Genomic DNA, 44,891 nt, shown 5'->3' with positions numbered 1-44,891 from the left:
CAGGCCGTCGCAGACCAGCATCAGGACATCGGCCGCGCCGCGGTTCTTGATCTCGGTCAGGACCTGGAGCCAGTACTTCGCGCCCTCACCTCCGTCGCCGATCCACAGGCCCAGGATGTCCCGGTGTCCCTCGGTGGTGACCGCCACCGCCATGTAGACAGGTCGGTTGGCGACCTGCCCGCCCCTGACCTTCACATTCACGCAGTCGATGAAGACGACAGGGTAGACGCTGTCCAGGGGACGGTTCTGCCATTCGGTCATGCCGGCCATCACGCTGTCGGTGATCGTGGAGATCGTGGACTTGGAGATCTCCGCGCCGTACACCTCGGCGAGATGCGCGGAGATCTCCCCGTGCGTGAGCCCTTTCGCCGACAGCGACAGGACCATCTCGTCCACCCCGCCCAGACGCCGCTGCCGCTTCTTGACCAGCTGCGGCTCAAACGACCCGGCCCGGTCCCGCGGCACCGCGATCTCGACCGGCCCCGACTCGGTGATCACCGTCTTGGAGCGGCGTCCGTTGCGGTAGTTCTCCCGGCCGCCCTCAGCCCGCTCACCGGGCTCGTGGCCCAGGTGATCGGTGAGTTCGCCTTCCAGCGCGGACTCCAGCACCCGCTTCGTCAGCTGCTGCAGCAGGCTGCCCTCCCCGGTGAGCTTCACCCCACCGGCCTGGGCCCGGGCCACCAGCTCGGCGACCAGCCCGCCATCCACGGAGCCCGCCCCCCTCACAGCGGCCTTCCCGGCCTCGGTGTCACTCGTCACGTCAGTCATCAACTGTCGCTTCCAGCTCGGGAGTTACACCGCTCACCGTACAGACCCGGTTCAGGAGGTCAGACTAGACAACCCGCAACCAGCCCGGGCGCAGGACCCGGACCCGGGACCCGTGAAAGGTCAGCCGGCGGTTGGCCTCCGTGTTGAGGAGGGTGACGACAAGGAGGGAGGTGAAATTGGCCAGGGTGGGCGACGACCACTGGCGCAGAACCCAGTACGGCGTGGCCTGGGCCATAGTGGAGGCGACGCCGATCACGACGAACTAGAACACCTCCCTGGTCAGCGCGGTGCGGCCGAGCCAGGTGGTGGCGCTGCGTCGTGCGCTGAGGCGTCGCACCCCACCATCATGAGGCCACCGTGTGACCCGTCGAGCCGTGCGGAGCGCCGGTTCTGCCGTTCGGCTGACGACGGACACCCGCCTGCACGGCAGGCACCGTGAGCCGACCCGATCTGTGCCAGTTTGTGGCTGACGATGTGACAGGCACTGACGGAGCGGTGGGGTTCGATCCCCACGTTGAGGGACGGTCTGGGAACAGGGGAGGCAGTCGTGGGCAGTGGCGGACGGCCACCGACTGCGGGTTCCGGCGGGCCGCAGCGGCGGGGATCGGACGAGAGTCATGCGCAGGGGTGCCTCGAGCGCGTTCGCGTTGCCGTTGCGGCGCGGGCCACCAAGGGGGCCGCTCGTGCCAAGGCCCTCGTGCGCCGGGCCGGGCAGACTCCTGCGCCCCCGGGGCCTTTCCGTGCTGGATTCTGGCGCAGTCCGATCCGCGGGCCTTGGCTGACATCGGTGTTCGGACTGGTCCTCCTGGTCGGCATTCCGGTTCTGTTCGTCACCGGACTGCTTTCCTACGCCTCCTACAACCCCGGGCTGAGCCCCTTCAACGACGAGACACCCGACAAGGGCGTGCTGGGGTTCTACCTCTTCGCCTGGCCGACGCACCCGTACTGGCTGTACCGGCTGCTGCAGGGCGTGCACGTGACGCTGGGTGTGGTGCTGGTGCCGGTGCTGCTGGCCAAGTTGTGGTCGGTGATCCCGAAGCTGTTCGAATGGCTGCCGGTGCGCTCCGTCGCCCACGGCCTGGAGCGGCTTTCGCTGCTGATGCTGGTCGGCGGCGTCATCTTCGAGTTCGTCACCGGCATCGTCAACATTCAGCTGTACTACGTCTTCCCGGGCTCGTTCTACCGCCTGCACTTCTACGGCGCCTGGGTGTTCATCGCCGCCTTCGTCGTCCACGTGTGCCTCAGACTCGGCCGGATGGCCCGGGCACTGCGCTCGCGCAGCCTGGGCGCCGAACTGCGCACCGACCTCGCCCACACCGTGCCCGAACCACCCGATCCCGACGGCCTGGTGGCAGCCTCTCCCGCCCCGCCCACGATGACCCGCCGCGGCGCGGTGGGCATGGTGGGCGCGGGATCGCTGCTCCTGTTCGTCGTGACCGCCGGACAGAGCATCGGCGGCCGGCTGCGCGCCACCGCACTGCTCGCACCCCACAACCGCGACCCGGGCAGCGGCCCGAACAGCTTCCAGATCAACAAGACAGCGGCGAAAGTCAGCGTCACCCCCGCTCTCGTCGGCCCCACCTGGCGGCTGGAGATCCACGGACGTGGAGCACCACGGGTCTTCACCCGCGAGCAGCTCCTGGCGATGCCCCAGCACGCCGCCGCACTGCCGATCGCCTGCGTGGAGGGATGGTCCACCGAAGACCAGCACTGGAGCGGCCTCAGGCTGGCCGACCTCGCCGCTCTGGCCGGACTGCCCGACGCCGCAAGCGTCCTGGTCCAGTCCATCCAGCCCCCCGGCCCCTTCACCAGGGTGGTGCTGCGCGGCAACCAGATCCACGACCCCCGAGCGCTGCTGGCCCTCCGCGTCAACGGCGCGGCCCTCTCACTCGACCACGGCTACCCGGCCCGCATCATCGTCCCGGCCAACCCCGGCGTGAACAACACCAAGTGGGTCCACCGGCTCACCTTCAGGGCGTGACCATGACACGAATCGTCCGCTGGTACGGCTCCGGCCCCCTGCACCTGCTCGTCCTGATCGCCTCGTTCGCCCTGACCGGCTACGCCATGCTGCGCCTGTTCTCCGTCCAGCCCTGGGAGGCGGCGATCTGGTTCGTCGGTGCGGCGATCCTCCACGACCTCATCCTGCTGCCCCTGTACTCGCTCGCCGACCTGTCGGCCCTCTCCGTACTGCGGCACCGAGCCGCCGACGGACCGAGGGTGCCGTGGATCAACCACCTGCGCGTCCCCGTCTTCCTGTCCGGTCTGCTCCTGCTGGTCTGGTTCCCTCTCGTCCTCCGTCTGGCGGTCCCCTACCCCGGCGACACCGCTCTGTCCGACAGCGTCTACCTCGGCCGATGGCTGGCGATCACCGGCATGCTCTTCGCTGCCTCCGCCGTGGCCTTCGCGATGAGACTGCGCCGCCTGAGGCGGGCCGGCCGCAGCGACAAGAACCGACCGGCCGCAGGCCATGGCGCAGCACCGTGACAACGGACGAGGACGAGCTGTACGACGCCGACGAGGATCCCTACGCACTCGCCCTGCGACCCGGCCGAGAACCGGTGTACCTACGGCTGGCCGACGGGCGCCGCATCCGGATGCCGGTACACCGCTGGCACGAGCTGCCCACGGCGGCCGACAAGACCGTACTGGAACGCTGCATCGGCCCCGTCCTCGACGTCGGCTGCGGCCCGGGCCGCATGTGCAGAGCACTCCTGAGCCGGGGAGTCTTCGCCCTCGGGGTCGACATCACACCCCGCGCGGTCGCCCTGACCACCACTCTGGGCGGGCTCGCACTGTGCCGATCGGTCTTCGACCGACTGCCGGCAGAGAGAGGCTGGCAGACGGTGCTGCTCATCGACGGCAACATCGGCATCGGAGGCGATCCTCGTGGCCTGCTGCGCCGCTGCGGCAGCCTCGTCGCCCCCACCGGGCGCCTCGTCGTCGAGGTCGACCCCGACGACGTCGAGGAACAGTTCGCCGCCCGGTTCGAGGACCTCCACGGCCGGAGCGGCCCGTACTTTCCCTGGGCACGGCTCGGACGACCAGCGCTCCACAGGATCGCCGCCGACCTTGCCCTCAGCGTCACCGACCAGTGGGGATACGGCCACCGACGCTTCCACGCCCTCGGCCGTGCGGATTCAGCCTCGGGACCTCGCCGATGACGCGGGGTCGGCCACGCGGCGGCGGGGAGACACGACGTACGCCGACCGGACGCCGAGCGCGGCACCAGCTCGTGCCACTCGGTCGGAGCAACCGTCGGCAACCGGCACGTGCGATCCACCGATCATGCTGATTGGCTGGAGGCGAATCCGCTGTTCAGGGAGGCTGGGATCCATGTCACCCGTCAGGCACCTGGAGAGACCTGCGGCGCGGGCGACTGCTCACGTCGTCCCGGCCGGGCAGCGCTCGCCCCGAGGTGGACGGGCTGCGACGCATGAGTGCGCGACCGATCGGTGACCACGCCCTGCTGTCAGACTGCCGCTCGGCCGCGCTGGTGACCTCCGACGGCTCGGTGGACTGGCTGTGCGTGCCCCGGTTCGACAGCCCGGCGATCTTCGCCCGGCTCCTCGACGAGGACGCCGGCCACTGGTCCATCCGCCCTGTCACCGGCCCGGTCGACATCAGCCGCCGTTACGTCGAGGACACCCTCGTTCTGGAGACGGTCTTCCGCACGACCGGGGGCACGGCGGTCCTGCGGGATGCCCTTGCCCTGGGACGGCGAGAACGCCGGCACGCGCTCGGCACCGCTTCCCCCGGAATGCTGCTGCGGCAGATCACCTGCACCGAAGGGCGGGTGGACATCGAGATCGCCTACGCACCGCGCCCGGAGTTCGGACTCGTCCACCCACTCCTCTCAGCCGTGCCGGGTGGGCTTGCGGCGTACGGGGGCGCCCATGTCCTGCTGCTGTCGAGCCCCGTCGACCTGCGGACGAGCGGCTCCACGGCTCACGGCCGAATCCCGCTCTCGGCAGGGCAGCGCCTCGGATTCGCCCTGCACGTCGGGACGGCGTGGGAGAGGGAGTCGGCGGCCTGGCGGACGGGACGGATCCGGCGTCGCATGTCCGACACCGTCGAAGGCTGGCGCTCCTGGTCGAAGCTCCACCGCGGCTACGTCGGCCCCTGGCAGGACGAAGTGAGCCACAGTGGACGCGTGCTGCGGGCCCTGACCTTCGCACCCACCGGGGCCATCGTCGCCGCGGCCACCACCTCTCTGCCCGAGAAGACGGGCGGAATGCGCAACTGGGACTACCGCTACACATGGGTCCGCGACGCCAGCTTTACCATTCAGGCACTGGCCACGGCCGCCTGCGAGAAGGAGAAGAACCGGTTCTTCGGCTTCCTCGCCCGGGCCGCGGCAAGCCAACTCGACCGCGGCGCCGACCTGCAGATCATGTACGGCATCGGCGGAGAACGTGATCTGAGCGAGCGGCCCCTGCCTCACCTGACCGGCTGGCGCAACAGCAGCCCCGTCCGGATCGGCAACGACGCCTGGCGCCAACGCCAACTCGACGTCTACGGCGAACTCCTCGACGCCGCAGCCCAGACCCTTCCACCCGATGAGCCTCTCGACCCAGCCACCCGCACCTTCCTGCTCCAGGCAGCCGAGACAGCCGCCCAGCGGTGGACCCAACCGGACCAAGGCATCTGGGAAAGACGCGGACCCAGCAGACACTTCCTCCACTCGAAACTGATGTGCTGGGTTGCCCTGGACCGCGCCATCAGCATGGCCCCTGCCCTCCAGGCCAACGAACGCCTGCCCCACTGGCAGCACGAGCGCGACCAGATCCGCCAAGCCATCGAACAACGCGGCTGGAACCCCTACCTGGGCGCCTTCGCCCAGGCATTCGACACCGACGACCTCGACGCCTCCGCACTGATGCTGCCCATCGTCGGCTTCCTGCCACCACACGACCCCCGCATCCAGTCCACCGTGCTGGCCATCGCCACCCAACTGACCGACCACAACGGCCTGGTCCGCCGCTACCTCACCGACGAACTACAGGAAGAAGAAGGCACCTTCCTGCTGTGCACCTTCTGGCTTGCCCAAGCCCTCGCCCTCACCGGCCACACCACCCGTGCACGACACGCCTTCCAAACCGCCCTCGCACACGCCAACGACCTCGGCCTGCTGGCCGAGGAGACCGACTCCACCACAGCAGAGGCCCTCGGCAACTTCCCCCAAGCCTTCAGCCACATCGGTCTCATCAACGCCGCTCGCGCCATCCGCGATGCCGAGCGACAAGAAATACACGCTTAGCCTCCGCGTTTCAGTTGGGTCGGCTGAGCTGGGCTGGCCGCGGTGGGCCGTGGCTGTCGACGGGTGGGCATGGCTGGGGCTCGGCGCTCGGGTCGGGTGCTCCGGGTTCCTCGGGTCGTGGGTGGGCAGAGACGGCGCCGTTGGTCAGGTGGCCGGCCTCGGCAGGGCCGCGAGGGCGGGCGAACGCGGTGGTCAGCTCATGGCGCCAGGGCCAGGTGGCGGCGATCCGCAGGCGAAGGAGGCGGCCTCCGCGGGTGAAGCGGGCTGCTGCGTGCAGCAGCCGGTATCGGACTTTCTTCGGCTCGGCGGAGGCCAACTCACCGTCCAGCAATAGCGCCTGGGCCCAGGCGAGCAGATCGATGGCGGTCAGGGCAAGCTCCAGCCAGGAGGCGTTGAGCGCGAAGTGACGGGAAGGGAAGCGGCCGAAGCCGGTGGCCTTGCCCAGCGGATCCGGTCCTCGACGCGGGCGTGCGCGCGGTGGCGGACCTCCAGGTGCTGCAGTGAGCCTTCTCCATTGGGGGTGTCGGTGAGAAAGACCTGGTGGCGCATGCCTTCATCGAGGTCGAACAGGGTCAACTGGGCTCCAGGGTGCGGCCGCTCGCGCCGGACGATGATCCGGGTGCCGTCCGGGTGGTCGGCCAGGTGGACCATGCCGGTCAGTTCAGCCACTTCGGCGCTGGTTCGCAGGGTGCCGTCCTGCTCGAGTGCGGGGTGCCATAGGCGGTCGGGCAGGGCCCGGATTGCGCGGCGGACAGGATCGGTGACGGATGTCCGACGGAGAAGGAGGAGTGGGTACCCCGCTCGCGCAGTGCTCGGACGTGGGCGAGGAAGGCTTTCGCTCCTCCGGCGCTGTCGGCACGGATGAGGATGTCGATGCCGTGGCGGTGGGCGTCGGGGATCTGCGCAGCAGGCCGGCCAGGGCCGCGTCCAGGACGGTGATGTGGTCGGTGGCGGTGTTGGCGCCGGCGTTGCCCGGCCGCAGCAGGCCGGCCAGGGCTTCGCCGGTGTTGTCCAGGAAGCACAGCAGCGGGTGGTAGCCGAAGCCGTGTTTATAGGTGGCCGCCGCCTGTTCCTTCTCGGAGTGGCAGGTGATCAGGGTGGCGTCGATGTCCAGGACCAGGCCCGCAAGATCGCGTCTGCCCGCGTGGGCCGCGGGTATCCCAGGGCCGGTGTCGGCGGCCTGCATCCAGGCGACTTCGCGGGCGGCGGCGGGCGTGCCGGCGAAAGCATGGGGCCTCCTCCAGGACGCAACGGTCGGGTACGGGTATCGGCCGTGGCTGGCCGGGCTGTGGTTGCTGGGCCTGCTTGCCGCCGGATCGGTCTACTTCGCGTCCCACCACCCTGCGCCGCTGGGCACGGGCGGCCCGCAATTCAACGCGGTCGCCTACACGCTCGACCTGCTAGTGCCGGTGGTGAGCCTCGGTCAATCGGGGGCGTGGAATCCGAGCGGGTCCAGTCAGGTGCTGGCCTATGCACTGATCATCAGTGGCTGGACACTGGCCACGACGCTGTTCGCGGGAGTCACACGAATCCTGGTGCGACCTTGAGATGGCAGGTCTCTCTGCGGCTGACGCGCCCAGTCACGAGATGACATCAAACCGTCGTCCTCGGTAATGACTCAGTCAAGCGTGGTCTCCCACGTCGAGGAGTACCGGTCCAGAGCCGACTGACGTCGATGGTGCCCCGCGGGCGGCTCGACTACCCTGCGCGTGTGCGTGCTGAAGAGGTCTCCCGCTGGATCGCGGAACACGATGCTTCGATCAGCACGGTCGAGCTTGCTTCAGCGTTCGATGCCTATCTCTGCACCCTGCCGTGGGCGGGCCATGGCATCGACTGGCGAGGCTTGCCGTGTCGATCCCTCGGGCTTCAGGGCGTCTCAGATGAAGAGGCAGTGGAGTGGGCAAGGATGACTCCTATGGGCGCCCATGATCGCGTCCTGTTGATCGACTCCGCGTCCGAGCCGGGCGTCATCTGTGCTTTCGACGATGCGCTGCGCGACTTCGAGCTGCTATCGAATCGTCCAGAGCTCTACATGTGCGGAGTGGACCTCTCGGGCGGGCTGCCCGAACCGGCCTTTGGACACTTCATCGAGCGCCGCGCGTTCATGACCCTCAATGCGCGACTGTGAAGCGCAGCCGGCGGCGGGCTCAACCTCCTGCTGAGGCAATGGCCCTCCCTGGTGGTGTGGTTGTGAAGGGCCGGTTGTCGCGGAGCAGGGCCCACAGGACGGCCAGCAGCGTCTGTCCGCCGGTGTCAGCAACGGTCGAGTGGAGCATGACCTGGGACTTCGTGGCCCGGACCTCGACCAGCTGGCGAGGACGGACCTTGCGGGCGGGGACCGAGTAGAGGTTGCCGCCGAAAGCGACCAGGCAGTCTTTTCTCCTTGGCGACCTCGGTCAGGCTCATGGCTCCGGACTCGACCAGGCCGCGAAAGCGCCGCAGTTCCAGCCAGCGCTGCGGATCCAAGACCACGGCCCACCCCTCTCTGCGACCTCGAAACAACAGGCAGCAGAGTGGCGAATCTCAGCCCTCAGCACATCAAGAACTCTGCACGTTCATCCGTACGCGGCTATGCACGTTCACGTGTACGCCGACAACCGGGGCGAAGTCCCGTCGTAGGCGGGCGGTGTCGGCGATGACGTAGGCGTCGCGGGTGGACGCCGCCGCCTACCCACGCGACTTCGCCGGCTTCGTCCGCTCGCACCGGGAACTCAGCAAGATCCGCAGGCGCTGTCCGATGCCGCTGCCGCTCGACGCCGCCGACGCGGTCGCGGCACTCTCCGCCCGGGACGACATCGTCTGGCGTCCGGTGACATGAAGCGCACGCGCTGTACGCCGGGTGCCCATCGCTGACAGGAACGGTCCACCGACGGTTCAGTGCCGCTCGAGGCGTGGCTGGAACGCTGCCGGTGACGGGCCGGGCACGGACCGGCGTCCGGACCAGCAGGATGGTGGTGCGTCAGCATGCAGGACAAAGCCGCTCTCTCGACAACCGCGCTCGACTTCGGTGTCGTTCGTCGACGTCCCGACGCGCCTCGCGCTCCTCGGGAGCCGAGGTCCGACCCTCTCGCCCTCACGACTCAGGCCGTGCTCTTCGGCCACATCCTGGATCTGTCGCTCACGGGTGCGCGTTCCCGGAGGGAGGCGGAGGAGGAGGCATCCGGCAAGTACCGGTTTCCGTACGCGGGCTGACTCGCGCGGGAACTCGTGACGGCGCCGCCGTCCCGGACCGTCCGGGACGGCGGCGCCGTCATCGGTTTGCGGGCGTCACACCTGCAGCAACCGCTCCCAGTCCACGGTGCGGGCCCACTGCTCGAAGCTGTGCCAGGACACCTCCGGATACGCGGCACGCAGCGCCATCCGGTCCACGAAGTGGGTGTTCTCCTCGAAGCGCTGGAACATTGCGGCGACCTCGTCGCCGGCCCACTGCCGCACCTGCTCGATCGGCATCTGGTGGTAGGGGATCTCCTTGCCGAGCACAGCGCTGAGCGCAGCCGCCGCCTGTGTCCCAGTCACGCTGTCGGAGGCGAGATCGATCCGCTTGCCGGCCAGGTCCTCGGGGTTCTCGATGGCGTGCACGGCCAGGCCCGCGATGTCCAGCACTGTCACCTGGTCCAACTTCTTGCCGGGCGACAGCGGCATGGCGAGCCGGCCGCCCGCCAGTCCGTTGAACCTGACGTTGAGCATGTTCTCCATGAAGTAGACGGGGCCGAGGACGGTCGCGCGCAGCTCGTCCTTCTCCCGCAGATACGCCTCGATCTGCTGCTTGCTGCCGGCATGGGCGACCTGGCTGTCGACGATGCGGTCGGCTCCGCGCAGCGAGGAGTACACCAGGTGCGCGCCCGCCTGCGCGGCGGTGTCGACCAACAGCCGCCCCTGGGCGACCTCCTGCTCCTTGCCTCCGGGGCCGAACGGCAGTGAGAGACCGAACACCGCGTCCACGCCGGTGACGGCCTTGGACAGTGCCTCCGCGTCCGCAGGGCTGCCGGCGACCGGGCGGGCGCCCAGGTCGGCCAGCGCGCGGGCCGCGGGGGAACCGGTGTCGCGGGTCAGGGCGAGAACGTCATGGCCTCGCCGCAGCAGCAGTTCGGTGACCGCCCTGCCCTGCTTGCCCGTGGCGCCGATGACGAGAACCGTGGTCATGCGTACTCCTTGTCCAACGTGGTCAAGAGTGCTTGTCGTGTGCGGTGAAGGCCGCACGCTGTGCCCGCTCGGTGACGAAGAGCAGGACCGTGGGGACGATCGCCATGACGGCGGCGACGATGACCCAGCCGAAGGTGTCCCCGAAGGCCTGGGCCCGGCCGGACGGGCGTACCTGACCGGCGAGTTGGTGGGAGAGGACGATGGTGAGGACGGCGGTGCCGATCGAACCGCCCACCCGCTGCAGGACGTTGAGCTGAGGTGTCGCGTCCTTGATCTTCTGCGGCGGCAGTGTGCGGTAGGCGGAGGTCATCACCGGGGTGAGGGACAGACCGATGCCGGCTCCTCGCGTGGCCATGGCGATGGCGAGCAGCGGATAGGAGGTGCCGGCGGTGAGGAAGAGGAAGGGGATCGTGCAGACCGCGGCGATGACGCCGCCGAGCAGCGCGGTCGTTCCCCCGCCCAGCTTGTCCGTCAGTGGCGCCGCCAGCCGGTTGGCGGCAAGCGCGCCGACTCCGCTCGGCACCAGCAGCAGCCCGGTGCTGACGACGTCCTCGCCGCGGACGATCTGGAAGTACAGCGGCAGCAGGATCATGCCGCCGAACAGGGCGACACCGAGGCTGAACATGGTCAGTGCCGCGGCGCTGAACAGCCGGTTGGCGTACAGCCGCATGTCCAGCAGCGGATGGGGCACGCGCAGCGACCGCACGACGAACAGGGCGAGGAACACGACCGCGGCCACCAGCACGGCGATCGAGCGGTCGGTGAGCTCGGCCCGGGTGCCGATGTCGGCCAGACCGTAGGTCAGTCCGACCAGTCCTCCGGCGGCGAGCACCAGGCCCGGGATGTCGAGGGGCCCGGCCTCCGAGCCGCGGTCACGGGGCAGCAGCCGCCGGGCGAGTACGGCGCCCACCAGGCCCAGGGGGATGTTGATCCAGAAGATGGACTGCCAGCCAGCACCCTTTACCAGTAGTCCGCCGATGAGCGGGCCGATCATCGGGGCGAGCACGATCGGGATGCCGACCATGCTCATCACGCGCGCCATCTGTGACCGGTCGGCCATGCGGGTCCAGATGATCGTGCCGACCGGCATGATCGCCCCGCCGCCGAGACCCTGCAGGGCCCGGCTCGCCACCAGTTGGCCGATGCTGCCCGACAGCGCGCAGCATGCGGAACCGAGGGTGAACACCAGCAGCGACACGAGGTAGAGCCGCGCGGCACCCAGCCGTTGGGCAGCCCAGGCGGTCACCGGGATGACCGCGCCGAAGGCCAGCAGATACGCGGTGACCGTCCACTGCACATCGGTGAGCGGTACGGCCAGGTCGGAGGCGACGGTGTCCAGCGCCACGTTGACGACGGTGGAGTCGAGGAACGAGAGCGACGCGCCGATCATGATCACGCCTATGGCGCGTCGTAACGCGGGTGAGAAGGGCACCGGTGCGGTGGCCTGTGCGGTGCCTTGCGTGGGGACAGCGCTCATGTCACCCATTGTTAGACAGCTGTCGAGCGATGTCAAACGTCTGTCTAAGCCGTAATCTTGGCCCATGACGACCGCCGATTCCCGCTCCGCCGCCTCGCCCCGCCGCACGCCACGGCGTGCCCGGACCCCCGAGGACCGGCAAGTCGACGCCGAGCGCACCCGCGCGGCCCTGCTCGATGCCGCCCTGGAGGAGTTCGCGGCCCGTGGTTTCACGGGGGCCCGCGTACGCGACATCGCCGCACGCGCGGGTGTCAGCAAGGACCTCGTCAACTACCACTTCGACAGCAAGGAGGGGCTGTACCTGGCGGTGCAGCGCGCCTGGCTGCAACGCGAGGCGGCCTTCGCCGACCAGTCGCTGCCGCTCGCCGAACTCGCCGCCAGGTACCTGGACGACGCGCTCCGCGATCCGCGCCCCATGCGGCTGCTCGCCTGGCGCGGGCTCTCCGAGCCACAGGACACCGCCGCCGCCCGGCCTCCCGCCGAGCCCGAGGACCTGTCCGGCGTACGCCGCCGTCAGGAGGAAGGCGAGGTGGCTCCCGGTCTCGACCCGGCGTCACTCCGCCTGGTGCTGCTCGGCGCGGTGGCGGCTCCCGTGGTGTTCCCCGACATGGCACGCCGGCTGTTCGGCACCGGCATCGACGACCCGGACTTCCGCGCCCGCTACGAACGAGGCCTCCGCGACCTCGTCCGCCAACTGGCCCCGGGTGGCGCGGGAGAGGACGGCGGCGGGGAGAAGGGCGGCGCGGGGGGCGTTGGCGAGGAGTAGAGCACGCCGCGGGAAGTGGCGCCGTAGCAAGGGCACGGCACCGCAGGAAGAAGTCGTACGAAGGCACACCGAGCGCACCGTGGGACTCCGCACCGGGCCGGTGAGCGCGCCGCTGGACCACGGCGCGAACGCCCTCCGCTCAGGGCCTGGTTGGAGCACACCCGAAGGAACGCCCCGCCTGTCGGCGCGCCGCAGACGGACCACGGCGAGAAGCGGCCGGGCTCCTGCCCCGAACGCCCCCCGACCGACCTCCACCACCCGCGCCGCCTCCAGCCGCACCTGGAGCCGGCCTCCCCCCTCTCCGGCCGGGGCAGGTCCGGAGCCGCCTCCGCCGCCCACGCCGCCTCCAGCCGCACCTGGAGCCGGCCTCCCCCCTCTCCGGCCGGGGCAGGTCCGGAGCCGCCTCCGCCGCCCGCCCCGGTCGCACCCGGACCCGCCTCCACCGCAACAGCCCGGCACACACCCGAACGCCCCTCAACCCACCTCCACCGCCCGCGCCGCCTCTCAGCCGCACCTGGAGCCGGCCCCTGTCACCTCTCCCGGCCCCGGATCTCAGCCCCCTGTCCCATGTCCGCGTCGGCCAAGGCCAGTTCCGCGTAGGCACGGGCGGCCGGCTCGAACTGCAGGATCGCGTGGGCCGCGCCGGTGTTGGCATCCCGCCAGAAGCGGGCCAGGGAGCCCGTCTCGCTCGCGCCGCTGGTGCCCGCGTTGCGGAACAGCTCGTTGACCGCGGTCACCACGATGTCGGCCGCCAGGGTCTGGTCCCGATGGGCGCGGGCGGCCACCAGCGGGGTGATCCCGCCTCGGTCCGCTTCCTTCGCCGCGCGTTCCAGAAGCAGTTGGGCCGCGTCGATCTGCCCGGCCGTGCGGGCAAGCACCGCGTCGGTGGCGGCCTCACTGACGCCGAGCAGCCGGTTCGTGGACGGTGCCGCCCGCTTCTGGGCGACCTTGGCCATCCACTGGGCCAGCGCACCGCGGGCGGCGCCCAGCACGGGGGCGGCGAAGGAGAGTCCGCTCACCGCCTTCAGCGGCACCGCGTGGCAGGCGGGCGACGACCCCGGAGCCCGGCCGGAGATCACATCGTGCCGCGCCACGGAGTGCTCGGCGGGTACGAAGGTGGGCTCCAGCACCAGCGTGTCGCTGCCGGTGGCCCGCATACCCGTCATGAACCAGCTCTCCTCGACGGTGTAGGCCGCCCGCGGCACCAGCAGGAAACGCACCTCGTTGCCACCGCGGGCCAGGGGCACCAGGCAGCACAGCATGGCGTGGTCCGAGAAGTGGACCCCGCTCATGTACGGCCAGCGGCCGCTGAGCAGCCAGCCGCCTGCCACCGGCTCCGCGGTGCCCGCGGGCAGCAGCGCGCCGACGAGGAAGACGTCCGGACCCTCACCCCAGATGACACGCTGCGCCTCCTCGGGCAGGAATCCCGCCATCCGGCCGATGGTGGCCGCGATGGAGGCGCACCAGGCGGCCGAGGGGTCCCCCTCGGCGACCGCGGCCACATCGCGCACATGGTCGTCGAAGGTTCCCTCGCTGCCACCCCAGCGGGCGGGCACGAAGTGCCGGGCGAAACCGGCGCCCCGGATCGCCTCGTACGTCTCCGGGGACAGCCGGCGGTCGAGCTCCGCCTTCGCGGCGTGCGCGGCGGCGAGTTCGGCCAGCGCGCCGACGGCGCCGTCGGCCGGCCGTGACGCCTCCTCGTTCGTTCGGCGTTCCATCAGGAATCCCTCCTCGTGACGGCGGCGGGGACGCGCCGTAGGGCCCGCTCCTGTGCGACGACGGTCGTCCGGTCCGCTCGAGACTGCCTCGCCGACCGCTGGAATCCCTCGGCCGGCCGCCGGAGGCGGGGCGCTACCACCCGGTTTCGAGCCGGGCTCGAGCCGTCCGGCACAGGCTGCTCGACGCGGGCGGCGTTGCCCTACCGCCGACGGTGGACGACCCCGTCGGGCACAGGCGAAAGGAACGCACTGCGATGGTCTGCTCGAAAGAACCCCCTCGTGCCGGAGGTGTGCGGTGACCCGGCGCGTCGTGATCACAGGTATCGGTGTCCGTGCGCCCGGTGGGACCGGAACGAAGGAGTTCTGGGATCTGCTGACCGCGGGCCGTACGGCCACCCGGCGGATCGACTTCTTCGACCCCGGCCCCTTCCGCTCCCAGGTCGCCGGCCAGGTGGTGTTCGACGCCGAGGCGGAAGGTCTGAGCCCGCGGCAGATCCGCCGGATGGACCGCGCCACCCAGTTCGCCGTCGCGTGTACGCGGGAGGCCGTGGTGGACAGCGGGCTGGAGACACGGGCGGGCGATCCGCACCGGATCGGTGTCGCCCTGGGCAGCGCGGTGGCGTCCGCGACCAGCCTGGAGAACGAGTATCTGGTGATGTCGGACGCCGGCCGGGAGTGGCTGGTGGACCACGCCTATCTCTCGTCCCACATGTTCGACTACCTCAGCCCGGGCGTGATGCCCGCCGAGGTGGCCTGGGAGGTGGGCGCGGAGGGGCCGGTGACCATGGTCTCCGACGGCTGCACCTCGGGTCTGGACGCGGTCGGCTACGCCGTCCAGCTGATCCGTGAGGGCTCGGCCGACGTCATGGTCGCCGGTGCCACGGACACGCCCATCTCACCGATCGTGGTGGCCTGCTTCGACGCCATCAAGGCGACCACCACCCGCAACGACGATCCCGAGCACGCCTCCCGGCCGTTCGACGGCTCCCGCAACGGGTTCGTGCTGGCCGAGGGCGCCGCGATGTTCGTACTGGAGGAGTACGACGCGGCGCGGGCCCGTGGCGCCCGGATCTACGCCGAGGTGACCGGGTACGCGACGCGCTGCAACGCCTACCACATGACGGGGCTGAAGAAGGACGGCCGCGAGATGGCCGAGGCCATCCGGACGGCGCTGGACGAGTCGCGCCTGGACCCCACCGCGGTGGACTACATCAACGCGCACGGCTCGGGCACCAAGCAGAACGACCGCCATGAGACCGCGGCGTTCAAGCGGAGCCTCGGCGAGCACGCCTACGACATTCCGGTCAGCTCCATCAAGTCCATGGTGGGTCACTCGCTCGGCGCCATCGGCTCCATCGAGATCGCGGCCTGCGCCCTGGCCATCGAGCACGGTGTCATCCCGCCCACGGCCAATCTGCACCAGCCCGACCCGGAGTGCGACCTGGACTATGTCCCGCTGACCGCGCGCGAACAGCGGGTGGACACCGTGCTGACGGTGGGCAGCGGATTCGGCGGGTTCCAGAGCGCCATGGTGCTCCGGCGTCCGGAAGGAGCCCGCGCATGAGCGGCGCAGCGGTGGTCACGGGGATCGGGGTGACCGCACCCAACGGCCTCGGTACGCAGGAGTACTGGAAGGCCGTGCTCGACGGCCGCAACGGGATCGGCGAGCTCACCCGGTTCGACACGTCGCGCTATCCGGCACGGCTCGCCGGGCAGATCACCGGCTTCCGGCCCGAGGAGCATCTGCCGGGCCGGCTGCTGCCGCAGACCGACGTCTCCACGCGCCTCGCCCTGGTGGCCGCCGACTGGGCGCTCGCCGACGCGGGTGTCGGCCCCGAGGCCCTGGCGGACTACGACATGGGCGTGGTCGTGTCCAACGCCCTGGGCGGCTTCGACTTCACCCATCACGAGTTCCGCAAACTCTGGAGCCAGGGGCCGGAGTTCGTGAGCGTCTACGAGTCGTTCGCGTGGTTCTACGCGGTGAACACCGGTCAGATCTCCATCCGCAACGGGATGCGCGGGCCGAGCGCGGCCCTGGTCGGGGAACAGGCGGGCGGTCTCGACGCGCTCGGTCATGCCCGCCGTACCGTCCGGCGCGGCACCCGGCTCGTCGTCACCGGTGGTGTCGACTCCGCCTTCGACCCCTGGGGGTACGTCTCCCAGTTGGCCGGCGGACGGGTGAGCACCGTGCCCGACCCGGACGGCGCGTATCTGCCCTTCGACGCCCGCGCGTGCGGCCATGTCCCGGGAGAGGGCGGTGCCCTGCTCGTGGTGGAGGACGCGGGCTCGGCGCGCGAGCGGGGCGTCACGGGCGCCGATGTGTACGGCGAGATCGCCGGGTATGCCGCGACCTTCGACCCCCGGCCCGGTTCCGGCCGTCCGCCGGGGCTGCGCAGGGCGGCGGAGGCGGCCCTGGCCGACTCCGGTGTCGCGCCGGCCGACGTGGACGTGGTCTTCGCCGATGCGGCGGGCAGCGCCGAGCTGGACCGGGCGGAAGCCGCGGCGATCCGCGAGCTCTTCGGTCCGCGTGGCGTCCCGGTCACCGCGCCCAAGTCGCTGACCGGCCGGCTGCACGCGGGCGGCGGCCCGCTGGATGTGGCGACCGCCCTGCTGTCCATCCGCGACGGTGTGATACCGCCGACCGGCAACACCTCGGACGTCCCGCAGGAGTACGGACTGGACCTCGTCCTGGGGGAACCGCGGGAACGGCCCGTGCGCAGCGCGCTGGTGCTCGCGCGAGGCCACCGCGGCTTCAACGCGGCCGTGGTCGTCCGCGCCGTTCCCCGATCTTGAGCGGTACGACGGCCCGGCCGCTCCCCGCGGATCGCACCCCGCACGCCTGACAACCGGTCACCCGAACACCAGGAGACATCTCATGACCACCATGACCCTTGACGACCTGCGGCGCATCCTCGTCGAGTGCGCCGGCGCCGAGGACGGCCTCGGCGCCCCGGAGGGGGACGTGCTCGACGCGTCCTTCGAGGAGCTGGGCTACGACTCGCTGGCCCTGATGGAGACCGCGGCCCGGATCAACCAGGAATTCGGCGTGAGCATCCCCGACGACGAGATCACCGACGTGGAGACGCCCCGGGCGCTGCTCACCCTGGTGAACGAGGGAATCACGGCCGCGGCCTGATCCCGCCCCGCCCCGCAGACCCACCGGTGCCGCCGTCCCGAGACGGCGGCACCGGTCCACTTCCCGCACGGATCAGCCGAGGAGACCCACCATGGCAGAAGGCAGGCAGCACAGCACCGAGCACACCGTCGTCGTCGCGGCTCCCCCGCACGTCCTCTACGAGCTGGTCGCCGATGTGACGTGCTGGCCGGCCGTCTTCGGCCCCAGCGTGCACGTGCACCACCTGGAGCGCGCGGAGCGTGCGGAGCGGTTCCGGATCTGGGCGCTCGTGGGCGGGCAGGTCACCAGCTGGGTGTCACGCCGCACCTTCGACCCGGAAGGGCTGCGCATCACCTTCCGGCAGGAGCACAGCAGGCCGCCGATCGCCTCCATGGGCGGCGAGTGGCTGTTCCGCTCGCTGCACGGCGACCGTACCGAGATCGTGCTCCGGCACGACTTCACCGCGGTCGACGACGCGCCGGAGACGGTGCGGTGGATCAGCGAGGCACTGGACCGCAACAGTCCCGAGGAGCTCCAGGCGCTCGCGCGCACGGCGGAGTTCGGCCACCCGGCGGCCGACGTCGTCTTCTCCTTCACGGACACCGTGCGGCTCGCCACCGACGTCAAGTCAGCCTACGACTTCGTGTACCGGGCGGACCGCTGGGCCGGCCTGCTTCCGCACGTGTCCCGGGTACGACTCACCGAGACCGAGCCGGGCGTCCAGGAGCTGGAGATGGACACGGTGACCTCGGACGGCGCCGCGCACACCACCAGCTCGGTGCGCGTCTGCGAGAGCGGGCAGTGGATCGCGTACAAGCAACGCCGGACACCGAAGCTGTTGTTGGGGCACAGTGGCCTGTGGACGTTCGCGTACGGTCCGGACGGCAGCGCGGTCACGGCACGGCACACGGTCGTGCTGAACCCCGCGGCCGTGGAGGAGGTGCTGGGTGCGGGCACCACCCTCGCCGAGGCCCGGGCCCATGTCCGTGACGCCCTCGGCCGCAACAGCCGTACCACACTGGCCGCCGCGGCCGGGAACGCCGACGCACCGGCCGGCCGCTGACGGCGCCGGCGAAGAACCGCAGCAGGACCGCAGTGAACCAGGAAGGGAAGCCATCGTCGTGTCGCTGACCGAGGCCGAACTGGCCTATGTGAACAGCCAGTACCTGGGCCGCCTGTCGACGGTCGACAGCAAGGGCGCACCGCAGAACAACCCCGTCTCGTTCCGGTACAACACCGAGCTGGGAACCTTCGACATCGGCGGCCGCAATCTCGCGGAGAGCCGCAAGTTCAAGAACATCCTCGGCAATCCGCAGGTGGCCTTCGTCGTCGACGACCTGGTCTCCGCCCGTCCGTGGACGGTACGCGGCATCGAGATCCGCGGCCGGGCCGAGGCCATCTCCGGGCACGCGCCCGCCCAGGCGCACTTCAGCCAGGAGCTCATCAGGGTGTACCCGCGCCGCATCCTGAGCTGGGGCATCGATCCGGAACACCCGGGCATGCAGAAGCGCAACGTGCCCGAGGGGCCGTCCGCCTGATTCCGTCCGGCGAACCGGCATACGGCGAAGGGTGCCGACCACATCGTGCGGTCGGCACCCTTCGCCGTATGCGCGCGCTACTCCCCCGCGCCCGAGCGCTCCAGCGCCTCGGCCGCCTGCCGCAGCAGGCGCAGCCGGCCGGCCGGCGAGGTGTCCGCGGCCGACACCATGATGCCGAGGGTGGTCACCCCGGCCTCCTGATAGGCCACCATCCGCTCGGCCAGCCGTGCCACGGGGCCGAGCAGCGCCGTGCGGTCGATGAAGTCCAGCGGCACGGCGGCGCCCGCGCCGGCCCGGTCTCCGGCATCCAGGCGCTCACGCAGGTGCGTCATCTCCCGCTCGAAGCCCATCTGCCCGGCCATCGCACAGTAGAAGTTCCGGTCGGGATCGCCGATGCCGAGCATGTAGACGTAGTGGGAGCGCAGGGCGTCCGCGGCGGTGGCCACGTCGTCGGCCACGGCCGTCGGCAGACTCGGCAGCACGTCGAAGCCCGCCATGTCCGCGCCGGCCCGCTCGCGTCCGGCGCGGATCTCGGTGACCGACTTGGCCACCGCCTCCGGGGAGGTGAACACGCCGATCCAGCCGTCCGCGATCTCGCCGGCCAGCCGCAGGTTCTTCGGCCCGACCGCGGCCAGGTAGACGGGGATGCGCGGACGGGGCGACTCGGTGAGGATGTGGAGCGGTGCCCCGCCGCCTGGCCCGGAGGCGGGGAGCCGGAAGTGGCGGCCCTGGTACTCCACCGGGCCTCCGGCCACCGCCCTGCGGACGATCTCCACGTACTCGCGGGTGCGGGCGAGGGGCTGGTCGAACCGGGCTCCGTACCAGCCGTCGGAGACATCGGGGTTGGACACACCGAGCCCGAGCCGGAACCGGCCACCGCTGAGCGCGTCCAGCGTGGCCGCGGTCAGCGCGGCCAGGCCCGGCGGCCGGGCGGGGATCTGCATGACACCGGAGGCCAGCCCGATCCGCTCGGTCCGCCCCGCGATCAGTCCGAGCACGCTGGCGGCGTCCGAGCGGTAGCCCTCGGGCGCCAGCACCACGTCGTACCCGAGGTGTTCCGCGGCGCGGGCCAGCTCGCCGGCGCCCTGGTACACCAGATTCGCTCCCAGCTTCATGACGGTGTCTCCTCGGACCTGGGGAGGGCAAAGACCCTGTGCAAGAGGACGAACCGGCCGCGGGAGGTGTCCCGCGGCCGGTGGCACGGCCCACAGGCCGTCAGATCAGGTGGGCGCCGCCGTCCACCAGCTGCACCGTTCCGGTGGTGTAGGTGGCACCGGCCATGGCCAGCACCGCCTCGGCGACGTCCTCGGGGACCCCGACGCGGCGCAGCGGGGTGGTCTCCCGTACGTGCTGGGCGATGTCGGTGAAGTCCCTGGTCCAGGGCGTCTCGATGAGCCCGGGAGCCACCGCGTTCACCCGGATGCGAGGGCCGAGCACGCCGGCCAGCAGGCGCGTCAGATGCTCGATCGCCGCCTTGCTCACCGCGTAGGGGATGGAGCTGCCCGCGGGCCTGCTGCCCGCGATCGAGGAGATGTTGACCACGGTGCCCGCCGACTCCGTCAGGTGGGGTACGGCGGCCACCGTGGTCTGCCAGGTGCCGATCAGATTGACGTCGAGGATCTCGCGCCAGATCTCCGGGGTGGCGGCGGTCAGATCGGCGTGCGGGATACGGCGGGTGGTGCCCGCGTTGTTCACAAGGACGTCCAGTCGGCCGAAGTGCTCCACCGCGGTGGCGACCAGCCGCCGGGCGTCGGACTCCGCGGAGATGTCGGCCTGTACGTACAGCGCGTCGGGCAGGGACTCCGCGAGTTTCCGCCCGGCCCCGGCCGACCGGGCGGAGTTGACGACCACGCGCATCCCGGCGGTGGACAGCCTGCGGACGACGGCCTCACCGATGCCGGAGGAGGACCCGGTCACGAGGGCGACGGGCTTGTCGGTCATGTGCACCTCCGTTGTGGGGCAGGTACGCCTGTGTTGGGGGGCGTGTGCGCCTCCGTCGTGGGGCGGGCGGGCCGTCCACGGTGAGGTCAGGCGCCCTGCGTCTTGGCCAGGGCCTCGGCGAACATGGTCATGCGGTCCACATAGCCGTCGGGGGCACCGAACCAGACGACCAGGTCGTCGGTGCCGGCTGCCTTCCACGCCTCGATCTCCTCGACGGCCCGCTCGAAGGAGGCTTCGGCGGCGGAGAACTGGATCCGGGCGCCCGCCACGACCTTGCGATCCGTGAGGTCGCGCATCCGGGTGAGGTTGGCGGCGAAGACGTCCGGCTCGGTCATCGCGCACAGCCAGGCGTCGCCGGTGCGCGCGGCCCGCTTCCAGGCGGCCTCGGTGCGGCCGCCGATCCAGATGGGCACCTCCGGCTGAACCGGCTTGGGGGCGAAGACGGCTTCCTCGCCCAGCGGGTAGTGCGTCCCGTCGAAGGGGCCCCGGCCTTCCTTGAACAGGTGGCGGATCAGCCGGATGATCTCGTCGGTGCGCGCGCCGCGGGTGTGGAAGTCGGCGCCCATGTTCTGGAACTCCTTGAGCACGATGCCGACGCCGATGCCCAGGTCGAGCCGTCCGTGGGAGAGCCGGTCGATGGTCGCGGCCTGCTTGGCCACCGCGAAGGGATTGCGCATCGCCGCGACCAGGACGCCGCTGCCGAGCCGTACGGTGGTGGTGCGGGCGGCGATGTTCGCGAGCATGACCAGCGGTTCCCAGACACCGCCGTAGAAGTCCCGGTACTCGTAGTAGGGCAGGGGATGGTCCGGGAGCCAGACGCCGTGGTAGCCCAGGTGTTCGGCGTGCACCGCTACGTCCGCCGCCTCGACGGCGTCCTGTCCGGGGGTCTCGCTGGGGATGTACGTGTGCAACCGCATGATGGTCGATCTCTCCTGTCAGTCGCTTGTGCGCGGGCCGGGCACCGAGGTGATGGTCAGCCGGCGTGCGGCGAGTCGGACTCCCTGGCCCCAGACCTTGCCGGTGAAGGTGGAGAGCCCGAAGTTGAGCTGGCGAGGGGTGGCGGTGCGCTCCTCGCCCTCGCTCTGCCAGATCAGCCGGGAGGCGTCGAGCACCTTGTGACCGATCTTGTCGACGGTGAGCACCTCCTCGCCGTCGAGGATCCAGCGCACCACGCCCGCGTCTGCGTCCAGCTCCACCGAGCAGGTGTGGAACCGGTCGGGCTCGCGGGTGCCGACGGGGACGGCGTACGAGAACGTGGCGTGTTCGGCGTCGGGCCTCGGCAGGCGTTCGTAGAGGGCGAGCACGGCGGTGTTGGTGAGCACGAAGTCGAAGACCATGCCCGTGGCGCGGTCTATGCAGATCAGGGCGCCGGCGCCGAGCCGCATGTCGGCGTCGTGGTCGGTGACCGCGTCGCCGAGGGGGTGGGCGGCGGTGCCGTAGGTGCGGACGGCGAACTCCGTGGTGGCGATGAGTACTTCGCCGGGGCGGGTGGCGAATCCGAAGCCGCCGTCCTCCGTGCTGCGGTCGACGAACGCGGCCCAGCGCAGGAACTCGGTGGTCGCCCCGGGGTCCTCGGGCCGGGCGAACGCGGGCTCCCCGGTGGTCTCGTTGCGCCCGGTGGGGAGCACCACGAGTCCCTCGTCGGAGGTGCTGATCAGCCCGTCTCCCGCGGGCATGTCCTCCACCGCACGCAGCTGCCAGCGCGCCTCGGGGCCGTCGTGGCGCAGGCCCTCGCGGAAGTCGTCGTGGAACAGCAGCCCGGGTGGGGCGGACGGCGTCGCCTCGTGCTGCGTGGTCATGATGCCTCCAGAACTGAGCGTCGGGATACGGGAGTCGGAGCCGGCCGACGAGACCGCTGACGTGACCGGTGCGACCCCGGACGGCGACGTGGCCGGCGCGGTCGCGACCGCTCGGCGGTCTCAGTAGTTGCCCAGACCGCCGCACACGTTCAGGGCCTGTGCGGTGACGGCCGCGGCGTCGTCGCCGACCAGGTACTCGACCATGGCCGCGACCTCGCGGGTCTCCACGTACCGGCCCATCGGCACCCGTGTCGTGATGCGGTCGTGCGCCTCCTGCTCGGAAACTCCCCAGATCCCCGCGTAGTGCTCGCGCACCCGTTCGGCCATAGGGGTCTCGACGAAGCCCGGGCACACCGCGTTGACCGTGATCCCCGTCCGGGCGAGCTCCAGACCGAGCGCCTTGGTGAAACCGACCACTCCGTGCTTGGACGCCGAGTAGGGCGCGGCGTGCACCACGCCCTGCTTGCCTCCGGTGGAGGCGATGTTGATGATCCGTCCCCGGTCCTTGGCCAGCATTCCGCCGGCGTTGAGGACTTCCTTCGTCATCAGGAACACGCTGTTCAGATTGGTGTTGATCACGTCGAACCAGAGGTCGTCGGCGATCTCAGCGGTCGCCCCGCCGCCGCTCCGGCCGGCGTTGTTGACCAGGATGTCCACCGGGCCGAAGCGGTCCACGGCGGCCCGGACATAGGCGCGGATCTGCTCCGGTACCGCCACGTCGCAGGCGCTGCCGTCGACGTCGAGCCCCTCGTCCTGCAGGGACTTCACGGTGGCCGCCAGCTCCTCGCCGCGGCGGGCGCACAGATAGACCCGGGCACCGAGCCCGGCCAGCCGCCTGGCCACCTCGAGACCGATCCCGCTCGTGGCACCGGTGACCAGCGACACCGGCTTGACTGCCTCCGCCATGCTTCCTCCCTCACCGAACCTGGCCTGTCGCGCGACGGCAACGCCGAGACTTCCGGCTGTCTCTAGAGGCTCGGTGGAAAGACGCTGGACAGCCCCGGCGGCCGGAACATCCGCAGGTCGAGTCCTTCTCGAGCGGGCTCGGTCACTGTGCCCGTGCGCCGGGGCACCACCGGGCCCCGGCCATCCATCGCCCGTGCCGGAGGAAGCCATGACCACCACCGTGACCGCCCGCACCCTGACCGACCTGTACGCGCAGGTGCAGCACTTCTACGCCCATCAGATGCAGGCGCTGGACGGCCTCCGTTTCGAGGACTACGCGGCGACCTTCACCGAGGACGGCACCTTCCAGCACTCCCCCGGCGCGGAACCCGCGAGGACCCGGCCCGGGATCGTGCGCGAGCTGGTGGAGTTCCACAAGCGTTTCGAGAACGATCCGGTACGACGCCGGCACTGGTTCAACCACATCGCTCTGGAACCACAGTCCGACGGGTCCATACGCTCCACCGTGTACGCGCTGGTCGTCACCGTCCGTCCCGGCGGCAAGCCGGAGATCGCCCCGAGCTGCGTCGTGCACGACGTGCTGGAGGTCGCCGGCGACCAGGTGCTCACCCGGTCCCGGCTGGTGACGCACGACCAGATGTTCTGATGCGGCCGGACGTTCTGGTACGGCCGCCGGCGCCGGCCACTCGGGTACGGCCACTGACGACGGCCCTCGGCAGGCTGGAGACCGCGCTGCGCTGTGCGGTGGCGACCGCGGCGGTACGGCGGCCGGGCGTCCGGCCGCTCGGCAGCCGCTCCGCACGCCGGACGCTGGGCGGTGTCTTCCTCGATGTGCTGTGCTGTCACTGCCTGCTCAACGCCCCACAGCCGGCGGCGGCGTCCTACCTGGTGCCTCGGCTGCTGCGGCAGAGTGCGGAGGAACTGGGCCTCTACTTCGGACCACATGTGCCCGCCGGGCCCGGCGGGCACACGGCTGTCGGCCGTGGGCAACTGCGCGCGCTCGACCGCGAGTTGGCGTCGGCCCCGTCGGAGGACGGGCCCGACCGCCTCGACGGGGACCGTCTCGGTGCCGCTCTCGCCGGGCTGCGCTCGGTCACGGGCCGTGAACCGGGCACGGCCTGGCTGCGGTCGGCGGCGGGAGTGTTCCTGGAGGAACTCGCCTCGATCCACGGCGAGGGGTTCGAGCGGTCCTGTCCCGCAGTGGTCGTCCGGCGGACACCGCAGAGGGCTCTCGCCGAGCGCCGCGCGCTGCTCGCGGCGGCGGCGGTGTGCGCGGAGGTGTGGCTGGCGGCCCGTGCGGAGGAGCCCTCGGCGTTCCTCGCCGACCCGGCCTGGCTGACCGGGGTCCTGCTGCGGACCTCGGCACGGCTCGGTGCCGCCCCGGTACGGGCGACGGCTCCGGACGTCGCCGGGGCGGCGACGGCGGAGGTGCTGGTGCGGTGTGCCCGGGGCCGCCGATTCGACCCGCACGGGACACCGCTGTGACGGTGCCGGCCGTGGCCCTGGCCTCCGGCAGCGGCTGGGGGGAGGAGCTCCGGGAGTCCCTGGAGACCACCGGCTGGGCCGTGGTCCGGGCACACCTGGCCGACTGGCACCCCGAACCGGACGCCGGTCCGGTCCCGGAGCCCATGCCCGGGACCGGACCGCCCGGTCACCGCGGGCTGTCGGGACGGGCAGCACGCCGTTCCTTCGCGGCAAGGACGCTGCTCAGACGCGCGGTCGCGGTGGTCACGGGGACGGACGAGGACATGCTGGAGGTGGCCCGGACGGCGAGCGGCCGTCCGTATCTGCGGGGTGCTGAGCGGATGTCCGTCAGCCTCAGTCACACCGGCGATCTGCTCGTCGTCGCCATCAGCCGAGTGGGGCCGATCGGGGTGGACGCGGAACTCGACAGCCGCACCGTCCATGCCGACGCGCTGGCACGGGAGGCCTGCACCGCACACGAACGCACCGCCCTGGCACGGCTGCCGGACGAGGAGCGCCGTACCGCACTGATCCGGCTGTGGACGCTCAAGGAGGCGTACAGCAAGGCCATGGGCCTCGGACTTCGGCTGCCGTTCCGGGAGTTCGGCTTCGCGCCGGTTGCGGCGCGGGACGGCGTGCCGCCGACGCTGCGGCACGCCGACGGCACGCCGGCCGCCGCCGAGGGCTGGTGGTTCGGCACGCGTGCGCTGCCGCACCACGCCGTCCTCGCCGTGGCCGTCCGCCACGCGGCCGAGGAGCACACCGGCTGATCGGCCGCGCGCCCCGCCTCCGCCCGCAGGAGCGTCCGGCGAAGGCGGGGCGCGAGCCGTAGGACCCCCTTGTTCACCAGGAGGAAGCCAGGACGAAGCTCTCCACGAGGGGCGCCGGTTCGGGGGTCAGCGCCGGATCGCCCGTCAGCATCGCCTGGTGCAGGCGCTGCAGCTGCCGGGACGGCTCGATGCCCAGTTCCTCGGCGAGCGTCCGGCGCAGGTGCTGGTAGGCCCCCAGGGCGCGCCAGGCACTGCCCGACCGGTACAGAGCGAGCATGAACTGCCCGCACAGGGTCTCGTGCAGCGGATGCTGGGCGACGAGCACGCGCAGCTCGCGCAGGAGCACGGCATGACGGCCGAGCCTGAGGTCCGCCTCGATGCGCTGGCTCAGCACCTGCATGCGCGCCTCCTCCAGGCCCTGCACCTCCAGGCCGAGGACATGCCCGGCCTGGACGTCGACCAGCGCCGGACCGCGCCACAGCCCGAGGGCCCTGGCCAGCAGCGTCGAGGCCTGCCGGGCGTCACCGCTCTCCAGTGCGTTCGTACCGCGGACCGCGAGCTGCTCGAACTCGGCGACGTCGGAGCCGGCGCCGTCGGGTGACAGCAGGTAACCGCCGTAGGTGGTGGCGAGTATGTCCTTGCTGGAGCGGTCACCACCGGTGCTCTCCTGTGCCGCGGCCAGCTTGCGGCGCAACTGCAGGATGTACGTCTGCAGTGTGGTGACGGCACTCTGCGGAATGCGCTCGCCCCAGATCTCCTCCATGAGCGTGGGCACCGGCACCACACGGCCGGCGCGCAGAGCGAGCAGTGCGAGCACCTGGCGCGGCTTGCATGCGCTGGGCGCCACCGATACGCCGTTCTCCAGGACCTCCAGCGGACCGAGAACCTTGATCTCCACCCTGAATCCCCCTGCCTGGTGTGCCCCTGCACGAGGCTCGCCCAGGGGCCCGAATTCACCGAGCAACAGACTTTCACTCGCAGGGCGATCGGGCCTAGTGCAGGCGTCATCAGAACCGATATGAAGAATGCATGTGACGCACGTCACCCATGGATTACAGAATCCAGCCGGATTCCCGTGCTATGCGAATGGCGTCCACGCGATTGCGCGCACTCATCTTGGTCACCGCCGACGTCAGATAATTGCGGACCGTGCCGGCCGACAGATGCAACCGGGAAGCGATTTCTGCCACATCCGCACCCTCCGCGGCGACACTCAGCACTTCCCGTTCGCGTTCGGTGAGCGGGCGGCCCCTGGCGTCCCAGGCCGACAGGGCCAGTTGGGGATCGATCACGCGCTCGCCGTCCGCCACCCGCCGGATCGCCTCGGCGAGTTCCTCGGGCGGCGCCTCCTTGAGGAGGTAGCCCGGCACCTGCAGCGCCAGCGCCCTGCGCAGCAGACCGGCGTGACCGATGCCGGTGAGGATCAGCGGTCGGCAGCCAGGCAGCCGCCTGCGCAGATCCTCCACGGCGGACAACCCGTCCTGACCCGGCAGGTTGACGTCGATCACCGCCACGTCCACGCGGTGTTCCACTGCCGCGGGCACGATCTGGTCGCCCCGCTCGACGGTGACGACCACATCGAGGTCGGTCTCGAGACTGAGTAACGCCTCAAGCGCATCGCGAAGCATGCGCATATCTTCGGCGAGCAAAATCCTGATCAATCTTCCCCCCGTTGCACTGCTCCTCAAGTCCCCACAGGATCAAGCCAGTTGACCGAACTTGGGTACAGTCAAACGTTAACAAATCAACGCCCGGCCGGACCTGTGTTCCCGATACCGGACGAGGCGTCAGATCGCCTTGTCACATGGGGTTCCGGTCCCCCTCGACCCGGCCTCGATCGGCGATCTGCACGGTGGATCCAGCGCCGCGGCCGGTCCGCGGCCGGACGACAGCGTCGGGAGGCCTGGTGAGCAGCACGAACACCGCGCACGGACCCATCGCACCGCCCCGGACCGAGGAGGTCGCCGACGGGGTCTTCGCCCATGTCCAGCCGGACGGCGGCTGGTGCCTGAACAACGCCGGGATCATCGTCGCGGACGGCAGCACCGCGCTGGTGGACACGGCTGCCACACAGGCCCGCGCGCTGCTGCTGCGCGATGCCGTGTCGGCGCTGACGCCGCATGTCCCGCGCGTCGTGGTCAACACCCATTTCCACGGCGATCACGCCTTCGGGAACTTCGTCTTCACCCCGGAGGCGGTCGTCGTGGGGCATGCGTTGTGCCGCACCGAGATGGCGGCGGCCGGGCTGCATCTGACCACGCTGTGGCCGGACGTCCGCTGGGGCGAGTTGATCCTCGAACCGCCGTCCGTCACCTATCGGGAGGCGCTCACCGTGCACATCGGTGACATCGAGGCGCAGCTGGTGCATGTGGGTCCCGCCCACACCACGAACGACACCGTGGTCTGGCTGCCGCGGCAGCGGGTGCTGTTCACCGGGGACCTCGTGATGTCCGGTGTCACTCCGTTCTTCCCGATGGGCTCGCTGTCCGGCTCGCTCGCCGGGATCGCCCGGCTGCGGGAGTTCGGCGCGCGGGTCCTGGTGACCGGGCACGGCCCGGTGGCCGGGCCCGAGATCCTCGACATCGCCGAGGGCTATCTGCTGTGGGTGCGGCGGCTGGCACGGGAGGGGACCGCAGCCGGACTCACACCGCTGGAGGTGGCCAGGGAGACCGATCTGGGCGAGTACGCCGCACTGCTCGACTCCGAACGGCTGGTGCCCAACCTGCATCGCGCGTACGCGGAGGAGCGGGGTCTGCCCCCCGGGGCCCCGATGGACATCGGGGCGGTCTTCGGGGAGATGATCGAGCACCACGGCGGACTGCCGGTCTGCCGGGCCTGAGGGGAGGGCCGGCGAGGCTCGCACGCGGCGCGGCAACCCTCGGGGACGGCCGGCCCGTCGCCCGTCCCCGAGCGCCGCTCAGCGGACGGCGGCGGTGAGCCGCCCGACCGGTGACCAGACGCTGTAGCGCCGCTGGTGATACAGCAGCGGCCGACGCGGGAAGGCCTCCGCGCCGTCCACCCGTGCGATGTAGATCCAGTGGTCACCCGCCTCGACCCGCTGCACCACGCTGCACTCGGCGTACGCCAGCGCGATGTCCGCCAGCACCGGGGCGCCCTGTGCCACGGACGACGGCCTCCAGTCGCGTCCGGCGAACTTGCCCTCGGACTTCCCCGCGAAAACCTCCGAGGCTTCCTGGGCGCCTTCGGCGAGCACATGCACCACAAACGCTCCTGAATGGGCCAGTGCCGGCAGCGTCTGAGAGCGCTTGTCCACACAGACCGACAGCAGCGGCGGTTCCGCCGACACCGCTGTCAGCGCGTTGCAGGTGAAACCGCGCGGCTCGCTTCTCTCGTCCAAAGCCGTGACGATCGCAACCGAAGTCGGAAACGATCCGAAGAATTCCCGGAAACGGTTTGTGTCTACCGCCATTCCCTCTCACCGCCACTGTCGGTCGGGCCCTCAGCTGAATCACCGAAAAGTGCTTCGCGGAGCGCGCGAAACGGATCAGGCTTCGTTCGGCTTCAGAGTCGTCCGGCGGGCTGGAGGTCCGGTGGAACCGGGGTCGAGGGATGTGCGCGTCGGCCGGGGCACGACCACCCGCAGGCAGAACCAGGAACCGTTGTGGACACCTGCGGTGAGCGTGCCGCCCACGGCGCTGACCCGCTGGACCAGGCTGCCCAGTCCGCCTCTGCCGTCGTGGCCGGTCACGTGCCTGCCGGGCTCCACGCCGTCGTTCGCCACGCACAATTCGACCGCCCCGTCGCACTCGGCCCCATGGATGACGCACTGGCGGGCGTCGCTGTGCCGCAGCATGTTGGCCACGCCCTCGCGCAGAACCGTGGCCAGGGCCGTGTCCACCGCGTCCGGCAGCTCACCCAGTTCGATGTCGACCGTGACCTTCACATCGGCCGCGGCGAGCAGGGACGCCACCGAGTCGGCCTCGTGCCGGAGCCGCATCTCCGGGTATCCCCGCGCCACGGCCCGCACATCGGCGATCGACTGGCGCGAGATCGTGACGATCGAGGAGACCTCCTCCGACGCGCGCTCGGGGTCTCCCTGCATGATCCGGCGGATCAGTTCTCCCTTCACGGTGATGGCGCACAGGCTGTACCCGAGCAGATCGTGCAGATCGTGGGCGAAGCGCATGCGTTCGTTCGCCACCTCGAACGTCGCCAGCTGCTCGCGTGCGGCGTGGATCCTGGCGACCAGCTGGGCGAGCCACGACAGCCCGTACACCACCAGTCCGGTGAGCATGGTCGAACCGCCCAAGTACACGGCGGTGTACGGTCCCAGACCATCCGTCAGCGCACAGACCACCATGCTCGTGCCGATCACGGCGAAGACGGCCCACGCGAACACCGCGGGCAGGAGCAGCAGAACGGAGCCGCTGAGAAAGCCGGCCATGGCACCCCACTCGGCGTGCCAGGCGAGGAGCGGCACATAGGTCAGGACCGCCTGCGCACCCAGCGACAGGCCCTTGCGCCAGGCGGGAGCCCGCTGTGTTGCCGGAGTGCTGTGGACCAGCTGCACGAGGAAGACCGCGCACAGGTCGAGGAACCCGCAGAGTTCGACGGGTGCACCGCGCAGGTCGCGGAGCATGTTCAGCGTAGTGATCAGCAGATGGGCGAACAGGGTCAGCCGCAGCACGATGCGTGCCGTCCGAGGGGTGGGAAGGGCGCCCGGCGTGTCACTCCCCCCAAGCTCTGCCGCTCCCCCGTCCTCCTGGCCTCTCCCGGGCCCGAAATGCCGCTCCAGCCACAGCGGTTGCGCGCCCAGGGAGTCGGACGGGTTGTGTGGGATGTCGATACGACGTGGTGGGCTGGCAGTGGAGCGGCCGTCCATACGGAATACGCCTTCCCCGTTGCTCGGCAGTCTTCCCGTGCGTTGCCTGTGCAGACGGCGGCAACCTTAGACAAGGAGAGTTACGGCCACGCGTTGGACGTGTATCGCCATGCCGACGTTGCCCTCGCGGGCCGCTCACATGGTCCCGCCGAGCAGGGCCGTACCGGTTCTCGCACACCGCAGCCGAACCCCCGGTGGCCAGCGCGAAGGCGCGGTCGGCCCAGGCGTCCGGTGCGCGGCCGGAGCGAGTTGTGAACCCGGAGCGGCGATCGCAACCATGCCCGGGGTGAGACTTGTCACTCCCGCGCCGAAGCCGACCACGCGCCCCGCAGGACTGCTCCCGGCCAATGCCCGTCCTGCACAGCGAGCGCGGCCCGACAGACCGGTCGCCTCTTGTGCGCTCTACTCCTGTGTCGCCGCCCGGTCCTCCTCCTCGACGGGCAGGCCCACCGGACGGCGGCTGGGCGGCTGTTGCGGTTCGGGGCGCACGGGTGCGGGCGGCACCCGGCGGTCCACCGGGGCCCCGGCGGTCAGGGTGATCGGCTCTCCGTGATGCAGCACGACCAGCGATTCGCCGTCCACCAGGTGGTATCGCGCTTGGGACGGACCGATGTCCACCTTCAGCCTGCATCCGCGTACCAGCAGCGTGAAGGCCACCCTGGACAGCTCCTCCGGCAGCCGCGGTGCGAACGCCAGCAGTTCCTGGCTGCCGTCGTCGCCGGCGTACCGGCGCAGGCCGCCGAACCCGCCGACCAGCGCGATCCATGTCCCGGCGAGGGAGGCGATGTGGAGCCCGTCACGGGTGTTGTGCTCCAGATCGTCCAGGTCCATCAGCGCAGCCTCGCCGAGGTAGGCGTAGGCGAGGCGCAGATGCCCGGTCTCGGCGGCGAGCACCGCCTGGAAGCACGCCGACAGAGAGGAGTCACGGACGGTCAGCGCCTCGTAGTAGGCGAAGTTTCGTGCCTTCTGCTCGTCGGAGAAGACATGCGGGCACTCCATCATCGCCAGCACCACGTCGGCCTGCTTCACCACCTGCTTGCGATACAGGTCGAAGTAGGGATAGTGCAGCAGGAGCGGGTAGTTCTCGGGCGGGGTCGCGTCGAAGTCCCAGCGCTGGAAACTCGTGAAACCGGCCGACTGCTCGTGCACACCGAGCGAGTCGTTGTACGGCACCGCCATGCGGGCCGCGGCGTCCCGCCATGCCGCGGTCTCCTCGTCGTCGACACCGAGTTCCGCGGCGCGTTCCGGATGGCGCGCTGCGGCATTCGCGGCCGAGACCAGGTTCTGCCGGGCCATCAGGTTGGTGTACAGGTTGTCGCGGACGATCGCGCTGTACTCGTCGGGCCCCGTGACCCCGTCGATGTGGAAGACGCCTTCCACGTCGTGGTGTCCGAGCGAGCGCCACAGCCGGGCGGTGTCCACGAGGATCTCGATTCCCTCACCGCGTTCGAAGTCCTCGTCCCCGGTCACCATGACGTACCGGTCGGCGGCCATCGCGACGGCGGCGTTGACGTGGAAGGCGGCCGTCCCGGCCGGCCAGTATGCGGAACACTCGGCACCGTCGATCGTGCGCCAGGGAAACGCCGCTCCCGCGAGCCCCAGCTGACGCGCGCGTTCCCGCGCCGCCGGCAGCATCCGGTGACGCGCCCTCAGCGCCGATGCCACGGCCTGCGGAGCGCTGTAGGTCAGCACGGGCAGCACATAGGACTCGGTGTCCCAGAAACAGTGTCCGTCGTACCCGGTTCCGGTCAGGCCCTTGGCGGGAATCGCGCGGTTCTCACCGCGGGCCGCCGCCTGGAGCACATGGAAGAGGGCGAACCGCACCGCCTGCTGGATGCGCTGGCTGCCCTCGACCTCGACGTCCGCGCCGGCCCAGAAGCGGTCCAGGTACGCCCGCTGTGCCGCGGCCAGCCCGTCCCAGCCGGTGCTGACCGCGGCCGCCACCGCCGCGTCCACCTGATCGTGCACGGCCGGCAGCGATCGTTCCCCCGACCAGCCGTACGCCACGAACTTGACCAGCCGCAGTGGTTGCCCGGGCACCAGATCCGCGGTCACCGTCAGACGGCTGACGTCGGGCTCGCACTGCGCCGTCCAGCGGGTGGTCTCCGGCCCTTCGACGAGATGGTCGGCCGCTGCCCCCACCCGCAGCGCGCTGCGGTCGGTGCAGTGCACCAGCCGCAGGCGGGTGTCCTGCGCGAAGGACTCCTCGGCCACCAGCGGTGACCCGATCACCGCGGCCACGCGCGGATCGCCTTCGAAGCGCGGGAGCTGCGCGTTGGCGACGAGCTCGGACTGCACGGCGACCGTGGTCGGCCCGTCGACCGGCTCGACCTCGTACACCACCGCGGCCACCGCTCGCTGGGTGAAGGACACCAGCCGCCGCGAGGAGATCCGCACCGTGCGACCGCCGGGTGAGATCCACCGTGCCGTGCGGCTGAGAATGCCCGAGCGGAAGTCCAGGACGCGCTCGTGGGCGACCAGCCGGCCGTAGCGCAGATCGTACGGGTGGTCGTCGACCAGCAGCCGGAAGATCTTGCCGTCGGTGACGTTGATCATGGTCTGGCCGGACTCGGGGTATCCGTAGCCCGCCTCGGCGTAGGGCAGCGGATGCCGTTCGTACACGCCGTTGAGGTAGGCGCCGGGCAGTCCGTGCGGCTCTCCTTCCTCCAGGTTCCCGCGCCACCCGATGTGCCCGTTGGAGAGGGCGAAGACCGATTCGCTCTGCGCGAGCACATCGAGATTCAGCTCGGTCTCGCGCAGCGACCACGGCTCGACCGTGAAGCTGGGATGGGTGATCATCGTTCCTCCAGAAGGTCGGCCAGGTCACGCGGCCTGTCCCGGATCCGTTCCCAGCGCTCGGGCCGCCTGTGGGGCCATGCAGCGCAGGCCCGCCGCCCGCGCCGCGTGCACACACCGGCCCGAGCCGTCGTAGGGTTCCACCCCCTCCTCGCGGATCCGCCGCAGCACCAGCTCGCTCTTGCGGTTGCCCAGGCCGTTCACCGACTCTGCCTCGGGCGGGTCCTCGGGCGATCCCTCGGGCAGGTGCACCCCGCGTGCGCCAGGCGGCCGCGTGGACCTTCGCGGTCCGGTGAGCACCCCGTCCAGGTCGAGCAGGCAGGCACGGACGTGCGCAGAAAGCCCCAGCATGCCGCCGAGGCTAGAAGCCACGTGCGGACGGGCACGGCAGGTCACCGTCCGGCACGCCGGAAGGCACCCGCTCGGCCGCGTTCGATACGCGCGCGGCGGTGGCGCGCCTAACCGGACATGGCCTTCGCCCAGCCCTGGTCGACCGTCTTCCGTGCCTGTTCCAGTTGCGCGTCCGTCGGGAACTGCGGCGTTCCCTCGACCGTCGGCAAGCGGGAGGCGGCGGCCTTGTCGAGGGTCCCGTCCTGCCTCATGGCGTCCATGAGCACCGGGCGGGCGAAGCCGCGCAGCCGGAGGTTCTGGCCCTCTGGGCTGAACAGGTACTCCTGCCACAGGCGGGCAGCCGCCGGGTGCGGGGCGTTCTTGTTGACCGCCAGCGCGAAGTACTGCGCGAAGCTGCCGTCGAAGGGGATCGCGACCTGCCAGTTGACACCCTTGTGGCGGAGCTGGTCGGCGTACTGGAGGTTGATGTAGTCCCAGTTGATGCTGATGGGGGTACGGCCGTCCTCGACCGTCGCCGTGGTGGAGTTGAGGGGGTTGAAGTTGCCGATCCTGTTGAGCTCGGCGAAGAAGTCGAGGCCGGGCTGGACGTTGTCGAACGATCCGTTGTTCGCCAGCGCGGCGGCGTAGACGCTGTCGAAGGCGGTGGCCGACCGGGGCGGGTCGCCTTCGAGCGCGACCTTGCCCTTGTACGCGGGCTTCAGCAGATCGGCGAAGGTCTCCGGACACCTCTTGACCCGGTTGGCGTCGCAGCCGATGGAGATGTAGCCCCCGTAGTTGTTGGACCAGCGGGCCTTCGAGTCCTTCTGGTTGTCGGGGATCGAGTCGTAGGCGGCGACCTTGTACGGCGCGAGCAGATTCTGGTCCGCCGCGTTGCGCGCGAACGTATCGCCCACGTCGATCACGTCGGGGGCGGTCGGCCGCTTCCCGCTCTTCTTCAGGGCGTCGACCTCGTCCTCGCTGTGGCCGTGCGGATCCTTGACCGTGACCTTGATCCCGTACTTCTTCTCGAACCCGTCGATCAGGCCGCCGTAGTTGGCCCAGTCACGCGGTAGTGCGATCGCTCTGAGCGTGCCCTCCCGTTTCGCCGCGGCGATCAGTGCACGCATGCCGCCCGCGTTCTCGGCGGAGGTGGCCTTCGACGGCTTCGCGATCGTGGTGGTCGGTGCGTGCTCGCAGGCGCTCGGCCCCAGTGCCAGGACAGAGAAGCAGCCGAGGACGACCGCTGCTCGGGCACGGAGTGTGGTCACGACTGCTCCTGGGGTGGGGAACGCGGTTGTCGCCGAGGGAGCCGGGCTTGTCACAGGGTGTGTCGAACCGCCAAAAAATGCCCGGTGCCACCGCGGCGCGCTCGTGGAGTCCGGAGAGCCGTGGAAGGCCGGGAGTCGCAGTACTCCGGTCCGCCGACACCTCTCCGGCTTCCTTGGGTCTACTGCGTCGACGAACGGGGCATCGAGGCCAGAGTACCCGGCCCTCCCGACGGCGGAATCCCGTCCGGTAAGCCTGCGATCAGCGTGGTTCCCCGGCCGGAGGTGGCCTCCGTACCCCGTGGGCCCCAGTCGCGCCGTGTCGGCACGCGGCGTGCCCGGCATCCGAGGAACGGGCGGGACGTACACGTTCTCCTCACTCTGCCGTGTCGTCCCACGCCGCCGTGTCGTCTCACAGCTCCAGATCGTCCCACTGGCCGAGCAGGATGTCGCCGAGTCCCTCCGCCTCCGGCGTGGCGCCGCCGTGGAGGGACTGTTCGGCCCAGATGACCTTGCCGGTGGACGTGTAGCGGGTCCCCCAGCGTTCGGCGAACTGGGCGACCAGGAAGAGGCCGCGGCCGCCTTCGTCGGTGGCTTTCGCCCGGCGCAGCCGGGGGGAGGTGCTGCTGCCGTCGGAGACCTCGAAGATCAGCGTGCCCGCGCCGGGACGGCTGACCGGCACCGTGCGCAGCAGCCGGACGGCGATGGGCTCGCTGCCGTAGCGGACGGCGTTGGTGATCAGCTCGCTGAGAATGAGTTCGGCGGTGAAGACGACCTGCTCCAGGCCCCACTCCGTCAGCCGGCGGGCGCAGGCGGCGCGCACCGGGGCCACCGCCGCGGGGTCACGGGGCACGTCCCACTCGGCGACCTGGGCCGGCCCGAGTCGGCACGTGCGGGCCACCAGGAGCGCGATGTCGTCCCTGGGCCGGTCGGACAGCATCGCCTCCATCACCGCCGCGCACGTGGCCTCCGGCGTGCGCTCGGGCCCTGACAGGGCATTGCGCAGAGCCTCCAGACCGGCGTCCAGGTCTCGGCCGCGGTCCTCGATCAGTCCGTCGGTGAAGAGCACCAGCCGGGACCCCTCCGGCACGGTGAACTCGACGGTCTCGACCGGCATGCCCGCGCCGAGCCCCAGGGGTGGAGAGATGGGCGGCTGGAGGAAGTCGACGGTCCCGTCGGGCCGGACCACCGCGGGTCCCGGATGGCCGGCGGTGCCAAGGACCAGCCGCCCGGAGGTGGGGTCGTAGACGGCGTACTGGCAGGTCGCCCCGGTGATCATCGCCTGTCCGTCCTCCGTCGCGGCGCTCTCCTCGGCGTCGATCTGGGCCACCAGCTCGTCCAGTCGGCCCATCAGCTCCTCCACGGGCAGGTCCAGGCTGGAGAAGTTGTGCACGGCGGTGCGCAGCCGGCCCATGGTCGCCGCGGCATGCAGACCGTGGCCGACGACATCGCCCACGACCAGTGCCACCCGGGTGCCGGACAGCGGGATGACGTCGAACCAGTCCCCGCCCACCCCGGCCTGGGCCGGCAGGTAGCGGTAGGCCACGTCGAGGGCCGACTGTTCGGGCAGCCCACGTGGCAGCAGGCTGTGCTGCAGGGTGACGGCCATGGTGTGTTCGCGGGTGTAGCGGCGGGCGTTGTCAATGCTCAGCGCCGCCCGGGCGGCCAGCTCCTCGGCGAAGGACATGTCGTCGTCCTCGAACGCCGGGGAGCCCTCGGCACGCCAGAAGTCCACCACGCCCAGCACCACGCCGCGGGCTCGCAACGGAACCACGAGCATGGAGTGGAGGCCGTGGTCGAGGATCCGCCGGGCACGTTCGGGGTACTGGGCCAGCCAGCCTTGGTCGGCGCTCAGGTCCCTGACCAGGACTGATCGGCCGTCGGCCAGCGCCATGGAGACGGGGTGGTCCGGGACGAATCGGATCAGCTCGCCGACGGGGTGGAGGAGATGTTCCTGGCCCAGACCGGCGACGGCGCTGCGGCGCAATTCGGTGATCCGGGCGGTCGCGTCGGAGGACTCCTCACCGTGCAGGACGGCGTCCAGCAGTTCGACGGTGACGAGGTCGGCGAACCGGGGCGCCGCCACCTCGGCCAGTTCCTCGGCCGTGCGCCTGACATCGAGCGTGGTGCCGATCTGCAGCCCGGCTTCGTAGAGCAGCTTCAACCGCTCGCGGGCCACCTCCGCCCGGCCGGCGAGAGCCTGCAGCTCGGTGGTGTCCCGGAGCGTCACCACGCTGCCGACCGGACCGTGAGGCGTGGTGAGCCGCTTGTTGACCGCGAGCAGCCGGTCGCCCGCAAGGTACACCTCGTCGGTCGCGGGGCGGTCGGAGGCCAGCAGCGCGGCGAGATCCTCCTCCAGCCCCAGCTCGGTGATGTGCCGCTGCTCCGCGTCCGTCGGCAGGTCCAGCAGCCGACGCGCCTCGTCGTTGGCCAGCAGCAGCCGGCCGTCACCGCCGACGATCAGCACCCCTTCCCGCACGGCGTGCAGGACCGCGTCGTGGTGCTCGTACATCCGGGTCATCTCCACCGGCCCCAGGCCATGGGTCTGCCGCCGCAACCGGCGGCTCACCAGGGCCGACCCGCCCGCGGCGACGGCGAGGGCCACAGCGGCGCCGCCGACGAGCACCGGCAGCTGCCGGTTCACCCTGTGCTGCACCTTCTCGACCGTGACGGGCACGGAGACGATGGCGATGACCGAGCCGTCGGGCCCCTTGACGGGGACCGCCGAAACCACGGAGAGCCCCAGGGACCCGTGGAAGGTGCTGGTGAACGGCTTGCCGTTCGCCGCCTGCGCATAAGGCCCGATGACGCGTTCCCCGATGCGGTGGGGGTCGCTGTGGGTGAGGGTGATGCCGTTGAGCCCGTACACGATGATGGCGTCGACGCCCGCGGCCTTCCGGGCCGCCTCGGCATACGGCTGCAGCTCCGCGGACGGGTGTGCGCTCTGCAGCGCCGCCGCGATCCCCGGGGAGTTGGCGAACGTCTGCGCGGTGGCGAGCGTCCGGTTCCGGGCGTCCGCCATGTTGTCGCGTTGAGCCTGCACCACGAGGGCCAACAGGGTGGCGGCGACGAGGAGCACCACGACCGCCAGTTGCAGCAGGAAGACCTGGCCGGCGACGCTGCGCACGCTCAGCAGCGACCGCCACGCCTCTCCGCGCCGACGGGGCCGATCGGGCACATGGGCGCTCCCGGACGCGTCAGGCGCACCACGCCCGGATCGACCCGAAGTTTCACCCATGTCACCTTTCTATCGTTTCTGGGCGCACAACAACGAGGCGACTTCACGGCGACGGCCGTCAGGCGCCGTCGAGCGGTGGCGCCGTCGTGCCCCTCACTTCGAGGACCGGGGCGGCGAGGTCGACCTCGCTCGGGCGGTGCGGCTCGTCGATCCGGTCGAGCAGCCGCTGGGCGGCACGCCGGCCCACCTCATGGCCGGCGTTGTCCACGGTGGTCAGCCACAGATGGCGCAGCCGGGAGAGGTATGTGTTGTCGTAGCCGACCAGGGAGAGGTCCCGTGGTACCCGCAGACCGGTCTCCTCGGCGGCGGAGAGCGCGCCGACGCAGGTCATGTCGTTGACCGCGAAGACGGCGGTCGGGCGCCGCGGGCGGCTCAGGAGCCGGACGGTCGCCCGGTAGCCGCCCTCTTCGGTGAGGTCGCCCTGTTCCACCACCGCCGTGCCGGCCAGGCCGTGCTCGCGCATGGTGGCTTCGAAGCTGCGCCGGCGCAGGTCGCCGACCGCGCCCCGACCGGCGATGTGGGCGATGTGCCGGTGGCCGAGGCCGATGAGGTGCTCGGTGGCCAGGCGGGCTCCGTGCTCGTCGTCGTTGGCGACGATGTCCACGCCGGTCAGCACCGGTTCCCGGGCGCCGGCGACGACCGTGGGGACCAGGCCGACGGCGGTGCGCAGGGCCTGTGGGTCCTGGAGCGTGCCGACGGCGATCAGCCCGTCCACGCGGAGTTCGGTGAAGGTGCGGGTGAGGTCCTCGCCGAGGCGCCGGTTGAGGCGGCCGTCGGCGAGCAGCATGTGCAGGCCGTCGTCGTACAGCCGTGCGTTCAACCCGTCGAGCAGCTCCACGAACCAGGGGTTGCGCATGTCGTTGAGCAGCACCCCCACCGTGCGGGTGCGCCGCTCGCTCAGACTGCGCGCCGCCGCGTTGGGCCGGTAGCCGAGCGCTTCGACCGCCGCGAGGACGGCCGCCCGCTTCTCCGGCCGGACTCCCTCCGAACCGCGCAGCACGAGCGAGACCAGGGACTTGGACACGCCGGCCCGTTCGGCGACGTCACGGATGGTCGGAGTGCTCATGACTGGACCGTTCCACAATCTCCTCGCTCCCGTAAAGACCCTTGACACCACGCAGAAGCCGGACCCATGGTGATCGCCCTGGTTCTGGAACGGTCCAAAGAAGGGCGCTCATGGTGAATACGCTCGCCGTCGCCGTCGTGGGATTCGGCTGGATGGGACGGGTGCACACCCAGGCCTACGCCCGCCTGCCGCACCACTTCCCCCAGCTGTCCGTGCGGCCGGAGCTGCTCGCCGTCGCGGACGAGGCACCGGGCCGGGCGGAGGAGGCGGCCGCGCTGTACGGCTTCGCCGCCGCGACCCGCGACTGGCGGGAGGTGGCCGCCGATCCGCGCATCCATGCGGTCAGCATCACCGCCCCGAACTTCCTGCACCGCGAGATCGGCGTCGCGATGGCCGAGGCCGGCAAGCACATCTGGATCGAGAAGCCGGTCGGACTCACCGCCGACGACGCCCGGGCGGTCGCCTGCGCGGTCGCCAAGGCCGGCGTACAGGGCACCGTCGGCTTCAACTACCGCAACGCGCCCGCCGTCGAGGCCGCCCGCGATCTGATCGCCTCCGGCGGGATCGGCACGGTCACCCACGCCCGCATCCGCCTCTTCAGCGACTACGCCGCCCACCCGGACGGCGCCCTGACCTGGCGCTACGAGCGGGCACGCGGCGGCAGCGGGGTGCTCGGCGACCTAGCCTCGCACGGCGTCGACCTGGCCCGGTACCTGCTCGGCGACATCGCCTCGCTCACCGCCGACACCGCGGTCTTCCTCCCCGAACGCGCCCGGCCGACCGGCGCCACCGCCGGGCACACCCTGGCCACCGGCGGCGAACTCGGGCCGGTCGAGAACGAGGACTACGTCAACTGTCTGCTGCGCTTCGCCTCCGGCGCCCGTGGCGTCCTGGAGGCCTGTCGCGTCTCGGTCGGCGAGCAGAACAACTACGGCTTCGAAGTGCACGGCACGAAGGGCGCCGTCTCCTGGGACTTCCGCCGCATGGGCGAACTCGCCGTCAGCCGCGGCACGACCTACCAGGACCAGCCGGTCAGCACGGTGTACGTCGGCCCGGGCGCCGGTGAGTTCGCCGCGTTCCAGCCGGGCGCGGCCAATGCGATGGGCTACGACGACCTGAAGGTCATCGAGGCCTACCGCTTCCTTCGCTCCATCGCCGTGGGAACCGCGGTCGGCACCACGCTCGGCGATGCCGTGGCCAGTGCAGTGGCACTGGACGCGATGGAGCGCTCGGCCCGGCAGGGGGCGTGGGTGAGCCTGGCGTGAGCACCGTGGCGAAGGCGTCGGCGGCGTCGCCGTTCGCGAACCGCCTGGCGGCGAGCATGAACTCCGTGCGCCATGGCGGTGTCGCTGCGCTTCGGAGCGCGACTTCGGCCGAGGAAGCCACGCCGGTCGGACTGGCGCGGGAACGGATCGGCCGTCCGACAGATGACGGGGGCGGCTTCACCCGATCGGGCGGTAAGCGAGGCGGCGGAGGCGTCGGACTCGCCGTCTAGGATCCGACCGTGGCAGAGGTCCCCGATGAGTTGATCAGGCTGGAACGCACCGCCGAGGAGGAGCGCGCGAAACTCGCGGGCCTCACCGGTGACGAGTACGACGCTCAGCTGCGCCGTTGGCGCGAGGCGTCCGACGCCGTACAGGCGGCCATCACCGCGCACGCCGCAGCCACCGGGTCCAGCCCGCACGAGGTTGAGCAGGCCGTGCAGAAGGCCGTGCAGCGCGGCCAGGAGGACCCGGCCGTCGAGTAGCGGGGGCGGGGCCCACCGCTGGGCGGGCGGTGGCGGGCACGTCGAGCAGACAACGCGGGCTCGTTCAGCGATGCTGGACAAGGGTGGCACCCTCCATGCGACAAGGGAGCACGGCATGCTCACAGATCCGGTCGTACGATTTCTGGCGGCCCTGGACCCCGAGCACAGGGACGCAGTCGGCGCCAAACCGCGCCAGGAACAGGAACAGCTCGCAGCGGCCTGGGAACGGGAACTGGAGTCCGATGACGAGCTCGACACCCTCGACGAGCTGTCCCCGCCCGCCGCAGAGGCCGAGGCCGCCCGCCGCGTCATGGAACGCGTCACCGGCTGACCACGGCGCCGGCTGGATACCGGCGCCTGCCCGGTGCCATGTGCCCGGGACACCTGTAGGCCCGAGCTGCGCCCGCTCGAACTGCGCGATCAGCAACACGCTTCAGGGCGTAGGGCCGTGGGCGGGGTCGGCTGCTCTGGCGGCCCGCTCGATCATCGCGTACTTGGTCTCCCAGTGATCCCTGTCCTGCCCGTGCAAGGCCTTGCTCCCCGGGGCCGTCCCGACCACGCCGTCCAGCTGTTCCCGCAGGATGTCGGCGTGTCCGGCGTGCCGGGCGGTCTCGCTGAGCGAGTGGACCATGACGTTGAAAAGCTTGACGTGAGGACGCGGCCACCAGGGCACGAATCCGGGCGCGTCGATGGCCAGAGCCTTGATCGTCGCGTCCGTGTGCTCACCCACGCGCCGGTGGAGACCGACGATCTGTTCGCGTGTCTCGTGCTCGGTGGCCCAGAGTTCTTCCTTCCATGCGGCCTCATCGTCCCAACGGGGCACCGTGTCGGGGAAAGGCCGGCCGAAGACCTCGCCGAAGTACCTCGCGTCCGAGAACGCCACGTGCTTGACCAGGCCGAGGAGGTTGGTCCCGGTAGCGGTCAGGGTGACGTCTCCTGGGTGAGCTCAGGCGCCGGAGGGGCAGCGGCTGATCGCGGAGGTGAAACTGGCGGCCGTCAGCGGCGGTTGGGCTTTTGCGCCGGCTCCGCCGGACTGGTCGAAGCCGATTCCCGAGGGTGTGGCGTCCCCGTCGGCTCCGGAGGTCGCCGGTCACGCGTGCCGCGATGAGCTGCTCCTCGCCGCGCAGGCCGGTGTCCATACGGTGATCCGGGCAGCGCGTGTGCGGCGTTACGGGCGTCGCGCGCGGGCCGTGCGCCAGGCGAACACGGAGGAGACGAGGGCGGTCGTGACCAGACTGCCGATCATGACGAGCCCCACGCCGATGATGAACAGTCCGCTGGAGTCGTCCGACCAGTCGTAGAAGGCGGCAAGGGTGAGCCCGAGCGCGGGGCCCAGGACCGCACCGGCGAGATGGCGTCGGGATGCCGCCCAGCACACCGGTGCGAGCAGAGTGAGTACCAGCCCGATCACCTGCCATGCTTCGTACGGGCCGGTCGTCGAGCCATCGGGGTGCACGTCCCGCTGCTGGTCCCAGCCCAACCATGCGGCCCACGCCGCGAGCGACACCCCGGTAAGCACGAGGATCGGCAACAGGTGGGCAACGGCTCTCGTCAGTCCTTGGCGCATGGATCGAGCGTGACAGCCCACGCCTCTTGCCGAGCAGGGCTCATGTACTCAGATCCGGCTGAGTACATGAGTACGGCGCGGGACGGTGGACCGGGCCCGGCCGATGTCATGGCGACGGCCCCCGTGGGGGCATGCGCCGGTGCGCGAGCTGAGCTCCACACCGTGCTGATGTCCACCCCGGTCCCGGTGATCCGGTGATCTCGGGCCCAGGTGCAGAGCATCTCGCCCGAACCGCAGGCCAGGTCCAGCACGCTCGCGCCGGGTGCCGGCCCGAGCACCCGGCCGAGGACGGCCAGCTTCTCGCTGGTGCAGGGGGTGTGGATGCGGTGGCTGCTCTCGCGGATGGTGAAGCTACGCGGTAGATCCACTTCGGGGATTCCTTCGATCGGAAGGGGTCGCGGTATGTGCTTGCGGCTTGCGGAAGTTCACCGCATCGACCTGGCCCCTCATCCCATGCACCCCACTCACTCCCACGATCACCGACGCGGTCAAGCCAGGCGGCGGTGCAGGCCCTGTCCATCGTGTTTCAGGGGCTGACTTGGGTCAGGCATAGAACCGGGACAGACTCTGGAGAACCGCGGCAGGCTTGGTGCCGCCTTCCACCTCGATCATGCCGTCGACGGTGATCTGCACACCGCCGGGCACGTCCTCGACCGAGGTGAGCCGGGCGGCGAGCCGGATGCGGGAGCCGACCTTCACCGGCGCGGGGAAACGCACCTTGTTCAGGCCGTAGTTGACCTTGGTGGTCACGCCCTGCACGTCCAGCAGTTCGGTGAAGAGAGGAATGAACAGGGACAGGGTGAGGTAGCCATGCGCGATCGGCGCACCGAAAGGGCCCTGGGCCGCCCGCTGCGGGTCGGTGTGGATCCACTGGTGGTCGCCGGTGGCGTCGGCGAAGGTGTCGATGCGTTCCTGTGAGACCTCGATCCACTCGCTGGTGCCGAGGTCGCCGCCGACGAGCTTCTTCAGTTCGTCCAGGCCGTTGACGGTGATGCTCATAAGTCGCCTTTTCTTCTCAGGGAGTTGGGGTGCCGTAGCGGTGGCGCACCCGGGACTTGAGGAGTTTTCCGGAGGCGGTGCGCGGCAGTTCGTCCGTGACCACCACCGACTTGGGGATCTTGTACTTGGCGAGCCGCCCGGACAGTGAGGCCAGTACCTCGTCCGGCTCGAGTTCGGCTCCTGGTGCCGGGACGACGACCGCGCGGGGAACCTCGCCCCACTTGTCGTCCGGCACACCGATCACCGCGCACTCGGCGATACCGGGGTGGGCCAGGAGCAGGTCCTCGATCTCGGCGGGGTAGATGTTCTCGCCGCCGGAGATGATCACGTCCTTGATCCGGTCGACGATGTGCACATAACCGTCCTCGTCGACCCGGGCCGCGTCCCCGCTGCGGAACCAGCCGTCCGCGAAGGCGGCCTCGGTCTCCTCCGGCAGTCCCCAGTAGCCGACCATGACATGCCGTCCGCGCACCACGACCTCGCCGGTCTCGCCGACGTCGACCTGGCTGAGGTCGGGCCGTACGACCCGTACGTCGCTGAAGAAGTGCGGTACGCCCGCCGAGGCCGCCTTGGCGACCGCGTGCTCCGCGTCCAGGAAGAGCGTCCCGGGCGCGGCCTCGGTCATGCCGTAGCCCTGCAGGAAGGTGAGCCCGCGCCGCTGGTAGGCGGCGATGAGCGGGGTCGGCACCGGTGATCCACCGCAGGTCAGGATGCGGAGCGACGACAGGTCGGCGTCCGCCCAGCGGGGGTGCCGGGCAACCTGGTCGAACATCGTCGGCACCCCGAACATGAAGGTGATCCGGTGCCGTTCGATCAGGTCGAGGGTGGTCCCCGGGTCGAAGGCCTCGACCAGGACACAGGTGCCGCCCTTGAGCAGCACCGGCAGGGTCAGCATGTTCAGGCCGGCGGTGTGGAACAGCGGGGCCGAGACCAGGGCGCGTTCGTCGGCGATCAGGTCGTGGTCGACCAAGACGTTGACGGCGTTCCAGGTGAGGTTGCCATGGGTGAGCATCGCACCCTTGGGGCGGCCGGTCGTCCCCGAGGTGTACATGATGATGCAGGTGTCGTCGGGTGCGACCGGTTCGTCGATCGGCTCGTCCGGCGCGGCTGCCAGGGCCTGTTCGTATCCGTCGCCGATCTCGATGCAGGTCCGTACGTCCGTCTCGCCCGGCAGTCCCGCGACGAGCCCGGCGTGCGCGGGGCCGTGTATGAGGACCTTGGCGCCGGAGTCGGCGAGTTGGTAGGCGATCTCCGGGCCGGTGAGGCGGGTGTTGAGGGGGACGAAGACGGCGCCGAGGGTGCCGGTGGCGAACAGGGTCTCCAGGTAGGCGGGGTGGTTGGGGCCGAGGTGGGCGACACGGTCGCCGCGCCTGAC

General features: G+C 70.7%; 43 protein-coding genes and 3 pseudogenes (1 of these 46 cut by a window edge). 20 read left to right on the top strand and 26 right to left on the bottom strand.

The genetic code is table 11. The features are described from left to right. Together ACFYOH_RS26630 and ACFYOH_RS26625 are read right to left on the bottom strand one after the other, a co-directional pair. A partial coding sequence (locus tag ACFYOH_RS26630; protein WP_388630146.1) for an IS256 family transposase occupies positions 1-768 on the bottom strand: 768 nt, incomplete at its 3' end. A 64-nt stretch (positions 769-832) separates the two neighbouring features. Further along, a complete protein-coding gene (locus ACFYOH_RS26625) occupies positions 833-1,024 on the bottom strand; it encodes a hypothetical protein (RefSeq protein ID WP_388630143.1) in 192 nt (63 codons plus the stop codon). Between the two features lie 441 nt (positions 1,025-1,465). On the opposite strand from ACFYOH_RS26625, the gene ACFYOH_RS26620 reads away from it, so the two are divergent. From ACFYOH_RS26620 to ACFYOH_RS26605, 4 genes are all read left to right on the top strand, one after another. Further along, positions 1,466-2,749, top strand: coding sequence for a molybdopterin-dependent oxidoreductase (locus ACFYOH_RS26620; protein ID WP_388630140.1), 1,284 nt, complete (start codon positions 1,466-1,468; stop codon positions 2,747-2,749). Positions 2,750-2,751: 2 nt separating this feature from the next. Further along, the gene (locus ACFYOH_RS26615; RefSeq protein WP_388630181.1) at positions 2,752-3,255 is read left to right on the top strand and encodes a hypothetical protein; all 504 of its coding nucleotides are present in this window, start codon (positions 2,752-2,754) and stop codon (positions 3,253-3,255) included. After that, the gene (locus tag ACFYOH_RS26610; protein ID WP_388630137.1) at positions 3,252-3,932 is read left to right on the top strand and encodes a class I SAM-dependent methyltransferase; all 681 of its coding nucleotides are present in this window, start codon (positions 3,252-3,254) and stop codon (positions 3,930-3,932) included. The genes ACFYOH_RS26615 and ACFYOH_RS26610 overlap by 4 nt, the downstream gene beginning before the upstream one ends. A gap of 272 nt (positions 3,933-4,204) precedes the next feature. Beyond that, positions 4,205-6,028: a glycoside hydrolase family 15 protein gene (locus ACFYOH_RS26605; protein WP_388630134.1), complete on the top strand. Its 1,824-nt coding sequence runs from the start codon at positions 4,205-4,207 to the stop codon at positions 6,026-6,028. Between the two features lie 144 nt (positions 6,029-6,172). On the opposite strand, the pseudogene ACFYOH_RS26600 reads toward ACFYOH_RS26605, so the two are convergent. After that, a pseudogene (locus ACFYOH_RS26600) lies at positions 6,173-7,238 on the bottom strand (IS1380 family transposase); the annotation flags it as partial. On the opposite strand from ACFYOH_RS26600, the gene ACFYOH_RS26595 reads away from it, so the two are divergent. Continuing rightward, a complete protein-coding gene (locus tag ACFYOH_RS26595) occupies positions 7,198-7,575 on the top strand; it encodes a hypothetical protein (protein WP_388630131.1) in 378 nt (125 codons plus the stop codon). The pseudogene ACFYOH_RS26600 and the gene ACFYOH_RS26595 overlap by 41 nt on opposite strands. 164 nt (positions 7,576-7,739) lie before the next feature. After that, positions 7,740-8,156: a hypothetical protein gene (locus ACFYOH_RS26590; protein ID WP_388630128.1), complete on the top strand. Its 417-nt coding sequence runs from the start codon at positions 7,740-7,742 to the stop codon at positions 8,154-8,156. A gap of 97 nt (positions 8,157-8,253) precedes the next feature. On the opposite strand, the pseudogene ACFYOH_RS26585 reads toward ACFYOH_RS26590, so the two are convergent. Next, positions 8,254-8,406: pseudogene (locus tag ACFYOH_RS26585) on the bottom strand (IS21 family transposase); the annotation flags it as partial. Positions 8,407-8,681: 275 nt separating this feature from the next. On the opposite strand from ACFYOH_RS26585, the gene ACFYOH_RS26580 reads away from it, so the two are divergent. Next, a complete protein-coding gene (locus ACFYOH_RS26580; protein WP_388630125.1) occupies positions 8,682-8,846 on the top strand; it encodes a hypothetical protein in 165 nt (54 codons plus the stop codon). Between the two features lie 449 nt (positions 8,847-9,295). Here the strand turns inward: ACFYOH_RS26580 and ACFYOH_RS26575 are convergent, their stop codons facing one another. Both ACFYOH_RS26575 and ACFYOH_RS26570 read right to left on the bottom strand, forming a co-directional pair. Next, positions 9,296-10,171: an NmrA/HSCARG family protein gene (locus tag ACFYOH_RS26575; RefSeq protein ID WP_388630122.1), complete on the bottom strand. Its 876-nt coding sequence runs from the start codon at positions 10,169-10,171 to the stop codon at positions 9,296-9,298. A 22-nt stretch (positions 10,172-10,193) separates the two neighbouring features. Then, on the bottom strand, positions 10,194-11,648 hold the full coding sequence (locus tag ACFYOH_RS26570; protein ID WP_388630119.1) for an MDR family MFS transporter: 1,455 nt from the start codon (positions 11,646-11,648) through the stop codon (positions 10,194-10,196). A gap of 64 nt (positions 11,649-11,712) precedes the next feature. On the opposite strand from ACFYOH_RS26570, the gene ACFYOH_RS26565 reads away from it, so the two are divergent. After that, entirely contained in the window at positions 11,713-12,414 is a 702-nt protein-coding gene (locus ACFYOH_RS26565; RefSeq protein ID WP_388630116.1) for a TetR/AcrR family transcriptional regulator, read from the top strand. A gap of 530 nt (positions 12,415-12,944) precedes the next feature. Here the strand turns inward: ACFYOH_RS26565 and ACFYOH_RS26560 are convergent. Further along, positions 12,945-14,132, bottom strand: a complete 1,188-nt coding sequence (locus ACFYOH_RS26560) for an acyl-CoA dehydrogenase family protein (RefSeq protein ID WP_388630113.1) — start codon at positions 14,130-14,132, stop codon at positions 12,945-12,947. A gap of 295 nt (positions 14,133-14,427) precedes the next feature. Here ACFYOH_RS26560 and ACFYOH_RS26555 point away from each other — a divergent pair, with 295 nt between their 5' ends. The 5 genes from ACFYOH_RS26555 (at position 14,428) to ACFYOH_RS26535 (ending at position 18,785) form a co-directional block, all read left to right on the top strand. After that, on the top strand, positions 14,428-15,696 hold the full coding sequence (locus ACFYOH_RS26555) for a beta-ketoacyl-[acyl-carrier-protein] synthase family protein (protein ID WP_388630110.1): 1,269 nt from the start codon (positions 14,428-14,430) through the stop codon (positions 15,694-15,696). Next, positions 15,693-16,925 carry a ketosynthase chain-length factor gene (locus ACFYOH_RS26550; protein WP_388630107.1) on the top strand — a complete coding sequence of 411 codons (1,233 nt, stop codon included), beginning with the start codon at positions 15,693-15,695 and terminating at the stop codon, positions 16,923-16,925. Before ACFYOH_RS26555 ends, ACFYOH_RS26550 begins: the two co-directional genes overlap by 4 nt. An 82-nt stretch (positions 16,926-17,007) precedes the next feature. Then, complete coding sequence (locus ACFYOH_RS26545) at positions 17,008-17,268, top strand: acyl carrier protein (RefSeq protein WP_388630105.1); 261 nt, start codon at positions 17,008-17,010, stop codon at positions 17,266-17,268. Between the two features lie 91 nt (positions 17,269-17,359). After that, a complete protein-coding gene (locus ACFYOH_RS26540; protein WP_388630103.1) occupies positions 17,360-18,310 on the top strand; it encodes an aromatase/cyclase in 951 nt (316 codons plus the stop codon). A gap of 58 nt (positions 18,311-18,368) precedes the next feature. After that, complete coding sequence (locus tag ACFYOH_RS26535) at positions 18,369-18,785, top strand: PPOX class F420-dependent oxidoreductase (RefSeq protein WP_388630100.1); 417 nt, start codon at positions 18,369-18,371, stop codon at positions 18,783-18,785. A gap of 77 nt (positions 18,786-18,862) precedes the next feature. Here the strand turns inward: ACFYOH_RS26535 and ACFYOH_RS26530 are convergent, their stop codons facing one another. The 5 genes from ACFYOH_RS26530 to ACFYOH_RS26510 form a co-directional block, all read right to left on the bottom strand. Next, entirely contained in the window at positions 18,863-19,900 is a 1,038-nt protein-coding gene (locus ACFYOH_RS26530) for an LLM class flavin-dependent oxidoreductase (RefSeq protein WP_388630097.1), read from the bottom strand. Positions 19,901-20,000: 100 nt separating this feature from the next. Continuing rightward, the gene (locus tag ACFYOH_RS26525; RefSeq protein WP_388630094.1) at positions 20,001-20,726 is read right to left on the bottom strand and encodes an SDR family NAD(P)-dependent oxidoreductase; all 726 of its coding nucleotides are present in this window, start codon (positions 20,724-20,726) and stop codon (positions 20,001-20,003) included. A gap of 86 nt (positions 20,727-20,812) precedes the next feature. After that, entirely contained in the window at positions 20,813-21,643 is an 831-nt protein-coding gene (locus tag ACFYOH_RS26520; protein ID WP_388630091.1) for a TIGR03619 family F420-dependent LLM class oxidoreductase, read from the bottom strand. 18 nt (positions 21,644-21,661) lie between these two features. Continuing rightward, positions 21,662-22,525, bottom strand: a complete 864-nt coding sequence (locus ACFYOH_RS26515) for a DUF6081 family protein (protein ID WP_388630088.1) — start codon at positions 22,523-22,525, stop codon at positions 21,662-21,664. 120 nt (positions 22,526-22,645) lie between these two features. After that, positions 22,646-23,431 (bottom strand): 3-oxoacyl-ACP reductase, encoded by a 786-nt coding sequence (locus ACFYOH_RS26510; RefSeq protein WP_388630085.1) that lies wholly within the window; start codon positions 23,429-23,431, stop codon positions 22,646-22,648. A 208-nt stretch (positions 23,432-23,639) separates the two neighbouring features. Here ACFYOH_RS26510 and ACFYOH_RS26505 point away from each other — a divergent pair, with 208 nt between their 5' ends. From ACFYOH_RS26505 to ACFYOH_RS26495, 3 genes are read left to right on the top strand one after another with little or no spacing between them, the layout of a single operon-like run. Beyond that, on the top strand, positions 23,640-24,077 hold the full coding sequence (locus ACFYOH_RS26505) for a nuclear transport factor 2 family protein (RefSeq protein ID WP_388630082.1): 438 nt from the start codon (positions 23,640-23,642) through the stop codon (positions 24,075-24,077). Continuing rightward, positions 24,077-24,916 (top strand): hypothetical protein, encoded by an 840-nt coding sequence (locus ACFYOH_RS26500; protein ID WP_388630079.1) that lies wholly within the window; start codon positions 24,077-24,079, stop codon positions 24,914-24,916. Before ACFYOH_RS26505 ends, ACFYOH_RS26500 begins: the two co-directional genes overlap by 1 nt. Continuing rightward, the gene (locus ACFYOH_RS26495) at positions 24,913-25,665 is read left to right on the top strand and encodes a 4'-phosphopantetheinyl transferase family protein (protein ID WP_388630077.1); all 753 of its coding nucleotides are present in this window, start codon (positions 24,913-24,915) and stop codon (positions 25,663-25,665) included. Before ACFYOH_RS26500 ends, ACFYOH_RS26495 begins: the two co-directional genes overlap by 4 nt. A 73-nt stretch (positions 25,666-25,738) precedes the next feature. Here ACFYOH_RS26495 and ACFYOH_RS26490 read toward each other — a convergent pair whose 3' ends face one another. Both ACFYOH_RS26490 and ACFYOH_RS26485 read right to left on the bottom strand, forming a co-directional pair. Continuing rightward, positions 25,739-26,563, bottom strand: a complete 825-nt coding sequence (locus tag ACFYOH_RS26490; protein WP_388630074.1) for a BTAD domain-containing putative transcriptional regulator — start codon at positions 26,561-26,563, stop codon at positions 25,739-25,741. Between the two features lie 154 nt (positions 26,564-26,717). Continuing rightward, positions 26,718-27,326, bottom strand: a complete 609-nt coding sequence (locus tag ACFYOH_RS26485) for a DNA-binding response regulator (protein ID WP_388630071.1) — start codon at positions 27,324-27,326, stop codon at positions 26,718-26,720. A gap of 245 nt (positions 27,327-27,571) precedes the next feature. Between ACFYOH_RS26485 and ACFYOH_RS26480 the strand changes: the two genes are divergently transcribed. After that, positions 27,572-28,504, top strand: a complete 933-nt coding sequence (locus tag ACFYOH_RS26480; RefSeq protein ID WP_388630068.1) for an MBL fold metallo-hydrolase — start codon at positions 27,572-27,574, stop codon at positions 28,502-28,504. Positions 28,505-28,582: 78 nt separating this feature from the next. On the opposite strand, the gene ACFYOH_RS26475 is transcribed toward ACFYOH_RS26480, so the two are convergent. From ACFYOH_RS26475 to ACFYOH_RS26445, 7 genes are all read right to left on the bottom strand, one after another. After that, a complete protein-coding gene (locus tag ACFYOH_RS26475) occupies positions 28,583-29,095 on the bottom strand; it encodes a flavin reductase family protein (RefSeq protein WP_388630065.1) in 513 nt (170 codons plus the stop codon). A 75-nt stretch (positions 29,096-29,170) separates the two neighbouring features. Further along, a complete protein-coding gene (locus ACFYOH_RS26470) occupies positions 29,171-30,313 on the bottom strand; it encodes a sensor histidine kinase (protein WP_388630062.1) in 1,143 nt (380 codons plus the stop codon). 597 nt (positions 30,314-30,910) lie between these two features. Then, the gene (locus tag ACFYOH_RS26465) at positions 30,911-33,307 is read right to left on the bottom strand and encodes a glycoside hydrolase family 65 protein (protein WP_388630059.1); all 2,397 of its coding nucleotides are present in this window, start codon (positions 33,305-33,307) and stop codon (positions 30,911-30,913) included. Positions 33,308-33,331: 24 nt separating this feature from the next. Next, positions 33,332-33,655, bottom strand: a complete 324-nt coding sequence (locus tag ACFYOH_RS26460; RefSeq protein WP_388630056.1) for a hypothetical protein — start codon at positions 33,653-33,655, stop codon at positions 33,332-33,334. Between the two features lie 107 nt (positions 33,656-33,762). Further along, positions 33,763-34,902, bottom strand: a complete 1,140-nt coding sequence (locus tag ACFYOH_RS26455) for an ABC transporter substrate-binding protein (RefSeq protein WP_388630053.1) — start codon at positions 34,900-34,902, stop codon at positions 33,763-33,765. A gap of 409 nt (positions 34,903-35,311) precedes the next feature. Next, a complete protein-coding gene (locus ACFYOH_RS26450; protein ID WP_388630050.1) occupies positions 35,312-38,137 on the bottom strand; it encodes a SpoIIE family protein phosphatase in 2,826 nt (941 codons plus the stop codon). A gap of 58 nt (positions 38,138-38,195) precedes the next feature. After that, the gene (locus ACFYOH_RS26445) at positions 38,196-39,203 is read right to left on the bottom strand and encodes a LacI family DNA-binding transcriptional regulator (protein WP_388630047.1); all 1,008 of its coding nucleotides are present in this window, start codon (positions 39,201-39,203) and stop codon (positions 38,196-38,198) included. 110 nt (positions 39,204-39,313) lie between these two features. Here ACFYOH_RS26445 and ACFYOH_RS26440 point away from each other — a divergent pair, with 110 nt between their 5' ends. The 3 genes from ACFYOH_RS26440 to ACFYOH_RS26430 all read left to right on the top strand — a co-directional run bounded on the left by ACFYOH_RS26440 (position 39,314) and on the right by ACFYOH_RS26430 (position 41,281). Continuing rightward, complete coding sequence (locus ACFYOH_RS26440; protein ID WP_388630044.1) at positions 39,314-40,468, top strand: Gfo/Idh/MocA family protein; 1,155 nt, start codon at positions 39,314-39,316, stop codon at positions 40,466-40,468. A gap of 239 nt (positions 40,469-40,707) precedes the next feature. Next, a complete protein-coding gene (locus ACFYOH_RS26435; protein WP_388630041.1) occupies positions 40,708-40,950 on the top strand; it encodes a hypothetical protein in 243 nt (80 codons plus the stop codon). Positions 40,951-41,065: 115 nt separating this feature from the next. Further along, positions 41,066-41,281: a hypothetical protein gene (locus ACFYOH_RS26430; protein ID WP_388630039.1), complete on the top strand. Its 216-nt coding sequence runs from the start codon at positions 41,066-41,068 to the stop codon at positions 41,279-41,281. A 102-nt stretch (positions 41,282-41,383) separates the two neighbouring features. Here the strand turns inward: ACFYOH_RS26430 and ACFYOH_RS26425 are convergent, their stop codons facing one another. From ACFYOH_RS26425 to ACFYOH_RS26405, 5 genes and pseudogenes are all read right to left on the bottom strand, one after another. After that, on the bottom strand, positions 41,384-41,833 hold the full coding sequence (locus ACFYOH_RS26425) for a DUF664 domain-containing protein (RefSeq protein ID WP_388630036.1): 450 nt from the start codon (positions 41,831-41,833) through the stop codon (positions 41,384-41,386). Between the two features lie 285 nt (positions 41,834-42,118). Then, complete coding sequence (locus ACFYOH_RS26420; RefSeq protein ID WP_388630033.1) at positions 42,119-42,517, bottom strand: hypothetical protein; 399 nt, start codon at positions 42,515-42,517, stop codon at positions 42,119-42,121. A 134-nt stretch (positions 42,518-42,651) separates the two neighbouring features. Continuing rightward, positions 42,652-42,885 (bottom strand): annotated as a pseudogene (locus ACFYOH_RS26415) (SAM-dependent methyltransferase); the annotation flags it as partial. Positions 42,886-43,060: 175 nt separating this feature from the next. Next, entirely contained in the window at positions 43,061-43,516 is a 456-nt protein-coding gene (locus ACFYOH_RS26410) for a MaoC family dehydratase (RefSeq protein WP_388630031.1), read from the bottom strand. Between the two features lie 16 nt (positions 43,517-43,532). After that, a protein-coding gene (locus ACFYOH_RS26405; protein ID WP_388630028.1) for a long-chain fatty acid--CoA ligase crosses the window boundary here: on the bottom strand, positions 43,533-44,891 show its 3' portion. Its footprint extends 150 nt past the window's final position; only the last 1,359 of its 1,509 coding nucleotides appear in the window; its start codon lies off the right edge, out of view; the stop codon is at positions 43,533-43,535.

It is taken from the genome of Streptomyces sp. NPDC007856 (assembly GCF_042868225.1).
Lineage (GTDB): Bacteria > Actinomycetota > Actinomycetes > Streptomycetales > Streptomycetaceae > Streptomyces.
Note: the sequence above shows the minus strand (reverse complement) of the source record. Positions and strands in the feature narration are given on the sequence as shown.

Excerpts from the sequence above, each read along its gene's own strand:
- ACFYOH_RS26515 (WP_388630088.1), bottom strand. The coding sequence starts at position 22,525 with ATGACCACGCAGCACGAGGCGACGCCGTCCGCCCCACCCGGGCTGCTG.
- ACFYOH_RS26450 (WP_388630050.1), bottom strand. The coding sequence starts at position 38,137 with ATGGGTGAAACTTCGGGTCGATCCGGGCGTGGTGCGCCTGACGCGTCC.
- ACFYOH_RS26475 (WP_388630065.1), bottom strand. The coding sequence starts at position 29,095 with ATGGCGGTAGACACAAACCGTTTCCGGGAATTCTTCGGATCGTTTCCG.
- ACFYOH_RS26525 (WP_388630094.1), bottom strand. The coding sequence starts at position 20,726 with ATGACCGACAAGCCCGTCGCCCTCGTGACCGGGTCCTCCTCCGGCATC.
- ACFYOH_RS26565 (WP_388630116.1), top strand. The coding sequence starts at position 11,713 with ATGACGACCGCCGATTCCCGCTCCGCCGCCTCGCCCCGCCGCACGCCA.
- ACFYOH_RS26520 (WP_388630091.1), bottom strand. The coding sequence starts at position 21,643 with ATGCGGTTGCACACGTACATCCCCAGCGAGACCCCCGGACAGGACGCC.
- ACFYOH_RS26540 (WP_388630103.1), top strand. The coding sequence starts at position 17,360 with ATGGCAGAAGGCAGGCAGCACAGCACCGAGCACACCGTCGTCGTCGCG.
- ACFYOH_RS26605 (WP_388630134.1), top strand. The coding sequence starts at position 4,205 with ATGAGTGCGCGACCGATCGGTGACCACGCCCTGCTGTCAGACTGCCGC.
- ACFYOH_RS26510 (WP_388630085.1), bottom strand. The coding sequence starts at position 23,431 with ATGGCGGAGGCAGTCAAGCCGGTGTCGCTGGTCACCGGTGCCACGAGC.
- ACFYOH_RS26505 (WP_388630082.1), top strand. The coding sequence starts at position 23,640 with ATGACCACCACCGTGACCGCCCGCACCCTGACCGACCTGTACGCGCAG.
- ACFYOH_RS26445 (WP_388630047.1), bottom strand. The coding sequence starts at position 39,203 with ATGAGCACTCCGACCATCCGTGACGTCGCCGAACGGGCCGGCGTGTCC.
- ACFYOH_RS26560 (WP_388630113.1), bottom strand. The coding sequence starts at position 14,132 with ATGGAACGCCGAACGAACGAGGAGGCGTCACGGCCGGCCGACGGCGCC.
- ACFYOH_RS26545 (WP_388630105.1), top strand. The coding sequence starts at position 17,008 with ATGACCACCATGACCCTTGACGACCTGCGGCGCATCCTCGTCGAGTGC.
- ACFYOH_RS26530 (WP_388630097.1), bottom strand. The coding sequence starts at position 19,900 with ATGAAGCTGGGAGCGAATCTGGTGTACCAGGGCGCCGGCGAGCTGGCC.
- ACFYOH_RS26465 (WP_388630059.1), bottom strand. The coding sequence starts at position 33,307 with ATGATCACCCATCCCAGCTTCACGGTCGAGCCGTGGTCGCTGCGCGAG.
- ACFYOH_RS26575 (WP_388630122.1), bottom strand. The coding sequence starts at position 10,171 with ATGACCACGGTTCTCGTCATCGGCGCCACGGGCAAGCAGGGCAGGGCG.
- ACFYOH_RS26410 (WP_388630031.1), bottom strand. The coding sequence starts at position 43,516 with ATGAGCATCACCGTCAACGGCCTGGACGAACTGAAGAAGCTCGTCGGC.
- ACFYOH_RS26570 (WP_388630119.1), bottom strand. The coding sequence starts at position 11,648 with ATGAGCGCTGTCCCCACGCAAGGCACCGCACAGGCCACCGCACCGGTG.
- ACFYOH_RS26430 (WP_388630039.1), top strand. The coding sequence starts at position 41,066 with ATGCTCACAGATCCGGTCGTACGATTTCTGGCGGCCCTGGACCCCGAG.
- ACFYOH_RS26460 (WP_388630056.1), bottom strand. The coding sequence starts at position 33,655 with ATGCTGGGGCTTTCTGCGCACGTCCGTGCCTGCCTGCTCGACCTGGAC.
- ACFYOH_RS26420 (WP_388630033.1), bottom strand. The coding sequence starts at position 42,517 with ATGCGCCAAGGACTGACGAGAGCCGTTGCCCACCTGTTGCCGATCCTC.
- ACFYOH_RS26550 (WP_388630107.1), top strand. The coding sequence starts at position 15,693 with ATGAGCGGCGCAGCGGTGGTCACGGGGATCGGGGTGACCGCACCCAAC.
- ACFYOH_RS26440 (WP_388630044.1), top strand. The coding sequence starts at position 39,314 with ATGGTGAATACGCTCGCCGTCGCCGTCGTGGGATTCGGCTGGATGGGA.
- ACFYOH_RS26615 (WP_388630181.1), top strand. The coding sequence starts at position 2,752 with ATGACACGAATCGTCCGCTGGTACGGCTCCGGCCCCCTGCACCTGCTC.
- ACFYOH_RS26500 (WP_388630079.1), top strand. The coding sequence starts at position 24,077 with ATGCGGCCGGACGTTCTGGTACGGCCGCCGGCGCCGGCCACTCGGGTA.